Origin of the sequence: Pseudarthrobacter sp. (assembly GCF_036675385.1) — a bacterium.
Classification (GTDB): Bacteria; Actinomycetota; Actinomycetes; order Actinomycetales; family Micrococcaceae; genus Arthrobacter.
The window spans coordinates 1-56,916 of the sequence record NZ_JAKFFD010000038.1; the positions used below are offsets into that span (position 1 = coordinate 1).

Annotated in this window: 54 protein-coding genes, 1 pseudogene and 1 riboswitch (1 of these 56 only partly in view); of the genes and pseudogenes, 18 read left to right on the forward strand and 37 right to left on the reverse strand. The window is 65.6% G+C overall.

From position 1 onward, the window contains the following. The 7 genes and pseudogenes from V6M49_RS03500 to V6M49_RS03530 form a co-directional block, all read right to left on the reverse strand. Positions 1-445: pseudogene (locus V6M49_RS03500) on the reverse strand (hypothetical protein); the annotation flags it as partial. Further along, on the reverse strand, positions 442-1,038 hold the full coding sequence (ruvX, locus tag V6M49_RS03505; protein WP_332760050.1) for a Holliday junction resolvase RuvX: 597 nt from the start codon (positions 1,036-1,038) through the stop codon (positions 442-444). The pseudogene V6M49_RS03500 and the gene ruvX, both read right to left, overlap by 4 nt. A 7-nt stretch (positions 1,039-1,045) precedes the next feature. Next, on the reverse strand, positions 1,046-3,724 hold the full coding sequence (gene alaS / locus V6M49_RS03510) for an alanine--tRNA ligase (protein WP_141140737.1): 2,679 nt from the start codon (positions 3,722-3,724) through the stop codon (positions 1,046-1,048). Positions 3,725-3,843: 119 nt separating this feature from the next. Next, positions 3,844-4,074, reverse strand: a complete 231-nt coding sequence (locus V6M49_RS03515) for a DUF6167 family protein (RefSeq protein WP_246848535.1) — start codon at positions 4,072-4,074, stop codon at positions 3,844-3,846. Positions 4,075-4,091: 17 nt separating this feature from the next. Next, on the reverse strand, positions 4,092-4,466 hold the full coding sequence (locus V6M49_RS03520; protein WP_141140738.1) for a DUF948 domain-containing protein: 375 nt from the start codon (positions 4,464-4,466) through the stop codon (positions 4,092-4,094). 145 nt (positions 4,467-4,611) lie between these two features. Continuing rightward, positions 4,612-5,238 carry a 30S ribosomal protein S4 gene (gene rpsD, locus V6M49_RS03525; RefSeq protein WP_058932352.1) on the reverse strand — a complete coding sequence of 209 codons (627 nt, stop codon included), beginning with the start codon at positions 5,236-5,238 and terminating at the stop codon, positions 4,612-4,614. Positions 5,239-5,513: 275 nt separating this feature from the next. Continuing rightward, a complete protein-coding gene (locus V6M49_RS03530) occupies positions 5,514-6,914 on the reverse strand; it encodes a replication-associated recombination protein A (protein ID WP_104060743.1) in 1,401 nt (466 codons plus the stop codon). Between the two features lie 74 nt (positions 6,915-6,988). Here V6M49_RS03530 and V6M49_RS03535 point away from each other — a divergent pair, with 74 nt between their 5' ends. Together V6M49_RS03535 and V6M49_RS03540 are read left to right on the forward strand one after the other, a co-directional pair. Then, positions 6,989-7,663, forward strand: coding sequence for an acVLRF1 family peptidyl-tRNA hydrolase (locus tag V6M49_RS03535; RefSeq protein WP_332760055.1), 675 nt, complete (start codon positions 6,989-6,991; stop codon positions 7,661-7,663). 655 nt (positions 7,664-8,318) lie between these two features. After that, a complete protein-coding gene (locus V6M49_RS03540; RefSeq protein WP_332760057.1) occupies positions 8,319-9,263 on the forward strand; it encodes a beta-propeller fold lactonase family protein in 945 nt (314 codons plus the stop codon). A 336-nt stretch (positions 9,264-9,599) separates the two neighbouring features. On the opposite strand, the gene V6M49_RS03545 is transcribed toward V6M49_RS03540, so the two are convergent. Together V6M49_RS03545 and aspS are read right to left on the reverse strand one after the other, a co-directional pair. Further along, positions 9,600-10,439: a GNAT family N-acetyltransferase gene (locus tag V6M49_RS03545; protein ID WP_332760059.1), complete on the reverse strand. Its 840-nt coding sequence runs from the start codon at positions 10,437-10,439 to the stop codon at positions 9,600-9,602. A 71-nt stretch (positions 10,440-10,510) separates the two neighbouring features. Further along, entirely contained in the window at positions 10,511-12,298 is a 1,788-nt protein-coding gene (gene aspS, locus V6M49_RS03550; protein ID WP_332760060.1) for an aspartate--tRNA ligase, read from the reverse strand. Positions 12,299-12,409: 111 nt separating this feature from the next. Here aspS and V6M49_RS03555 point away from each other — a divergent pair, with 111 nt between their 5' ends. Beyond that, positions 12,410-13,666, forward strand: a complete 1,257-nt coding sequence (locus V6M49_RS03555) for an APC family permease (RefSeq protein ID WP_332760061.1) — start codon at positions 12,410-12,412, stop codon at positions 13,664-13,666. Between the two features lie 21 nt (positions 13,667-13,687). On the opposite strand, the gene hisS is transcribed toward V6M49_RS03555, so the two are convergent. Beyond that, a complete protein-coding gene (hisS, locus tag V6M49_RS03560) occupies positions 13,688-15,073 on the reverse strand; it encodes a histidine--tRNA ligase (RefSeq protein ID WP_141140743.1) in 1,386 nt (461 codons plus the stop codon). Between the two features lie 233 nt (positions 15,074-15,306). Here hisS and V6M49_RS03565 point away from each other — a divergent pair, with 233 nt between their 5' ends. Next, positions 15,307-16,107 carry a peptidylprolyl isomerase gene (locus tag V6M49_RS03565; protein WP_104060749.1) on the forward strand — a complete coding sequence of 267 codons (801 nt, stop codon included), beginning with the start codon at positions 15,307-15,309 and terminating at the stop codon, positions 16,105-16,107. 67 nt (positions 16,108-16,174) lie between these two features. Next, positions 16,175-17,821 (forward strand): DUF349 domain-containing protein, encoded by a 1,647-nt coding sequence (locus V6M49_RS03570; RefSeq protein ID WP_210412304.1) that lies wholly within the window; start codon positions 16,175-16,177, stop codon positions 17,819-17,821. A 691-nt stretch (positions 17,822-18,512) separates the two neighbouring features. On the opposite strand, the gene V6M49_RS03580 is transcribed toward V6M49_RS03570, so the two are convergent. The 9 genes from V6M49_RS03580 to pdxT all read right to left on the reverse strand — a co-directional run bounded on the left by V6M49_RS03580 (position 18,513) and on the right by pdxT (position 28,402). Continuing rightward, positions 18,513-20,906, reverse strand: coding sequence for a RelA/SpoT family protein (locus V6M49_RS03580; RefSeq protein ID WP_332760063.1), 2,394 nt, complete (start codon positions 20,904-20,906; stop codon positions 18,513-18,515). Positions 20,907-21,043: 137 nt separating this feature from the next. After that, on the reverse strand, positions 21,044-22,066 hold the full coding sequence (gene secF / locus V6M49_RS03585; protein WP_141140746.1) for a protein translocase subunit SecF: 1,023 nt from the start codon (positions 22,064-22,066) through the stop codon (positions 21,044-21,046). Beyond that, positions 22,066-23,823 (reverse strand): protein translocase subunit SecD, encoded by a 1,758-nt coding sequence (gene secD / locus V6M49_RS03590; protein ID WP_332760064.1) that lies wholly within the window; start codon positions 23,821-23,823, stop codon positions 22,066-22,068. Before secD ends, secF begins: the two co-directional genes overlap by 1 nt. Before the next feature lie 111 nt (positions 23,824-23,934). Next, positions 23,935-24,321, reverse strand: a complete 387-nt coding sequence (gene yajC / locus V6M49_RS03595) for a preprotein translocase subunit YajC (RefSeq protein ID WP_104060753.1) — start codon at positions 24,319-24,321, stop codon at positions 23,935-23,937. Between the two features lie 181 nt (positions 24,322-24,502). Beyond that, positions 24,503-25,591, reverse strand: a complete 1,089-nt coding sequence (gene ruvB, locus V6M49_RS03600) for a Holliday junction branch migration DNA helicase RuvB (protein WP_332760065.1) — start codon at positions 25,589-25,591, stop codon at positions 24,503-24,505. After that, positions 25,584-26,228: a Holliday junction branch migration protein RuvA gene (gene ruvA, locus V6M49_RS03605; protein WP_141140748.1), complete on the reverse strand. Its 645-nt coding sequence runs from the start codon at positions 26,226-26,228 to the stop codon at positions 25,584-25,586. Before ruvA ends, ruvB begins: the two co-directional genes overlap by 8 nt. A gap of 90 nt (positions 26,229-26,318) precedes the next feature. Next, on the reverse strand, positions 26,319-26,897 hold the full coding sequence (ruvC, locus tag V6M49_RS03610) for a crossover junction endodeoxyribonuclease RuvC (protein ID WP_141140749.1): 579 nt from the start codon (positions 26,895-26,897) through the stop codon (positions 26,319-26,321). A gap of 35 nt (positions 26,898-26,932) precedes the next feature. Continuing rightward, the gene (locus tag V6M49_RS03615; RefSeq protein WP_058932337.1) at positions 26,933-27,688 is read right to left on the reverse strand and encodes a YebC/PmpR family DNA-binding transcriptional regulator; all 756 of its coding nucleotides are present in this window, start codon (positions 27,686-27,688) and stop codon (positions 26,933-26,935) included. Positions 27,689-27,691: 3 nt separating this feature from the next. Next, entirely contained in the window at positions 27,692-28,402 is a 711-nt protein-coding gene (pdxT, locus tag V6M49_RS03620; protein WP_056340341.1) for a pyridoxal 5'-phosphate synthase glutaminase subunit PdxT, read from the reverse strand. Between the two features lie 90 nt (positions 28,403-28,492). Here pdxT and V6M49_RS03625 point away from each other — a divergent pair, with 90 nt between their 5' ends. Together V6M49_RS03625 and V6M49_RS03630 are read left to right on the forward strand one after the other, a co-directional pair. Continuing rightward, entirely contained in the window at positions 28,493-29,785 is a 1,293-nt protein-coding gene (locus tag V6M49_RS03625) for a Mur ligase family protein (protein ID WP_058932336.1), read from the forward strand. Then, entirely contained in the window at positions 29,782-30,549 is a 768-nt protein-coding gene (locus tag V6M49_RS03630) for a type 1 glutamine amidotransferase (RefSeq protein ID WP_332760066.1), read from the forward strand. The genes V6M49_RS03625 and V6M49_RS03630 overlap by 4 nt, the downstream gene beginning before the upstream one ends. A 51-nt stretch (positions 30,550-30,600) precedes the next feature. On the opposite strand, the gene V6M49_RS03635 is transcribed toward V6M49_RS03630, so the two are convergent. Then, a complete protein-coding gene (locus V6M49_RS03635; protein ID WP_141140751.1) occupies positions 30,601-31,872 on the reverse strand; it encodes a CapA family protein in 1,272 nt (423 codons plus the stop codon). 84 nt (positions 31,873-31,956) lie between these two features. Here V6M49_RS03635 and V6M49_RS03640 point away from each other — a divergent pair, with 84 nt between their 5' ends. Further along, positions 31,957-33,969 carry a M3 family metallopeptidase gene (locus V6M49_RS03640; protein ID WP_332760068.1) on the forward strand — a complete coding sequence of 671 codons (2,013 nt, stop codon included), beginning with the start codon at positions 31,957-31,959 and terminating at the stop codon, positions 33,967-33,969. A 248-nt stretch (positions 33,970-34,217) separates the two neighbouring features. Here V6M49_RS03640 and pdxS read toward each other — a convergent pair whose 3' ends face one another. The 6 genes from pdxS to V6M49_RS03670 form a co-directional block, all read right to left on the reverse strand. Further along, positions 34,218-35,144: a pyridoxal 5'-phosphate synthase lyase subunit PdxS gene (gene pdxS / locus V6M49_RS03645; RefSeq protein ID WP_141140753.1), complete on the reverse strand. Its 927-nt coding sequence runs from the start codon at positions 35,142-35,144 to the stop codon at positions 34,218-34,220. Between the two features lie 141 nt (positions 35,145-35,285). Continuing rightward, a complete protein-coding gene (gene pgsA / locus V6M49_RS03650; RefSeq protein WP_141140754.1) occupies positions 35,286-35,909 on the reverse strand; it encodes a phosphatidylinositol phosphate synthase in 624 nt (207 codons plus the stop codon). Further along, positions 35,899-36,486: an HIT family protein gene (locus V6M49_RS03655; protein ID WP_141140755.1), complete on the reverse strand. Its 588-nt coding sequence runs from the start codon at positions 36,484-36,486 to the stop codon at positions 35,899-35,901. The genes pgsA and V6M49_RS03655 overlap by 11 nt, the downstream gene beginning before the upstream one ends. Before the next feature lie 20 nt (positions 36,487-36,506). Beyond that, positions 36,507-38,516, reverse strand: coding sequence for a threonine--tRNA ligase (thrS, locus tag V6M49_RS03660; RefSeq protein ID WP_104060762.1), 2,010 nt, complete (start codon positions 38,514-38,516; stop codon positions 36,507-36,509). Positions 38,517-38,632: 116 nt separating this feature from the next. Continuing rightward, positions 38,633-42,121 (reverse strand): DNA polymerase III subunit alpha, encoded by a 3,489-nt coding sequence (locus tag V6M49_RS03665; RefSeq protein ID WP_332760070.1) that lies wholly within the window; start codon positions 42,119-42,121, stop codon positions 38,633-38,635. Continuing rightward, positions 42,118-42,453, reverse strand: coding sequence for a DUF6504 family protein (locus V6M49_RS03670; RefSeq protein WP_104060764.1), 336 nt, complete (start codon positions 42,451-42,453; stop codon positions 42,118-42,120). The genes V6M49_RS03665 and V6M49_RS03670 overlap by 4 nt, the downstream gene beginning before the upstream one ends. Positions 42,454-42,607: 154 nt before the next feature. On the opposite strand from V6M49_RS03670, the gene V6M49_RS03675 reads away from it, so the two are divergent. Beyond that, entirely contained in the window at positions 42,608-42,997 is a 390-nt protein-coding gene (locus tag V6M49_RS03675) for a hypothetical protein (protein ID WP_056340376.1), read from the forward strand. Between the two features lie 73 nt (positions 42,998-43,070). Here the strand turns inward: V6M49_RS03675 and V6M49_RS03680 are convergent, their stop codons facing one another. Continuing rightward, the gene (locus tag V6M49_RS03680) at positions 43,071-43,391 is read right to left on the reverse strand and encodes a chorismate mutase (RefSeq protein ID WP_141140757.1); all 321 of its coding nucleotides are present in this window, start codon (positions 43,389-43,391) and stop codon (positions 43,071-43,073) included. Positions 43,392-43,410: 19 nt separating this feature from the next. Between V6M49_RS03680 and V6M49_RS03685 the strand changes: the two genes are divergently transcribed. After that, positions 43,411-43,833, forward strand: coding sequence for a VOC family protein (locus V6M49_RS03685; RefSeq protein WP_058932327.1), 423 nt, complete (start codon positions 43,411-43,413; stop codon positions 43,831-43,833). A 25-nt stretch (positions 43,834-43,858) separates the two neighbouring features. Here the strand turns inward: V6M49_RS03685 and V6M49_RS03690 are convergent, their stop codons facing one another. Further along, positions 43,859-44,590, reverse strand: coding sequence for an SOS response-associated peptidase (locus V6M49_RS03690; RefSeq protein ID WP_246848809.1), 732 nt, complete (start codon positions 44,588-44,590; stop codon positions 43,859-43,861). 147 nt (positions 44,591-44,737) lie between these two features. Between V6M49_RS03690 and V6M49_RS03695 the strand changes: the two genes are divergently transcribed. The 3 genes from V6M49_RS03695 to V6M49_RS03705 all read left to right on the forward strand — a co-directional run bounded on the left by V6M49_RS03695 (position 44,738) and on the right by V6M49_RS03705 (position 46,802). Further along, on the forward strand, positions 44,738-44,995 hold the full coding sequence (locus V6M49_RS03695; RefSeq protein ID WP_056340387.1) for a mycoredoxin: 258 nt from the start codon (positions 44,738-44,740) through the stop codon (positions 44,993-44,995). Between the two features lie 83 nt (positions 44,996-45,078). Next, positions 45,079-46,164, forward strand: coding sequence for an S-(hydroxymethyl)mycothiol dehydrogenase (locus V6M49_RS03700; RefSeq protein ID WP_332760074.1), 1,086 nt, complete (start codon positions 45,079-45,081; stop codon positions 46,162-46,164). Then, positions 46,161-46,802, forward strand: coding sequence for an MBL fold metallo-hydrolase (locus V6M49_RS03705; RefSeq protein ID WP_332760075.1), 642 nt, complete (start codon positions 46,161-46,163; stop codon positions 46,800-46,802). Before V6M49_RS03700 ends, V6M49_RS03705 begins: the two co-directional genes overlap by 4 nt. 50 nt (positions 46,803-46,852) lie before the next feature. Here V6M49_RS03705 and V6M49_RS03710 read toward each other — a convergent pair whose 3' ends face one another. Then, the gene (locus V6M49_RS03710; protein ID WP_371706679.1) at positions 46,853-47,644 is read right to left on the reverse strand and encodes a lipoate--protein ligase family protein; all 792 of its coding nucleotides are present in this window, start codon (positions 47,642-47,644) and stop codon (positions 46,853-46,855) included. Between V6M49_RS03710 and V6M49_RS03715 the strand changes: the two genes are divergently transcribed. The 3 genes from V6M49_RS03715 (at position 47,637) to V6M49_RS03725 (ending at position 50,542) form a co-directional block, all read left to right on the forward strand. Continuing rightward, on the forward strand, positions 47,637-48,026 hold the full coding sequence (locus V6M49_RS03715; RefSeq protein ID WP_058932322.1) for a DUF2177 family protein: 390 nt from the start codon (positions 47,637-47,639) through the stop codon (positions 48,024-48,026). The genes V6M49_RS03710 and V6M49_RS03715 overlap by 8 nt on opposite strands. Before the next feature lie 93 nt (positions 48,027-48,119). Then, entirely contained in the window at positions 48,120-48,824 is a 705-nt protein-coding gene (locus V6M49_RS03720) for an endonuclease/exonuclease/phosphatase family protein (RefSeq protein ID WP_104060881.1), read from the forward strand. 23 nt (positions 48,825-48,847) lie between these two features. Next, positions 48,848-50,542 carry a SulP family inorganic anion transporter gene (locus V6M49_RS03725; RefSeq protein ID WP_332760077.1) on the forward strand — a complete coding sequence of 565 codons (1,695 nt, stop codon included), beginning with the start codon at positions 48,848-48,850 and terminating at the stop codon, positions 50,540-50,542. Between the two features lie 49 nt (positions 50,543-50,591). Here the strand turns inward: V6M49_RS03725 and V6M49_RS03730 are convergent, their stop codons facing one another. The 7 genes from V6M49_RS03730 to V6M49_RS03760 form a co-directional block, all read right to left on the reverse strand. Further along, a complete protein-coding gene (locus tag V6M49_RS03730; RefSeq protein WP_332760096.1) occupies positions 50,592-51,395 on the reverse strand; it encodes a thioesterase family protein in 804 nt (267 codons plus the stop codon). A 30-nt stretch (positions 51,396-51,425) separates the two neighbouring features. After that, entirely contained in the window at positions 51,426-51,938 is a 513-nt protein-coding gene (locus V6M49_RS03735) for a DedA family protein (protein ID WP_332760079.1), read from the reverse strand. 3 nt (positions 51,939-51,941) lie between these two features. Beyond that, positions 51,942-52,610, reverse strand: coding sequence for a biliverdin-producing heme oxygenase (locus tag V6M49_RS03740; RefSeq protein ID WP_332760081.1), 669 nt, complete (start codon positions 52,608-52,610; stop codon positions 51,942-51,944). A 63-nt stretch (positions 52,611-52,673) separates the two neighbouring features. Continuing rightward, the gene (locus V6M49_RS03745) at positions 52,674-53,198 is read right to left on the reverse strand and encodes an NUDIX hydrolase (protein ID WP_332760082.1); all 525 of its coding nucleotides are present in this window, start codon (positions 53,196-53,198) and stop codon (positions 52,674-52,676) included. Between the two features lie 62 nt (positions 53,199-53,260). Continuing rightward, on the reverse strand, positions 53,261-53,461 hold the full coding sequence (locus V6M49_RS03750) for a DUF1918 domain-containing protein (RefSeq protein WP_332760084.1): 201 nt from the start codon (positions 53,459-53,461) through the stop codon (positions 53,261-53,263). A 53-nt stretch (positions 53,462-53,514) separates the two neighbouring features. Then, positions 53,515-54,075: a DNA alkylation repair protein gene (locus V6M49_RS03755; protein ID WP_332760085.1), complete on the reverse strand. Its 561-nt coding sequence runs from the start codon at positions 54,073-54,075 to the stop codon at positions 53,515-53,517. 70 nt (positions 54,076-54,145) lie between these two features. Continuing rightward, positions 54,146-54,508 (reverse strand): TraR/DksA family transcriptional regulator, encoded by a 363-nt coding sequence (locus V6M49_RS03760; RefSeq protein ID WP_141140768.1) that lies wholly within the window; start codon positions 54,506-54,508, stop codon positions 54,146-54,148. A gap of 139 nt (positions 54,509-54,647) precedes the next feature. Here V6M49_RS03760 and V6M49_RS03765 point away from each other — a divergent pair, with 139 nt between their 5' ends. Beyond that, complete coding sequence (locus tag V6M49_RS03765) at positions 54,648-55,028, forward strand: cupin domain-containing protein (protein ID WP_141140769.1); 381 nt, start codon at positions 54,648-54,650, stop codon at positions 55,026-55,028. Between the two features lie 22 nt (positions 55,029-55,050). Here V6M49_RS03765 and V6M49_RS03770 read toward each other — a convergent pair whose 3' ends face one another. Further along, positions 55,051-56,343, reverse strand: coding sequence for a lytic transglycosylase domain-containing protein (locus V6M49_RS03770; protein WP_332760087.1), 1,293 nt, complete (start codon positions 56,341-56,343; stop codon positions 55,051-55,053). Positions 56,344-56,558: 215 nt separating this feature from the next. Beyond that, positions 56,559-56,727, forward strand: a riboswitch (cyclic di-AMP (ydaO/yuaA leader). 3 nt (positions 56,728-56,730) lie between these two features. On the opposite strand from V6M49_RS03770, the gene V6M49_RS03775 reads away from it, so the two are divergent. Beyond that, positions 56,731-56,916, forward strand: the 5' portion of a protein-coding gene (locus tag V6M49_RS03775) for a C40 family peptidase (protein ID WP_332760088.1). It continues 666 nt past the right edge of the window; the window shows 186 of its 852 coding nt (coding positions 1-186); the start codon lies at positions 56,731-56,733; its stop codon lies beyond the right edge, outside the window.

Below are 56,916 nucleotides of genomic sequence, written 5' to 3' on the forward strand. Positions count from 1 at the left end.
GGACGGATCCGTGGTGCGCGGCTTCTTCGTGAACTGCTTCTTCGTGCACTGGTTTTTCGTGCACGGCTTCATCGTGCAGGGCTTCTGCGTGCAAGGCTTCATCGTGCCCTGGTTCCTGGTGCACGGGCGCCGCGGGGGCAGGCTCTTCATGCACGGTCGGGGCTGCCGCGGGCCGGTCCGGCGTATCGGCAGCCTGGATCGGCGGCGTCTGGACGGCATTATCAGCGGTGTCTTGAGCGTCGCCGGCGTCGCGTCCGGAACCGTGCCCGGGGCCGGGCGCGGCAGACGGGACGTCCTCGCCGGTCTCGAAAGCCTGCGGCGGGATAACGTCCTGGCCCTCGGTCCCCTGGACCTTCTGTTGGGCCCTGAGCTCTTTACGGGTCAGCGGTCGGCCGGCGCCGCCGAAAACTTCACCGGAGGAGTCGTCACTGTTGACCGGGCTCACTGTAGCCTTCCATCCTCTGAAGATTGTGTGTCTTGCCCCGGGACAGCCTGCTCAGCACTGCTTGCTGCGGCGTCTCCGGGTAGCCCCGGCTGGAAAAGCGCGCGCACGCGGCTCCCCACATCCGTTCCCCTGGCTTTTTGCATGTCGATGGCGTGCTGGAGGATGCCTGCCGCCGCGACCTGATCCACCACTTTACGGTGGTTCCGGCTGCTCATGCCAGCTTCGTGCAGGTTACGGTGCGCCGTAACACTGCTCAGGCGCTCGTCGACGAGGTTGACCGGAACATCCATTCCCCGGGCAACGAACTCCGCGACCAGGAGTCCGGCGTAGTCGGTGGCCATCCTGGCAGAGGCGTGTTCCTCGCCCTTCATGGTGCGTGGCAGCCCCACGAAGACCTGGACGGCGCCCAGTTCCCCAGCGAGGGACGCGATGACACGCACGTCGGAATTCTTCTTGGCGTTGCGGTCCAGGGTCTTGTGCGGAGTTGCCAGGATTTCGTCCCGGTCGCAGAGGGCCACGCCCACGCGGACGGTGCCGACGTCTACCCCCAGTTTGATGCCCTGGGGGTAGACGGCGCCAGCGGATTCTGTCACGGGTTCCCTAGCGCCGGGAGATGGCGTCCACAACGGCGGCCAGCGCCGGTGCGACCTTGGCGGCGTCCGTGCCGCCACCTTGGGCGACGTCGTCCTTGCCGCCGCCGCCGCCGCCGAGGATTCCGGCCGCGAGCCGGACCAGGGCCCCGGCCTTCACGCCGGCTTCCCGGGCTGCCTCGTTGGTGGCCACCAGGATCATGGGCCGGTCATTGCTGACACCGGCCACTGCCACGGTGGATGCTGCCGAACCGAGGCGGTTGCGCAGGTCGAGGGCAAGGTTACGGATGTCGTCAGCGCCGCCGATCTGGCCGGCGTCGTGTGCGATGACCTGGACGCCGGCTGCGTCCCGGGCTGTGCCCACGAGGTTTCCGGCGGCCGCGGCGATCTGTTCCTTGCGCAGGCGGTCGAGTTCCTTCTCCGTGGCCTTGAGCTTGTTCAGCGTGCTGGCGATTCTGTCGGCGAGCTGACCGGAAGGCACTTTGAGCATCTCGGTCAGTTCAGTCACCAGGGCGCGCTCGGCGGCCAGATGGCGGAAGGCATCCATGCCCACGAACGCCTCCACACGGCGGTTTCCTGAACCGACCGACTGCTCGCCGAGCAGCGACAGGCTGCCGATCAGGGACGTGTTGGGCACGTGCGTGCCGCCGCAGAGTTCCCGGGACCATGCGCCGTCGATCTCCACAACACGGACTTCGCTGCCGTAGTTTTCGCCGAAGAGCGCCATGGCGCCCAGCGCCTTGGCCTCCGCCAGGCCCATGATCTTTGTGTCCACGCGGAAGTTGTTGCGAATGGCGAGGTTGGAGACTTCCTCGATTTCCGAACGCGTGGCGGTGCTGAGGCCTTCGCCCCAGGCGAAGTCGAAGCGCAGGTAGCCGGCCTTGTTGTAGGAACCGCGCTGGGTGGCTTCGGGGCCGAGGATCTGGTGCAGGGCGGCATGGACGATGTGCGTGCCGGTGTGGGCCTGCTCGGCGGCGTGGCGCCGCTCGCGGTCCACGGCTGCGCGGACCAGTGAGTCGGAGCCGATCTCGCCTTCGCGGACGATTGCCTTGTGGACGCTCAGTCCCTTGATGGGGCGTTGGACGTCCAGGACCTCGACCACGAAACCGTCACCGGTGATGAGGCCGGTGTCAGCCGACTGGCCGCCCGCCTCAGCGTAGAACGGTGTCTCCGCCAGGACGAGTTCAATCTCGTCGCCGGTGGCAGCATGCCCCACGTTCTGTCCGCGGCTGAGGATGCCCCGGACCCGGGACTCGCCATCCAGGTCGGTGTATCCGGTAAAGACAGTCTCGCCCTGGGCCAGCAGCTCCTGGAAGGCGCTGAGATCGGCGTGGCCACCCTTCTTGCCCTTGGCGTCCGCCTGGGCACGCTGGCGCTGTTCGAGCATCAGGCGGCGGAATTCCGGCTCGTCGACCTTGAGTCCGGCTTCTTCCGCCATCTCCAGAGTGAGGTCGATCGGGAAGCCGTAGGTGTCGTGCAGGGCGAAGGCATCTGCACCGGACAGCGGCGTGCCGGCGGCCTTGGACTCCGTGACGGCGTCTTCGAGGCGGGCGGTACCTGAAGCGATGGTGCGCAGGAAGGCCCGCTCTTCGGCGTAGGCGATCCGACTGATGCGGTCAAAGTCCGTCGCCACGATGGGGTAGACGCCCTTCATGGCATCGCGTGAGGCGGGGAGCAGGTCCGGCAGGCAGGCCTTTTCGACGCCGAGCAGGCGCATGGAACGCACCGCGCGGCGGATCAGGCGGCGCAGGACGTAGCCGCGGCCCTCGTTGGACGGGGTCACGCCGTCGGCGATCAGCATGAGGGCCGAACGGATGTGGTCACCGACAACGCGCATGCGGACGTCGTCCGTGTGGTGCGGATCCTCAGGTGTTTCGGCCGAAGTGTACTCCCGGCCCGACAGCTCGGCGGCCTTGTCGATCACAGGCCGGACCTGGTCGGTCTCGTACATGTTCTCGACGCCCTGCAGGATCATCGCGAGCCGCTCCATGCCGAGGCCGGTATCGATGTTCTTTTTGGGCAGCTCGCCGACGACGTCGAAGTCGTCCTTGGAGCGGACGTTGTCGATCTGGTACTGCATAAACACCAGGTTCCAGATTTCAACGTAGCGGTTTTCGTCGGCGATGGGACCGCCCTCGACGCCGTAGGCAGGGCCCCGGTCGTAGTAGATCTCCGAGCAGGGGCCTGCGGGGCCCGGCTGGCCGGTGTGCCAGTAGTTGTCGGCCTTGCCCATGCGCTGGATGCGCTCGGACGGGACGCCGGTGTTCGTGAGCCACAGCTCCTTGGCTTCGTCGTCCTCTTCGTAGACCGTCACCCACAGCAGTTCCGGCGGAAGTCCGTATCCGCCATCGTCCACGCTCTTGGTGAGCAGCTCCCAGGCGTACTTGATGGCGTCTTCCTTGAAGTAGTCACCGAAGGAGAAGTTGCCGCACATCTGGAAGAAGGTGCCGTGGCGGGCGGTCTTGCCCACTTCCTCGATGTCACCGGTGCGGATGCACTTCTGGACGCTGGTGGCCCGGGCGAAGGGGGCTTCCTCGCGGGCAGTCAGGTAAGGGATGAACGGGACCATGCCGGCCACGGTGAACAGGAGGGAGGGGTCGCTGGAGACCAGCGAGGCGGAGGGAACCGCGGTGTGTCCTTTGCTGACAAAAAAGTCCACCCAGCGCTTTGTGATCTCCTGCGACTTCATGAGCTGATTACATACCCTTCTCGGTTCACGCGTTGTGCCACGCATGACTTATTGATTCAGACGGCAGTGCCGGCAAGCGGCGACTGCTGGTTTAATTCTCGCGCGTTTTGCCCGCGCGTTCAGCGGCGGGTTACGTCCTGGGAATCGATCCCAAGGGCGGCCCGAAGGTCGGTCTCGCGCTCCTGCATTCCGGCACGCACGGCATCGGCGAAGTCGTATACGCCGTCAGCCAGCCGGCCCACCGCGCGGTTCAGGCCCTCGGGCCCCAGGTTGGACTGGGCTTCGCTGATCTTGCGGAACGCAATGACTCCGATGGCCACGCCGATTCCCATCCAGACAAATCGTTTCATTTCAGTTCTCCGGTGGCTTAGCGGCTGCGGCGGCCGGGTGCGGGCTTCTTGCGGTTGGCCAGTGCTGAACGCACGCCGTAGCTGAAGGCCGCCACCTTGATCAGCGGTGAACCGACTGTCGCTGCAACGAGTGACGACAGTGCGGAAAGGTTTGCCGACGCATCCGAAACGTTGGAGGCGATGCCATCCACTTTCTTCAACTGCTGGTTGGTGGTGGTCACAGTCGCGGTGACTTCGTCCATCAGGGGCGTGGCGCCATCGCTGAGGGAGCGGATGGAGGTCCGAACTTCCTCCAGCACACTGCCGAGCTTCAGGATGGGCACGGCGAGCAGCAGCACCAGGAGCGCAAACACCCCGGCTGCGATCAGGCCGGCAATATCGCCACCAGACATAGACGTTCATCTCCTTGAAACTGACGTGGATCTTTTACGTCCGCGCACGCTGCCTTGATGCGTTCCGCAGATGTCCCCCAAGTACCTTACATACAAAGAAGCCCGTGGCGCTTGCCACGGGCTTCTTTGGATACGCTGCTGGGATTTAGCGTGCGTAGAATTCGACGACGAGCTGCTCTTCGCAGGTTACGGGAACCTCGGAGCGCTTCGGGCGACGGACCAGGCGGGCCTGCAGGGCGTCAAGCTTGACGTCCAGGTAGGCCGGAACCTGGGGCAGGACGTCGCGGTGTGCGCCGGCTGCTGCAACCTGGAGCGGAACCATGGTTTCGCTGCGGGTGTGGACGTGGACAAGCTGGCCTTCGCTGACGCGGAAGGACGGGCGGTCAACGCGGATGCCGTCAACCATGATGTGGCGGTGCACAACGAGCTGGCGGGCCTGGGCGATGGTGCGGGCGAAGCCGGCACGCAGCACGAGGGCGTCGAGACGCATTTCGAGCAGTTCGATCAGGTTTTCACCGGTCAGGCCCTTGGTGCGGCGGGCTTCTTCGAAGGCGCGGGTCATCTGGGCTTCGCGGATGCCGTACTGGGCGCGCAGACGCTGCTTTTCGCGCAGACGTACGGCGTAGTCGGAGTCCTGCTTCTTGCGGGCACGGCCATGCTCACCGGGGCCGTACGGGCGGCGCTCCATGTACTTGGCGGCCTTGGGGGTCAGAGCAATGCCGAGTGCACGCGAGAGGCGTGCTGTACGGCGAGCACGAGTGTTGTTAGCCACTTGTGTCCTTCCAATATCTGCGGTGTGTCAGTGTTACTGGCCTCCATAATGGAGAGCATCGGCCAACCGCTGCCTTTTGCTACTGGGCACAGGGCTACCCCAACGAAACAGCAGAAATACTGAAGGATGGGGAGATTGCGTCCGCGCCTTGCCAGACAACGAACAATCTTAGCAGGATTCGGCCGCATTCCCACACTCCGCCGGCCGCTCCGGCCGCCGCTCCCCCGGTCACTCCCGTGGCGTCACTGCCCGGGCCACTCCACCGCCGACGCCGGTCAGTTGCCGCGGATGATCTTGCGGAGGCGTTCGAGGCGCACGGCGATGTCCCGTTCCGCGCCGTTGGCGGTGGGCTCGTAGTAGTCCCGACCCACCAGATCATCCGGCGGGTACTGCTGGCTGGCCACGGAATGGGGTGCATCGTGGGCGTACTTGTAGCCGAGCCCGTGGCCCAGCTGCTTGGAGCCGGGGTAGTGCGCATCACGCAGGTGCGCCGGGATCCCGTTGCCCAGGCCGGCACGGACATCCGCGACGGCCTTGTTGATTCCCATGTACGCGGCATTGGATTTCGGGGCGGTGGCCAGATGCACCACGGCCTCGGCCAGGACGATCCGCCCCTCGGGCATGCCGATCAGCTGGACTGCCTGGGCGGCGGCGACCGCCGTCTGCAGCGCGGTGGGGTCCGCCATTCCCACGTCCTCCGCCGCGGAAATCACGATTCGCCGGGCGATGAACCTCGGGTCCTCCCCTGCCTCCAGCATTCTGGCCAGGTAGTGCAGTGCGGCGTCGACGTCGGAGCCGCGGACCGATTTGATGAAGGCGCTGGCGACGTCGTAGTGCTGGTCCCCGGCGCGGTCGTAGCGCACGGCAGCCACATCCAGGGCCCGTTCGGTGTGCTTGAGCTCCACGGTGACCAGCGAGTCAGCAGCGGCATCGTCCGCATCGCCGAACGCCACGCCTGCAGCGGCTTCGAGGGCCGTCAAGGCTCGCCGGGCGTCGCCGCCCGCGAGCCGGACGAGGTGCGCCAGGGCCTCGGCGCTGAGCTCCACTTTCCCGTTCAGGCCGCGTTCGTCCGCCACGGCACGCTGCAGCAGCCCTTCGATGTCCGCCTCCGTCAGCGGTTTCAGGGTGAGCAGGAGGGAGCGGGACAGCAGGGGCGAGACCACCGAAAAGGACGGGTTTTCGGTGGTTGCTGCTACGAGCACCACCCAGCGGTTCTCGACGCCGGGCAGCAGGGCATCCTGCTGGGCCTTGTTGAAGCGGTGGATCTCGTCGAGGAAAAGCACAGTGGTGGTCTTGTACAGGTCCCGTGCTGTCAGGGCTTCGTCCATAACCCGCCGGACGTCCTTGACGCCTGCTGTGATGGCGGACAGCTCCACGAACTTCCGCCCCTTGCCCTTGGCGATCACGTGCGCCAGCGTGGTTTTTCCGGTCCCGGGCGGTCCCCAGAGGATCAGCGAGCTGGGCCCTGCGGGACCCAGGGCGTCGGTGCCGGCGGCCAGCTGCCGCAACGGCGATCCCTGCCCCAGCAGGTGCTGCTGGCCCACCACGTCATCCAGGGTGCGTGGCCGCATCCGCACGGCCAAGGGACTGCGGGGCGCGGCGGTACGGCCGGACGACGACGGTTCGTCAGTGTCGTCGTCGTCATTGCCATGCCCTTGGGCGAAGAGATCATCCACATAGATAGGCTACTCATTAGTTCACTGCCCCACTTCCGCCCTCCATTTCCGTCCGCCACCTAAGGGATCCCGCCATGAGCGCACGCAGTACCCCCGGCGCCGGCCGGCCGGGGTCCGTCAGGACCGCGTTTGTGTCCGGCGGACGCCTGGCCGGCTGGGCGGAACGCTTCGGTGCCTCGCACGGCGGCTTCCGGATCAGCGTTGACGACGACGGCGTGCGGCTGCTGGCGGACGACGGCACCACTGCGCTGCTCCAGGCTCCATGGCCACCTGACGGACGTCCTGGACGCGGCGCTGATCCCCTGGAGCGTCTGGCCTCCGTCGCCGCCCAGCCACGGACGGCCGGCCTGGTGCTTGTGCGGCGCGGCGGCTATGCGGTGGGCGTTGCCCGGGAAGGCATCCTGCTCGCATCCAAGGCAGGGTCCCGCTACGTGCAGTCCCGCACCGCGGCCGGCGGCCAGTCGCAGCAGCGGTTCGCACGGCGCCGGGCCAACCAGGCTGATGAGCTGGTGGAGAAAGTGGCGGCCCACGCCGCGGCGGCCTTCGGCGGCCAGCCTCTCGAATATGTTGCTCCGGGCGGGGACCGGACCCTTGCGGGGCTGGTCCTGGACCACCCTGCCATGAAACTGTATGCCGCAGTCCCCCGGCTGGACTTCCTGGATGTGCCTGATCCCAACGGCTCGGTGCTGCGGAAGGCCGCCGCGGATGCCTGCGCCGTCAGGATACAGGTGGCGGACGCACCGCCCTAGTTATCCACCGGCCACGACTCGGCCAAGACCCGCGGCCTGCTCGACGAACTCAGCTGCGAGGCCGAGGTCGCCACCAAGGGCAACTCAATCTCGGGGTGGTACTCCGTGACCCACTCGGCCATCCGACGCTTCCGTCCCGTGATGAAATCCATCGTGGCATCCCGGTGCGTCACGTACTCCTCGGTCGTGGCCGGTGCCCCGGAACGCTCGAAGTTGTCGAAAGGGGGCTTCTTAGTTCTCCTGCTTAGTGACGCCGGATGCACTCAAGCGTGAGGTCCATGCGCAGCTCATGGTCCAACCGGAGCCTCGGACTGTCCCTGTCCGCGTCGGCTCTGGTCCTCTCTCGGACCCAAGGAAAAAGGTAGTGCCAGCCCAAAAGACAGGTACCGACTACCGGGTACCGGAGGTTTGCCTGGTCTATAAACTCCGGATTGAGCCGTTATATCGGCACGAACGCGACACAACAGACTTCGCTTTCCACATGCAGGAGGACCTGATGCGGTTCATAACAGGATTGTCCCGGCGACACCGGGGGCGGCGTTCCGCCCCGAGCAAGAAAGGACCAGGCGCCGGCAATCCCCGGTTCCGCCGGGGTACATCCGCTTCCCTCCTGTTCCGGCGGCGTGCGGCCATCAGCATGATCCTGGCGGCGCTCATGCTGGTCGGCAATATCCCCGCAACCGCTGCAGGCACGGTGACCTCCACGATCCCGGTCGGGTCGCTTCCGGCAGGTGTTGCGTTCACCCCGGACGGGTCGACAGCCTACGTCATCAACACCGGCTCGGACACGGTGTCGGTTATCGATGTGGCGTCGGGCACCGTGACCTCCACGATCCCGGTCGGGCCGGGTCCGAACGGTGTTGCGTTCACCCCGGACGGGTCGACAGCTTACGTCACCAACACCGCTTCCGACACGGTGTCGGTCATCACTGTGGCGTCGGGCACCGTGACCTCCACGATCACGGTTGGGTCGGAACCGGTCGGTATCGCGTTCACCCCGGACGGGTCGACAGCCTACGTCACCGACAACGGTTTCAGAACGGTGTCGGTCATCGATGTGGCGTCGGGCACGGTGACCTCCACGATCACGGTCGGGTCGCATCCGTACGGTGTTGCGTTCACCCCGGACGGGTCGACAGCATACGTCACCAACGACGGTTCCGACTCGGTGTCGGTCATTTCTGTGGTGTCGGGCACGGTGACCTCCACGATCCCGGCCGGGTCGAATCCGACCGGTGTTGCGTTCACCCCAGACGGGTCGACAGCCTACGTCACCAACTACGGTTCCCACACTGTGTCGGTCATCAATGTGGTGTCGGCACCCCCGGTGTTCACCGCGGACACACCACCGACCAAAGCGACCACGCGTGCCGCCTACAGCTACACGTTCACCGCCACGGGTGACCCAGCCCCGACCTTCTACGTGTCCTCCGGTGCACTGCCCGCAGGGCTGAGCCTGGACTCCAGCACAGGGGTCCTTTCCGGGACCCCGACCAAGGCCGGCAAGGCAACGTTTAAGGTGACCGCCACCAACGGCGTCAGCCCCGACGCGGTCACCCAGCCCATCACGATCACCGTGACCAAGGGCAAGGGCCGCTGAGCATGAAGATGTCTGGTTTGACGGATCGTTCATGCATGTCTGAGGGACGCTGATGGCAGCTCAACTCCACTCGGTTCGCTGTCCGGTGAAGGATCGGTCAATGGGCATCTATGGTGACATTCAGCGCTGGACCACACCGCACTCAAACAGGAGGACCTGAGTGTTTACGCCATCGGGACCGCGGGCGAAAAGTTGCTGATCTCCGGCGTCACTCGGCCGCCTTACGGACGCAAACCCTTGGGCTAAGCGTTGATGTACCGGAGCCATGATGTACCTGAGCCCTTGATGAACCCCTGCCGTGGATGCGCCCGTGCATTGCAGCGGCCGCACACACCGTCAACAGCCGGTCAGGTGCCGCTTGGGCCGTTCCTGCCGGTAGAGGTAGCGGCCGGCCTCCTGGAATCCTGCCTGGGCGTAGAGCTGCCGGGCCCCGGAGTTCGCTGCGGTGACCAGTAGCCAGTAGCCAGCCAGGTTGCGGGCGGCGCCTTCCTGCAGGAGCGCCTGCATGATCCGCAGAGCATGGCCGCGCCGCCGGGCGTCCGGGCGGGTGGCCATGCTGTACAGCCCGCCCCAGCAGCCTCCTGCCTGCCCGGCGGGAGGGAGAGCGAGCCGGCCGACGGCGGCTGGCACGCCGTCGTCGGACCGCACCAGGGCATAGAGCGACGGGCAGCCTGCCAGGATGCTGCGTGCGGTCTCCCGCTCGGCCAGGCCGCCGCGGCCATCCACGCTCCACCACAGCTCAAGCCACTCATCGCTGGGGACCGTGGAGATCTCGACGCCGGGTTGGGCCGCCGCAGGATGGGTTAGCGCAGGTTGGTCCGCCACCTGCCCGCCGTTACTCCGGTACATCACCAGCGTTTCGGATTGGCGCGTGAAGCCTTCCCCATCGAGGATGGCATTCAGTCCGGTGGAGCGGGGATCATCGAAGACCTGGAAAATCAGCGGCAGGCGCCGGCCGCGGTACCAGAGCCGGGCTGCACGCAAGGCCTCGTGCTGCCGGTGCATATCGCCCTCCGGCTCGCGCGGCCAGACGGAATTGGCGCGCTGGGTCACGCCGGAAGCTGCGCGAAGCACCCAGCCGTCGGATTCCTCGCGGTCCGGCGCCGGCCAGGCGGCATCCATCAGCGCCTCAAGCCCAGGCAGGGCAAGGGCTGGAGCAGGACGTTGAGCTGTCATGGCGTATACCACCCTTCCAATGCGAAAGGCCCCCCGGTTTCCCGGGGAGCCTCTCGACTGCGGTGTCTAGATTATTCAGCCTTCTTGGGCTCTTCCGTTTTCGGCTGGGGCTTGAAGTCCACGCCGGCTTCCTTGCGCTGCTGCGCCGTGATGGGTGCGGGGGCCTGTGTCAGGGGGTCGTAGCCGTTGCCCGTCTTCGGGAAGGCAATGACGTCGCGGATGGACTCAACGCCCGCGAGCAGTGCCACTACACGGTCCCAGCCGAACGCGATGCCGCCGTGCGGAGGAGCGCCGAACTTGAAGCCTTCCAGCAGGAAGCCGAACTTGGTCTGGGCGTCTGCCTTGTCCAGCCCCATCAGTTCGAAGACGCGTTCCTGGACGTCACGCTCGTGGATACGGATGGAGCCGCCGCCGATTTCATTGCCGTTGCAGACGATGTCATAGGCGTAGGACAGGGCCGATTCCGGATCCTTGTCGAACGTGTCCATGAACTCAGGCTTGGGCGAGGTGAAGGCGTGGTGGACAGCCGTCCACTTTCCGGCGCCAACAGCCACATCGCCGGAGGCCACCGCTGCGGCGGCCGGTTCGAACATGGGGGCGTCAACCACCCAGCAGAAGGCCCAGGCGCTGGGGTCGATCAGGCCGGTGCGGTGGCCGATCTCCACGCGGGCAGCACCCAGGAGGGCGCGGGCCGCTGACTTCTCACCGGCGGCGAAGAAGATGCAGTCGCCCGGCTTGGCGCCCACGGCGTCGGCGAGGCCTGCACGCTCGGTTTCGTTCAGGTTCTTGGCAACAGGGCCAGCCAGTTCGCCGTCTTCCTTGAAGAGCACGTAGGCCAGGCCCTTGTGGCCGCGCTGCTTGGCGAATTCCTGCCAGCCGTCCAGGGTGCGTCGCGGCTGGGAAGCGCCGCCGGGCATCACCACGGCGCCGACATACGGGGCCTTGAAGACGCCGAAGCCGGTGTCCTTGAAGAATTCGGTGAGCTCAGTCAGCTCCACGCCGAAGCGGAGATCGGGCTTGTCCGAGCCATAGCGCGCCATGGCGTCGGCGTACGTGATGCGCTGGATGGGCGTCGGGATCTCGACGTCGATCAGCTTCCACAGCGCCTTGACGATGTTTTCGCCCAGGGCAATGATGTCGTCCTGGTCCACGAAGCTGGCTTCGATGTCCAGCTGGGTGAATTCGGGCTGGCGGTCGGCGCGGAAGTCCTCGTCGCGGTAGCAGCGCGCGATCTGGTAGTACTTCTCGAAACCGCCCACCTGCAGGAGCTGCTTGAAAAGCTGCGGGGACTGCGGCAGCGCGTACCAGGAACCCGGTGCCAGGCGGGCGGGGACCACGAAGTCGCGGGCGCCTTCCGGCGTCGAACGCGTCAGCGTGGGGGTCTCGATCTCGACAAAACCGTCCTGGTGGAGCAGTTCACGGGCAATCCGGTTTGCTTCGGAGCGCAGCCGGAGGTTACGGGCGGGGCCGGGGCGGCGCAGGTCGAGGTAGCGGTGCTTCAGGCGGGCTTCCTCACCGACCTCCACGTGCTCGTCGATCTGGAACGGCAGCGGATCGGAGGTGTTGAGGATAACCACCTTGTCCGCCATGACTTCAATGGCGCCGGTGGCCAGGGCGGGGTTCTCGTTGCCCTCGGGGCGCTTGGAGACGGTGCCGGTGATCTGCAGGACGTACTCGTTGCGCAGACCGTGGAAGACCTCTTCCTCACGGACCACAACCTGGGCCACGCCGGACGCATCGCGCAGATCCACGAATGCAACACCACCGTGATCACGACGGCGGCCCACCCAGCCGGCCAGGGTTACGGTTTGTCCAATGTGCTCGGAGCGAAGGGATCCGAGGTCATGTGTGCGCAGCACAGCACGCCTTTCTGAAGACGACAGCAGGAAAACAAAAGATAAAAAACTGCATAGGATCGTTCCGGGAACAATCCCGTCTGAGTTTACCCGCTGGAAAGGCCCGACTCCCCCATGCCCGAACACCAGCAGCTTCAACGGAGGCTGGGCGTGTTTGACGCCACGTCCATCGGCCTCGGCTCCATGCTCGGGGCCGGCGTTTTTGTCGTCTTCGCCCCCGCGGCGGGCCTGGCCGGAAATTTCCTGGTCCTCTCTGTCCTGATCGCGGGTGCCGTGGCCTACTGCAACGCGGTGGCCTCCGCGGAACTGGCTGCACGGTATCCGGCCAGCGGCGGAACGTACGTGTACGGCCGGAAGCGCCTGGGAGAATGGCCCGCTTTCCTGGCCGGCTGGGGATTTGTCAGCGGCAAGACGGCCTCCTGCGCCGCCATGGCCCTGACGTTCGGCCACTACGTGTCACCGGGCTACGCGGTGCCGGTTGCCATCGCTGCGGTGGTGTCGCTGACCGCTGTGAACCTGTTTGGCATTACCCGCACCGCATTCCTGACCAGGCTCCTGCTGTGCGTGGTCCTGGCCACCCTGGTGTTTGTTGCCGCTGCCGCCATCGTGGGGCCGCATCCTGCGGGCTTTTCGGCAGGCGGAACGTCCGACGGCGGAGCTACCGCCGGCTTTAGTGGCGTGCTGCCGGCCGCCGGCCTGATGTTCTTCGCCTTCGCGGGGTACGCCCGCATCGCCACCCTCGGAGAGGAAGTCAAGGACCCGGCCAGGACCATTCCGCGTGCGATCCTGGCTGCGCTCGCCGGCGCCTTCGCCATCTACCTGGCGTTGGCGCTGCTGCTCCAAAACCACTTGGCCGAAGGCAGGCTGGCCGTCACCACGACCCCGCTGCTGGACGCTGTAGTGAATTCGCAGTTCGCCGCCGGTGCGCCAGTGGTCCAGGCCGGCGCGGCAGCGGCGTGCCTGGGTGCGTTGCTGGCGCTCATTACCGGAGTGGGGCGCACCACCCTTGCCATGGCGCGGGAACGTGACCTGCCGGCGCCCCTGGCACGGGTGGGCGGCAAGCACACGGTGCCGTTCGTGGCAGAACTGGCGGTGGCCGCCGTCGTGATTTTCCTGATCCTGACCACTGACGTGATGACGGTGGTGGGGTTCTCCAGCTTCGGTGTGCTCATCTACTACGCGGTGACGAACGCCGCCGCGTACACCCTGGAGGAGCACCCGGCCCACGGCCCCCGGTGGCTCAATGTGGTTGGCTTCATCAGCTGCCTGCTGCTGGCCTTCACGCTGCCGCCCGTCTCAGTGCTGGGGATGGCCGCCGTGCTGGCCGTCGGCGCGGCCGTGCGGTTCGTAGTGCTTCGGCTGCGCCGCTAGCCGCCGCCAACACCGGGCCGGTCAGGCCGGCTGGGCTGCTGCCGCTGGCACCTGGACTGTTGTGACCTGGACGTTAAGGTCTTCCGACGGCGGGGTCCAGGTTGCGGGATCAGCGTCGGCCTGCGCGCCGGACCGGATGTCCTTGACCTGGTGCTTGCCGTCGTCGTCGGTGAACCAGACGAACGGGATCCCGCGGCGGTCCGCGAATTTGATCTGCTTCCCGAACTTCTCGGCCTTGGCAGCGACTTCGGTGGCGATGCCCCGGCTGCGGAGCTGGGCGGCAACGTCCTGCGCGGCACCCCAGCTGTCATCAGTGGTGAGCGCCACCAGCACGGCGGTGGGCACCGAACGGGAGGCCTTGGCCAGGTCCTGGCTCAGGATGCGCGACACCAGCCGCGTCACACCGATGGAGAGGCCGACGCCGGGGAACTTGCGGTTGCCCTTGCTCGCCAACGCGTCGTAGCGGCCGCCGGAGCAGATGGAACCGAGCTGTTCGTGGCCCACCAGGACCGTCTCCACCACCGTGCCGGTGTAGTAATCCAGGCCGCGGGCGATACTGAGGTCGGCAACAACCTTGCCCGGCGCGCGCTGCACGGCGGCCTCGATCACCTGTTCGAGTTCATTCAAACCCTCCTCAAGGAGGTCGTTGGTCACGCCGAGCGCACGGACCTGGGCCACAAACGAGGTGTCCTCGGTACGGATTCCTGCCAGCTTCAGCGCGGCCTGCGCCTGGTCATCAGTAGCACCCAGTTCGGTCTTGAGCAGCTCTGCGACCTTGGCTGCGCCGATCTTTTCCAGCTTGTCGATGCTGCGGAGCACGCCGGCGGTGTCATCCAGGCCGATGCCGCGGTAGAAGCCTTCGGCAAGCTTGCGGTTGTTGATCCGGAGGCGGAAGTCCGGAATCGGCAGTGCGCTCAAGGCTTCGGCAATGACCAGGGCAATCTCCACGTCATAGCGGAACGGCAGCTCGCCGTCGCCCACCACATCGATGTCTGCCTGGGTGAATTCGCGGGCCCGGCCTTCCTGGGGGCGCTCCCCGCGCCAGACTTTCTGGATCTGGTAGCGCCGGAACGGGAACGCGAGGTACCCGGCGTTCTCGACGACGTACCGCGCAAAAGGCACCGTGAGGTCGAAGTGCAGCGCGAGGGCGTTGGGGTCGGCTTTGCCGGCCTTGCCCGCGTCGGAGGTGTCGGCGTCGTCGTCCTGAAGGCGGCTGAGGCCGTAGACCTCCTTATCAATCTCACCCTTGCGCAGCAGCTGGCCCACGGTTTCCACGGCACGGGTCTCGATGGACGCGAAGCCGTGCAGCTCAAAAACCTTGCGCAGGGTGTCCAGCACGTGCAGCTCCACCAGCCGCTCCTCGGGAAGCCACTCGGGGAATCCGGACAGGGAGGCTGTGCGTGCCATGGTGGATGTTCTCCTCTTGATGAAGGGTTGCCTGGGACTTTGCCCGGCATTCCGCCCGAAACGGGCGGGGAACGGCGGCAGTCCGGCAACTCATGCATAAACTATGTGCGGCAGTCAGTTTATGCGTCATCCGCCGGCATCTCTAATACGGCGGCCGGCACCGCAACGCTGCCGGCAGACAACCGCCTCCGGATTCAGTTCCTACCGGACGCGGCCCGATACAAGGAGGACCATTGGCGGCCAGTTCACGCAGCGCCCGCGAAGCCAAACGGCGCATCCAGCAGATGGAGGCAAAGCGCGAGCTGCGGCGGGACCAGGAGAAACGCCGCAAGCGCGACAACCTCATCGCTGCCTGCGCCGGAACCGCCGCCGTCCTGCTCGCCGTCGTGCTTCAGTTCACTGTCTTTGCCGGCAATCCCACTGAACAGGAATTCGCCGCCGCGGAGGCCGGCCTGACCAGCCCAAGCGACTCCCCCACGCCTTCCGCGCCCGCCACGAACGGCGCGAACATCCCGGCCCCGGACACTGCCGCCGGAAAGGTGTTCACTGGTGAACTGGCACTGAACGGGAACGTGCTCGGCGTCGAAATCGACGGTACCAAGGCACCCCAGGCTGCCGCGGTCTTCAAAGCACTGACGGACGAGGGCTTCTACAACGGCAGCGCGTGCCACCGGCTGACCACGGGCGAAACCTTCGGACTCCTGCAGTGCGGTGGCGCCACCGCTGCTGCCGACCCCGAGTACACCTGGGGTCCCCTCGAAAACACCCCGGTAGACAACATGTACCCTGCGGGCACGATTGCCATCGCCCGGTCCGGCGACAACGCCTACGGTAATGGCAAGCAGTTCTTTGTGGTCTACAAAGACACGGTGATTCCCGCCGACTCTGCCGGGGGCTATACGGTGGTGGGCAAGGTGACCTCTGGAATGGAAGCAGTCAATGCCATTGCCGCCGCGGGAATCAAGCCCGGCTCCAGCGCATCAGACGGCGCACCTGTGCAACCAGTCACGATAGACTCGGTTTCTCTGAAGTAGGAAGCCGGGCCTTTACGGCCGCGGTGCAGTACGTGAGTATTTCCCTCCAAGCGAAAGACTTTTAGCGGTGACAGACAGTCAGAAATCCGACGAAACAGCAGCAGACCTGACCGAGGTAACGGCCCCCGTGGCTGACCAGGCAGACGCTGTCCAGGCAACCGCCGAACAGGCCACGGTTGACGAAACCGCGGCTGAAGCGGTCGTGGATCCCGAGGGCGTGGCCGTCCAGGCCGAAGATGCCGAGGCCGCAGCGGCCCCGGTGGAACGTACCGAGGTCCCGGCCGCCCCGGTTGAAGAGAGCGCGGCTGAAGAAGAGAGCGCGGCCGACGAAGCCCCGGCTCCGGCACCCGCGCCTGCTCCGGCACCTCGACCCGCCCCGTCACCGGCAGCCTTCGCTGCCCGGCCCAAGCCGGCAGCAGCCGCACCTGTGGCAGCACCGGCACCCGTCGCCTCGGCAACTTCGCTGGCGGAAGCGGCAAAGTGGGGCCGTGTCGAGGGTGACGGCCACGTATTCCTGACGATCGACGGCGACGAGCACCCGGTGGGCCAGTACCCCGGCGTCAGCAATGACGAAGCCCTTGCCTACTTCGCGCGGAAGCATGACGACATTGTTGCGCAGGTCCTGCTCCTGGAGCAGCGCATCAGCTCCAAGGCGCCCAGCACCGATATGCAGAAGACCGTCACGCACCTGCGCGAGCAGCTGGCGGAGCGGAACATGGTGGGAGACCTCCGTTCCACCGAAGCACGGCTCGACGCTGTTTCCGTTCAGATCGCAGAACTCGAAAAGGCAGAGAAGGCAGAACACGACGCCGTTCGCTCCGCCGAGCTCGCGGCCCGCGAGGCCATCGTGGCCGAAGCCGAAGAGATCTCGGGGCAGGATCCCGCACAGATCCAATGGAAGACCTCCAGCGCCCGGATGAACGATCTTTTTGAAAGCTGGAAGACAGCCCAGAAGGGCGGCATCCGGCTTGGCCGCAGCAACGAGGACGCCTTGTGGAAGCGGTTCCGTGCCGCCCGCACCGTCTTCGACCGTCACCGCCGCGCCTACTTCTCCCAGCTGGACAGCACCAACTCGGCCGCAAAATCGGCCAAGGAGAAGCTCATCGCCGAAGCCGAGGCCCTGTCCTCATCCACCGACTGGGGCTTCGCCGCGGGCGAATACCGCCGGCTCATGGACGAATGGAAGGCCTCACCGCGCGCCAGCCGCAAGGACGACGACGCCCTCTGGGCCCGTTTCCGTGCCGCCCAGGACGTGTTCTTCACGCACCGGCAGGCAGCCAACGAGGAGATCGACCAGGAATACGCCGCCAACCTCACGGTGAAGGAAGCGCTCCTCGTCGAAGCGAACAGCATTCTGCCGGTCAAGGACCTGGCCGCGGCCAAGAAGGCGCTCCAGTCTGTCCGGGACCGCTGGGAAGAAGCCGGTAAGGTGCCCCGCGCCGACATGGGCCGCATCGAAGCCGGCCTCCGCAAGGTGGAGGACGCTGTCCGCAACGCCGAAGAGGAAAACTGGCAGCGCTCCAACCCGGAGACGAAGGCCCGCACCAACAGCGCCCTGTCGCAGCTGGAAGCAGCCATTTCCGGCCTGCAGGACGATCTCGCCAAGGCCGAGAAAGCCGGCGACCAGCGCAAGATCAAGGGGGCCCGCGAAGCCCTCGAGGCGAGGCAGGCCTGGTTGGACCAGATCCAGCGCTCGGCCAGCGAGCTTTCCTAGCAGTTATTTTGTAGGACGCCTTTCATCAGGCGTCTGTCGCAGGGCGCACAGGCCCGGTCCCGGTTATCCACATAACCGGGACCGGGCCTGTGCGCGTTAAGGGAAGACGCGACAGGATGGGGGGATGGCCACCTCCCCACCACCCCAATACCCGGACCTGTATTCGCCGGGCAGGCCTTTCGCGTGGCCCGAACTCCAGTCGCTGGCAGCGGACGGTGTCCTGGCGCAGTTCCACCAGCACGGCTTCACGTTGCCGGATGCTCCCGCGTCACCCCAGGTGCGGGCCAGAACGGTGGCCAACGCGGTTCCGGCGGCCGTCAGGCAACGCGTGGTGGCCGGGCGGATGACGGCGGCCTGGATCTACGGCTGTGCGGCTGAACCGGACCGGCTGGCCTTGCTTGTGGATGCGAAGCGGCGGATTTCGAGCCTCCGCAACACAAGGGGCTGCACGCTCCATGAAGTCCGGCTTGGTCCGTTCGACGTTGTCAGCATGGGCGGGCTGATGGTGTCGAGTCCACTCCGCACCGCCGTCGACATCGCCCTGCATGTCGACGCCCACCGGGCCCTGCCAGCACTGGCGGGGTTGCTGGCCCGTCCGGAGCGGGACGTGCGGCTGCGCCTGCTGATTCTGGCCATTGAGGCCAGCCCGCGGGTCCCCCACAAACGGGCCGCACTGGAAAAGCTGGCCTTGCTAGCTCCGGCGCTTGTTACCGGTGGTCCGGTAGACGTCGAACACGCCGTCGATGCGCCGCACGGCACTGAGAACGTGGCTGAGGTACTTGGGGTCGCCCATCTCGAAGGCGAACCTGGAGATGGCCACCCTGTCGGTGGAGGTGTTCACGCTGGCCGCCAGAATGTTGACGTGGTTCTCGGACAGGACACGCGTGACGTCCGAGAGCAGGGACTTCCGGTCCAGCGCCTCAACCTGGATCTCCACCAGGAAAACACTTGACTGGGTGGGTGCCCAGTCAACCTCGACAATCCTGTCGGGCTGGTCCCGGAGATCCGAAATATTGGTGCAGTCCGTGCGGTGCACCGAAACCCCGGAGCCGCGGGTGACAAAGCCGAGAATCGGATCCGGCGGAACGGGCGTGCAACAGCGCGCGAGCTTCACCCAGACATCGCCAACGCCGCGCACCACCACGCCGGAATCGGAGAACTTGGTTTTGGCCACCTGCGTGGGGATGCTGACTTCAGTGATGTCGTCGTCAGTGCTCTCGTTGCCGCCCAGGCTTTCAACGAGTTTCTCCATGACCGACTGCGCTGACGTATGACCGTCGCCCACGCCGGCGTAGAGGCCCGAGATGTCAACGTACTTGAACTCTGCGGCTACCGCCGCGAGGGCCTCGTGCGTCATCAGGCGCTGCAGGGGCAGGTTCTGCTTGCGCATGGCGCGGGTCAGGAGTTCCTTGCCACGGTCGATCGCCTCTTCGCGGCGTTCCTTGCTGAACCACTGGCGGATCTTGTTCCGCGCACGCGCGCTCTTGACGAAATGCTGCCAGTCCTGGCTGGGGCCGGCGCCTTCCGCCTTCGAAGTGAAGATCTCCACCCAGTCACCGTGGTTTAGCTCGCTGTTGAGCGGGACCAGCTTGCCGTTGACCCGTGCGCCGATGGTGCGGTGTCCCACCTCGGTGTGGACGGCATAGGCAAAATCCACCGGAGTCGATCCGGCGGGCAGTGCCATGACCTCACCCTTGGGGGTAAAGACAAAGACTTCGCGGGCATTGATCTCAAACCGCAGCGAGTCCAGGAATTCCCCGGGATCGGACGTTTCCTGCTGCCAGTCCACCAGGGACCTCAGCCAGCCCATGTCACCGTCGCGGGGGCTGCCCGGCCCGACAGCCGTACGGCTGGGCTGATCCTTGTACTTCCAGTGGGCGGCCACACCGTACTCAGCACGGCGGTGCATTTCGTGGGTCCTGATCTGGATCTCCACGGGCTTGCCGCCGGGTCCGATCACCGTGGTGTGCAGCGACTGGTACATATTGAACTTGGGCATGGCGATGTAGTCTTTGAACCGCCCCGGCAGCGGGTTCCAGCGCGAATGCATGGTGCCCAGGGCGGCATAACAGTCCCGGACCGAATCGACGAGTACACGGACGCCCATGAGGTCGTTGATGTCGTCGAAATCCTTGTCCCGGACGATCATCTTCTGGTAGATCGAGTAATAGTGCTTCGGCCTGCCGGTGATAGTGGCCTTGATCCGGGCAGTACGGAGATCCTCAGTGATCTGGTCCCGGATGACGCCGAGGCTTTTCTCCCGTTCCGGGGTGCGGTCGCCCACCATCCGGACGATTTCCTCATAGACCTTTGGATAGAGGGCCGCGAAGGACAGGTCCTCCAACTCCCATTTGATGGTGTTCATGCCCAGGCGGTGGGCCAGGGGCGCGAATATTTCCAGGGTTTCGCGGGCTTTTCGGGCCGATGACTCCGCGGAGACAAACCGCCAGGTCCGGGCGTTGTGGAGCCTGTCCGCGAGCTTGATCATCAGGACCCGGATGTCCTTGGCCATGGCCACAACCATCTTGCGGACGGTCTCTGACTGCGCGGCTTCACCAAAGCTGACTTTGTCCAGCTTGGTGACGCCGTCCACCAGCATGGCAACCTCGGGACCGAAGTCCCTTTTGAGGTCCGCCAGGGTGTAAGGGGTGTCCTCGACCGTGTCGTGCAGCAGCGCCGCGGCGAGGGTGGTTCCGCTGAGGCCCAGCTCAGCGAGGATGGTGGCTACGGCCACGGGGTGGGTGATGTACGGATCACCGCTCTTGCGCTTCTGCCCACGGTGGCTCTGCTCAGCCACCTCGAAGGCGCGCTGAATAAGATCAAAATCTTCTTTGGGGTTGTTCGCACGGACGGTACGCAGCAGCGGCTCAAGAATGGGCGAATAGGTTGCCGTGCCGCGGCCGGTCAGCCGGGCAAGACGGGAGCGGGTACGTTCGCGGCGTCCGGGAAATGTAGGGCGGGCGCCCGATTTGTCCACGGGAACAACCGGCGCCGGGTGTGCGGAAGCGGTCAGTCCGGTCTGAACTCCGTGTCCCGGACTGTTATCCCCGCCTGCCGTTGGCACCGATGCCGAACGTTCTTCCAATGAAGCACCCCTCACGACTGTTTAATTACCCCAGTCTATTCCCCCGCCAGTTCACTTATGTAACCGACGCCTAAATGCGAAACGGGCCGGGCGACGTCGGTATTCCGACGCCGCCCGGCCCGCTGTGGTGCGAAAGGTCAGGCCCCTGCGGGCTCAGCCGATTCTTCGGTCCGGGAGTTGTTCGCGGACCTGCGGTGTTCAACGCGTTTCGCCTGCTTCACCAGTTCAGGTTCGTTCTGGCGCAGCCAGGCATACATCGGGGCGGCGATAAATATGGTCGCCGCCGTGCCGATCAGGATTCCGACGAACAGTGCCAGGGACAGGTCGCGCAGCGTGCCTGCCCCCAGCAGGCCGGCACCGATGAACAGGATGGCGCCGACCGGCAGGATGGCCACCATCATGGTGTTGATGGAACGCACCAGGGTCTGGTTGACGGCGAGGTTGACTTCCTCACCGAAAGTGCGGCGGGTGGACGCATCCATATCAGCAGTGTTTTCACGGATCTTGTCGAAGACCACCACCGTGTCATACAGCGAGTAGCTGAGCACCGTCAGGAACCCGATGATGGCAGACGGCGTTACCTCGAAATCGCTGAGGGCGTACACGCCTGCGGTGATGAACATCGTCACCAGCATTCCAGCCATCGCGGACAGCGACATCTTCCACGTCCGGAAGTACAGCGCCATCAGCACTGCGGCCAGCGCCACAAAGACGATCAGGCCGATCAGGGCCTGCTTCGTGACATCCGCACCCCAGGTGGGTCCGATAAAGGTTGAGGTCACTTCGTTGTTGGTGACGCCGTAGGCCGAGGTGAGGCCTTCCTTGATCCTGAGGGTCTCGTCGTCCGTGAGCTTGTCCGTCTGGATGCGCATGGTGGTACCGGCGACATTGGCCACACGGGGAACGCTGCCGGCCACAACGTCTTCAACAACCTTTTCGCCAAGGGCCGAGTCGGTGCTCTGCACGTTGGAGACGGTGAACTCCGATCCGCCGCGGAATTCGATGCCAAGGTTGAAGCCGCCCTTGGCAACCGGGATGAGGATTGACAGTACGACCGCCACCGCCGCGATGATGAACCACAGTTTCTTGGCACTGACGAAGTTGTAGGAGCGCTTCCCGGTGTAGAGCTCGTTGCCGAAATTGGCGAAGCTGCTGGACATTACTTGTTCTCCTTGGCTGCGCTCTTGGAGGAGCTGGTGAGCTGCTCCTGCTTTTCCGCGAGGCGGCGTTCTGCGATGGTCATGCGTCGTTCAGCCTCGGCGACCGCCCCGGTGTTCTTGGCCCGGACCACGGAGGGCTTGGCCTCAGGCGTGCGCAGGCGTCCGGCGCCACGGTAGAGCGGCAAAACACCGAGCCGCTTGGGGTCAAGGCCGGAGAGCCGGTGGCCCTCCCCGAAGAACTTGGTGCGCGCCAGGACCTGCAGGGTGGGGTGCGTGAACATAAAGACCACGATGAGGTCGGCAATGGCCGTCAGACCGAGCGTGAATGCGAACCCGCGGACGTTGCCGACGGCAACAAAGTAAAGCACCAGCGCGGCCAGCAGGTTCACGGCCTTGGATGCCAGGACAGTGCGCTTGGCCCGCTTCCAGCCGTTCTCCACGGCGGAGACCAATCCACGGCCTTCGCGGAGTTCATCGCGGATACGTTCAAAGTAGACGATGAACGAGTCTGCGGTCTGGCCGATGGCGACGATGAGGCCGGCCACGCCGGCAAGGGAAAGCCGGTAGTTTTCAGTCCAGCCCAGGAGGGCAATGGCCAGATAAGTGAGCGCACCGGCCACCACCAGCGATGCAATGGTCACCAGGCCCAAGGCCCGGTACTGGAAGAGTGAGTAGACCACCACCAGGAGCAAGCCGATGATGCCTGCAAGGAGGCCCATGCGCAGCTGTTCGCCACCCAAGGTGGCGGAGATCTGCTGGTCGCTTTGGATCTCGAAGCTGATGGGGAGCGCGCCGAAGCGTAGCTGGTCGGAAAGGACCTTGGCGGTCTGTTCGGTGAAGCCGCCGGTGATCTGCGGACGTCCATCGGTGATGACGGCCAAGGACCGCGGCGCGGAAATGACCTGGTCGTCCAGAACGATGGCAAACTGCGCCTTCGGGTCGTTGCCGGTCTCGCCGCCTGCTGCCACGTAGAACTGGTTCAGGCGTTCGGTGACTGTCTTGAACTTGGCGGTGCCTTCGTCGTCGAACTGGATGTTGACGGCCCAGTCGTTGGTCACAGCGCCCTGCGCACCCTGCTGGAGCTGGAAGGAGGACGTGACAATGTTGCCGCCCTTGACCTCCACCGGACCCAGGATGTACTTGATGGCCGGCGTGGTCTCCGTTGCCGGTTCGCAGGTAACCAGGGGTTTGGCGGGATCGGAGGCTTCCGGGCTCTCCGGCGCAGGATTGTTGCAGTCCATGGTTTCGAACTGCCGGTAGATGTCCGCGGTGATCCAGTTGATATCGCTGCCGTTGGCGGGTTCTGCCGTGGGCTTCGGAAGCTGGTCTTCGGGGGTGAGGGATTCCGTGGGGACGGGCGCGCCGTCTCCGTTCAGCAATACCGGACGGAAGTTCATGTCCGCGGAGGCCTGGATCAGGTCCCGGGTTTCCTTCGTGGGTGTCCCCGGAAGGCTGACCACGACGTTGCGGCCGGACTGCGTGCTGATTTCCGCTTCGGCAACACCTGAACCATCCACACGCTGGCGGATGATGGCTACGGCCTGGTTGAGCTGCTCTTCATTGATGTCCGAACCGCCCTCAACCTTGGGCGCCAGGATCATCTGGGTGCCACCCTCGAGGTCCAGCGCCAGCTTGGGTGCCCAGCTTGCCTGTCCGGCAAGGGTGCCGCCGGCCAGGACGGCGGTCAGCACGGCGAGGACTACGCCGAGCCACACCAGTACCCTCAGACCTGAGTTGTTAGGGCCAGTTCGTGCCATTGTCGATCTTTCTCTTATTTACGGAGGAACCACCGGCGGGAGCTATCAGTCCCACCGGCGGTTGTCCCCAGCCGTAGAGGTGTTGTAACGCGGGCTGCCGTGCGGCGAGGACTAGCTGTCCTTCTTGCCCTCGTCGTTGAGGCGCTTCAGGGTCTCGTCCGGGGTTTCGGCGGATGCCGTCGGGGTGCCCGCTTCTTCAGTGGTCAGGGCGGAGGCGTCATCCGGGACGACCGGAGTCTCGGCTTCGACAGGCTCCACGATCTTGGTCACTGACTGGCGGTGGACGGTGGCCAGGTTCCCGGGCGAGAGTTCCAGGACAACCTTGTTCTCGGCGTCGTCCATGGAGACAATCCGGCCAAAGAGTCCGAAGCTTGTCATGACCTCAACACCAGGCTCGAACTGGGACTGCAGCGTTGCCTGCTGCTCCTTGGTCTTCTTGTTGCGGCGGAACATCATGAAGATAAAGATTCCGAGCATTGCGAACAAGACGATGTTCATTGGATCCACAGGGAAGATTCCGTTCTGTACTGGCGTATCGGGTGTTTGGCAGCGTCCGCGTCGTTCCCCGTTGCAGAAAATGTGCCGGGCAGGCAACGGCTCCTCGGAGCCGCCGCGGGAACACAGACCCGAACGTGCCGGGTGTCATACCAGTCTAAAGGGAAAAGCTGGGACGACAGTGCTATTGCCCGTTCGGTGCCCATTCAGGCGTGGACTCGGCGTTTTCCGGGTCCGGTTCGAACAGATCAAGCGGCTCCTGCCCGAAAACTCCGGCCGGTATGGCGAAGCCCAAGTGGGTCCAGGCCGGAGCCATGGCGATGCGTCCCCTGGGCGTCCGGCCCAGCAGGCCTTCGCGCACCAGGAACGGTTCCGCCACCGTTTCCACGGTCTCGGTCTCCTCCCCCACCGCAATGGCCAGGGTGGAAAGTCCCACGGGTCCCCCGCCGAACTTCGTGATGAGTGCCTCCAGGACTGCCCGGTCCAGCCGGTCCAGGCCTCGCTTGTCCACTTCATACATGTCCAGGGCGGCGGAAGCGGCGCGGGCATCAATCTGCTCAATCCCATGCACGAGTGCCCAGTCCCGGACCCGGCGGAGCAGGCGGTTGGCTATACGCGGCGTACCACGGGACCGGCCGGCAATTTCGCTGAAGCCCGCAGAGTTGACCTTGAGGTCCAGCAGGCCGGCGGAGCGCCTGAGCACCAGTTCGAGCTCGGCGACGCTGTAGAACTCCAAATGCCCGGTGAACCCGAACCTGTCCCGGAGCGGTCCTGGCAGCAGACCGGCGCGCGTGGTGGCACCCACCAGGGTGAAGGGCGGCAGTTCCAGCGGAATGGCGGTGGCCCCGGCGCCCTTGCCCACCACAATGTCCACACGGAAGTCTTCCATGGCCATGTACAGCATTTCCTCTGCCGGCCTGGACATCCGGTGGATCTCGTCCAGGAAGAGGACCTCCCCTTCGGAAAGGGAGGAAAGGATGGCGGCGAGGTCGCCGGCATGCTGGATGGCCGGACCGCTGCTGATCCGCAGTGGCGCGTTCATTTCAGCGGCCACGATCATGGCCAGGGTTGTTTTGCCCAGGCCTGGAGGGCCGGAAAACAGCACGTGGTCCGCGCTGCGCCCCCGCATCCGGGAGGCCTGCAGGACCAGCGAGAGTTGCCTGCGGACCCGGTGCTGGCCTACGAAGTCATCGAGGTTCTTCGGCCGGAGGGCGGCTTCGATCGCCCGTTCCTCGGGTTCCTCCCCTGCTGCCACCACAGAAGGCTCAGCCACGGCTGCCTACGCGGTTACCGGCCCGCGCGCCGTCCTGGCCCAGCCAGCGCAGCGTGGTCCGCAGGATCTCGGCCACATTGCCACGGAATTCCACCTCGGGATCGTCTGCAAGGGCCTTCTCGATACTGGCACCGGCATCCTTTTCCGACCACCCGAGGCTGGTCATCGCCGCCACCACCTGGGGCTTCCAGGCCGCTTCGGCTGGAGTGGACACGCCAGCGGCACCTGCCGTTCCGTGGGGCACCAGCTTGCCGGCCAGTTCCAGCACAATCCGGCCGGCCACCTTGGGGCCAATGCCGGGCACCGTGGTGAACGTCTTGCTGTCACTCGTGTGCGCGGCAACCCTGATCGCTTCAGGCTCGTGCACGGCGAGCACCGCCAGCGCGAGCCGCGGACCTACGCCGCTGACGCTGAGCAGGACATCGAAGACCTCGCGTTCGTCGTCGGTGGCAAAACCGAACAGGGTGAGGGAATCCTCGCGCACGATCAGCGACGTGAAGAGTTTGCCTTCCTCGCCGGTGCGGAGGCGGCTGAGGGTCTGCGGCGTGGCGTTGACGCTCATGCCCGCCCCGTTGAGGTCGATCACGGCAGCGGAAAGGCCAACGTGCGCTACGGTTCCGCGAAGGAAACTGATCAAAGCCGGGCTCCTGGTGTACTGCCGGGCTCTTGGGGGTAGGACCGGCTATCCGAACATATCTACGAATACCCTAGCAAGCGCCCCGGACATTCAGCGTGCGCGGCGCGCTTTCGCCTCGGCATCGGCCCACGCGCGCTGGGCCGGCGTCAGCGACAGGCTGCCGGGGCCGGTGGTGGCCACCGCGGCTCCGCTGCCCGCGCGCCAGGCGTGGGTGATGGCAAGTGCCAGGGCATCCGCAGCGTCCGCCGGCCGCGGCGGCGCGTCCAGCCTGAGGATTTTTGTAACGAGTTTGGTCACGGCTTCCTTGTTGGAGGTCCCGCTGCCGGTCACCGCTGCCTTCACTTCCGACGGCGTGTGCAGAGCCACCGGGATGCCGCGCCGGGCGGCAGCGGCAATCACGACGCCGGAGGCCTGCGCCACGCCCATCACCGTGCTGACGTTGAGCTGGGAAAAAACGCGTTCGACGGCGAGCACCTGGGGTTCGTAGCGGTCCAGCCACTCGTCGATGGCCAAGGCAATAACCAGCAGGCGCTGGTCCAGCGTCTCGTCGGGAGATGTACCCACCACGCCCACTGCCACCATTGTGGCCCGACGGTTCCGCTCGACGTCGACCACGCCGATGCCGCACCGGGTGAGGCCAGGGTCAACGCCCAATACGCGCAGCGTCACCCTGGGACATCCGCCTTAGGCCACAAAGCGGAAGGTCACTCAGCTTCCAGGGCGGCCTGGACTTCGTCGCTGAGGTCGGCGTTGCTGTACACGTTCTGGACGTCGTCGAGCTCTTCCAAGGCGTCCACGAGCTTCATGAACTTCTTGGCGGCATCGAGGTCCAGCGGCACCTGCATGGACGGCACAAACTCGGCTTCGTCGGTCTCGTACTCGATTCCGGCTTCCTTGAGGGCATCACGGATGGCCTGGAGGTCGGTCGGCTCGGAGTGGATCTCGAAGCTTTCCCCGTTGTCCTTGACTTCCTCGGCTCCGGCGTCGAGGACGGCCATCAGGACGTCGTCCTCGCTCAGGCCGTTCTTCGGCAGCGACACGACGCCCTTCCGGCTGAAGAGGTAGCTGACCGAACCGGGGTCGGCGATGGTGCCGCCGTTGCGGGAGATGGCCAGGCGGACCTCGGAGGCGGCACGGTTCTTGTTGTCCGTGAGGCACTCGATCAGCAGCGCCGAACCCTGCGGGCCGCGGCATTCGTACATAATCTCGGTGTAGTCAACCACTTCGCCGGTGAGGCCGGCGCCACGCTTGATGGCACGGTCGATGTTGTCGGCCGGAACGGAGGTCTTCTTGGCCTTGGTGACGGCGAGTTCCAGGCCCGGGTTGCCGGCGAGGTCCGGTCCGCCCATACGCGCGGCGACTTCGATGTTCTTGATCAGTTTGGCGAACGATTTTGCACGGCGGCTATCGAGGATGGCCTTCTTGTGCTTGGTAGTCGCCCATTTGGAGTGTCCTGACATGCTTTACGCGTCTCCTCTGATCATGCGGATAAAAAGTTCATGTACGCGTTTCTCCCCAGTCACTTCCGGGTGGAAGGAGGTGGCCAGCAGGTGGCCGGAACGCACTGCAACAATTCTAGCTGTCCCCGGCAGAGTCGCCGCGTGGGACGCGTGCTCAGGGTCTGCGGGCTCCACCTGTGCCAGTATCTCCACGCCGTCGCCGACGCGTTCCACCCAGGGGCCGCGGATGAACACTGCGTGTACCGGAGCGACACCGGATTCCGTGGCGCTGAAGTCCAGGCCCTTGAAATCCAGGTCCGTTTCGAAGGACTCGCGCTGCCGGCCAAAGGCGTTGCGCCGCACAGTGATGTCCAGGCCACCGAAGGTCTGTTGCGGGTGGCCGGCCAGGTCTGTGGCGGGATCGGCGATCTCGTCGGCGAGGAGGATCATGCCGGCGCAGGAACCGTAGACCGGCAGTCCGTCGCGGATCCGGTCCTTCAACGGTCCGGCCAGCTCAAAGGCGCGGGCCAGCTTGTCGATGGCCGTGGATTCTCCGCCGGGAATGATGAGGCCGTCCAGGCCGTCCAGTTCGGAGGGGCGGCGGATTCCGACGCCGGCGGCACCCGCGGCTTCCACGGCCCGGAGGTGTTCGCGGAAGTCGCCCTGAAGTGCCAGGACACCGATCCGGAGGCCCGAGCCCACGCGTGCAGAAGCAGCCGAAAGGGGGTTTGTCATCCAATCAGCATAATGTGCGCTGGTCCCGGGGCGGCGCCGGAAGCGCTTCCGGGAAGGGTTCCATGCCGTTGCTGGGATATATTACAGAGCATGCTTTACATCAGTGTTCCGCTCGGCAAGCTGGTCCGCCGGGTGTCCCGGCTCAGGGGCGGAGGGTCCGCGCTGCCCGGGCTGGTGGTCGAAAAAATCGATCCCGGCTTTATGCAGCGGACGCTCTCCACGCTCCCCCATGGCGTCGCCGTGGTGAGCGGAACCAACGGCAAAACCACCACCACCAAGATGGTGGTGGAACTCCTGGAAAGCCAGGGCCTGAAGGTCTTCACCAACCGCACCGGCAGCAATTTCACCCGCGGCGTGGCGGCGGCCCTGCTGGGCGAAGTGGACTGGCGCGGCAGGCTCAGGGCCGACGTCGCCGTGCTGGAGCTCGACGAAGCCCACGCCACGCATTTTGTGAACCGTGTTCCGCCGCGGTACAGCCTCCTGCTCAACGTCCTGCGTGACCAATTGGACCGGTTCGGCGAGATCGACAAAACGGCCCAGCTGCTGCAGCACATCGCGGACAAAACCACCGGAACAGTAGTCCTCAACCGGGAGGATCCGCGGGTGGCCCGCATCGCGGAAACCCTCACCGGCCAGGACGTCCAGTACTTCGGCCTGGACGATTCGCTCCTTAGCACCTTCCCCAACGACGACGACATGCGGGCAGCGCCCGGCAGCCCCGCCCCCGCAGCGCTCCCCCACAAGCCAGCGGCCGACGTCGTACTCCGCAAAGTGGGGCCGGACACCGCCGATTTTGAGTACGACGGCGCCACGGTCACCACCGCGATGAAGCTCCGCGGCGTCTACAACATCTTTAACGCGGCTGCGGCGCTGACCCTGGCCCGCAGCATCTGTGGCGGCGGTGCCGCCACAGCCGACCACGCCACCCTGCTCACCGCGCTGTCCCAGGTGGAGCCGGCGTTCGGCCGCGGCGAAAGCCTCACGGTGGACGGCCAGCCCCTGGACCTCGTCCTGGTGAAGAACCCCAGCGGTTTCCGGCTGGGACTGAAGTCCTTCCCCGCAGGCGGTTACGCCACCATGATCGCCATTAACGACAACTACGCCGACGGCCGGGACATGTCCTGGCTCTGGGACGTGGAATTCGATTCGCTCCGCGACGGCGGCGTGGACCAGCTGACAGGTTCCCGCGCCTACGACATGGCCCTGCGGCTGCAGTATGACGACGTCCGGATCGGCGGGGTCCAGCCGGAGATCGCGCCCGCACTCGCCGCGTTCATCCGGGACGCCAAGGGCAAACCGAAGCGGATCTTCTGCACCTACACAGCCATGCTGGCCATCCGCCGCGAGCTGTCCAAAATCACCACAGTGGAGGTGGTCTCATGACCGCTGAATCAACCGGCATCGGGCCGGACGGCGTCGAACAGAATTCCAAGGGGACCATCCGGGTCCTGCAGCTCTACCCGCGGGACATGAACATCTACGGCGACTGGGGCAACGCCCTGGTGCTCAAGCAGCGGATCAGCTGGCACGGCTACACCCCGGAGCTGCTGGAGTACAACGTCGGCGATGAATTTCCGGCCGATGTTGACCTCATCGTGGGCGGCGGTGGCCAGGACAGCGGACAGCTGGTCATCAAGGACGACCTCCAGTCGCAGGCCGGCGTCCTCACGAAGCTGGCCGAGGACGGCGCACCCATGCTGGTGATCTGCGGGCTGTACCAGCTGTTCGGGCGCTTCTTCAAGACCCGCTTAGGCTCGGTCATACCGGGCATCGGTGTCCTGGACGTGGAGACACACGGCACGGACGAACGCCTGATCGGCAACGTCCGGGTGGCCACCGAAGAGTTCGGCGAGGTGCTGGGATACGAGAACCACAGCGGGCAGACCACGCTGGGTCCCGGCGTCCGGCCGCTGGGGACCACCGCGAAGGGAACCGGCAACAACAGCAGCGACGGTCACGAGGGCGCACGCTACAAGAATGTCGTGGCCAGCTACCTGCACGGTTCGCTGCTGCCCAAGAACCCTGCCATCGCCGACTTCCTTATCAGGACCGCTGCCGAGCGCAAATACGGCACCTTCACGGCCGGCGCCCCGGACGACCGCTACGCGGTGCTTGCCAGGGAGCACGCAACGCGCCGTCCGCGCTGATTGTTGCCGCGCTGAGTAGCGCTGGGCGGACGATTTCCCCGTCGAACTGTCTCAGGGATCCTTGGTGATCAGCAGTTCGTGCGCGCCGGCAGCAGCCGCGCCCATCGAGTCCACCACGGTGGCGGTCCTCACCCTGGTAGCGGCGTCGGCCTCGGCAGTTGCACAGACGCCCTGCGGTGCATCGGTTGCCACCGAGCACCAGCGGTACGGATCGCGGACAATCACCGAGGGGGCCCAGGCCAGGTCCGACGCCGTCCACTTCCCGGCTGCGTCCTGGCTGAACTGTGCCCGCACGAGCAGGCCCTCGTTGTTCACTACGTACCAGGGCGACAGTTCGGTGACTCCGTTGCCCAGGCCGTAGACGATCCAGGTTCCCTTGTAGTTTTCGATGGGCAGCACCGAGTGGGTGTGGTGGCCGTAGATCATGGTGAACTGGCCGCTGTCCACCAGGGCGTGGGCCACCTCCTGCTGCTGGGCGTTGGCTTCACTGGCATACTCGTCGCCGGCGTGCATGGCACCGAGCACGATGTCCGCGCCGAGCGCCCTTGCCTTCACGGCCTTGGCGATCATGGTGGGCGCATCCAGCATGTCCACCTGCCAGTCGTATTCAGGGTATTGGCCGTTGAGCCCGTAGGTTCCCTGGATGATGGCAATCTTGGCGGCGCTGGTCTGCAGGATCAGGATTCCCTGCGACTCGGTCTGGGTGCGGTAGGAACCGGTGTGCTTCAGCCCCGCCGCATCCAGGGCGTCCAGGGTACGCAATACTCCGTCCGTGCTTCGGTCGATCGTGTGGTTGCTCGCGGTGGTGCAGGCCTGGTACCCCACCGCCTTAGCGGCTGTGATGATCTGCGGCGGGACGTTGAATGACGGGTACGCGGAGAACGGACCATCGGGCCCGGCCACGGGCGTTTCCTGGTGGCAGATAGCGAGGTCGCTGGCATGGATGTACTTTCGTTGGCCTTCGAGGAGCGGGGTGAAGTCCAGCCCTGGTTTGCCTGCTGCGGCAGCATCGTCGCGGGCCTGTTGCCAGAGTTGGGTGTGGACCAGCATGTCGCCGGTCACGACGACGGACGTGCACCGCAGCGTGGGGCAGGCCGGCCCCGCGCCGGGGGTGGGAGTGGGCGTCGGGGTGGGGGTCGCCGTCGGGCTTGGCTGCCTTGTCCCGGCGCCGGTAGTCGCGGCTGCACCGGAGGACGGAACAGTCTGTTCGGCGACCAGGCCGCATCCTGCCAGCAGGGCAGCGGCCAGGACGCCGGCGGACACCGCAGCAGCGGAACGAACAGCAACAGCGCGCACCGAAGCAGCGCCCAACCTTTTCCCCATAGGCGTCATTGTAGGTCTGGCCGCCGCGCAAATTCGGCAAAGCCGCGCGTTGAGAAGCATGCGCCAGTATGAAAGGTTAGCGTGATGACGAATCCCCTCCTCAGCGCCAGCACCCTCCCCTATAAGCTGCCGCCTTTTGCCCGGATCAAACCATCCGATTACGCCGGTGCCATCGATGCTGGCCTGACGGAACATCTGGTGGAAATCCAGGCGATCGTGGACAACCCGGCGCCGGCGGACTTCGAGAACACGGCCCTGGCCATGGAGAAGTCCGGCCAACTGCTCCAGCGGGCGGCCGACTCCTTCTTCACCCTTGCCTCAGCCGACGCAACAGACGAAATCCGTGACCTGGAAACCGAACTCTCACCCCGCATTTCGGCGCATCAGGACGAGATCTACCTCAACCGGGCGCTGTTCGACAGGTTCGCGGCGATTGACACCTCCGGGCATGACGGTGAGTCCGTCCGGCTCGTGGAGGAGTACGTGAAGGAATTCCGCCAGTCCGGGATCCAGCTTGAAAAGCCGGGCCAGGAACGGCTGAAGGAAATCAACGCAGAGCTGTCCAAACTGGGCACGGAGTTTGGCCAGCGGGTCAAGGAGGCCATGAAATCTTCTGCCTTGCTGCTGGACACAGCAGCCGAACTGGCCGGCTTGCCCGCAGACGATGTCGCCAGCGCCGCTGAGGCGGCCCGCGCCGTTGGCCACGACGGAAAATTCCTGCTGACGCTGATCCAGCCCAGCAACCAGCCTGCCCTGGCTGCCCTCGAAAACCGGAACGTCCGCCGTCGGCTGTTTGAAGCTTCCACCGGCCGGGGCAGTGACGGCGGCAGCCTGGACGTCCTGGAGCTGGCCAGGTCGACGGCACGCCTGCGCGCTGAAAAGGCAGCCCTTCTGGGTTTCGCCAACTATGCCGAACTCGTGGTGGACCGCCAGACAGCCCGCGACTTCGACGCGGTCCAGTCCATGCTGACCAGGCTGGCCCCGGCGGCTGTGCGCAATGCCGACGCCGAGGCTGCTGCCCTAACCGAGGCGGCAGGGCATCCGCTGGAGGCCTGGGACTGGGCGTTTTACTCAGCCAAGGTGCGGCGGGAAAAGTACGCCGTGGACGAGCAGGCACTCCGCCCCTATTTCGAGCTGGAACGCGTGCTCCGGGACGGCGTCTTCTTCGCCGCCACATCCCTCTTCGGCATCACGTTCCACGAACGCAAGGACCTCGCAGGCTACCACCCGGACGTCCGCGCCTGGGAAGTCCGGGACCAGGACGGCAGCGGACTGGGATTGTTCCTGGGCGACTACTACACCCGCGAATCCAAGCGGGGCGGCGCCTGGATGAACTCGCTGGTGGACCAGTCGGGCCTGCTGGGCACCCGGCCCGTGGTGATCAACAACCTCAACATCTCCAAGCCGCCGGCGGGCGAGCCCACACTCCTGACGCTGGACGAGCTACGCACCACGTTCCACGAGTTCGGACACGCACTCCACGGATTGTTGTCGAACGTGACGTATCCGCGGTTCGCCGGGACTGCTGTCCCCCGTGACTTTGTGGAATACCCGTCGCAGGTCAACGAGATGTGGATCCTGTGGCCGGAGGTGCTTGCCAATTATGCCCGGCACCACGCCACCGGCGAACCGCTTCCGCAGCAGGTGGTGGACAGGCTGAACGACTCACGGCTCTGGGGCGAAGGCTTCGGGACCACGGAATACCTCGGTGCCGCGCTGCTGGACCTGGCCTGGCATGTGCTGGACGAAACCGAAATCCCCGACGACGTCCTGGGGTTTGAGGCGAAGTCCCTCGCGGCCGCGGGCGTGGCTCATGCCCTGATCCCGCCGCGTTACCGCACCGGCTATTTCCAGCACATCTTCGCTGGGGCTGGCTATGCGGCCGGCTACTACTCGTACATCTGGAGTGAGGTGCTGGATGCCGAAACCGTGGACTGGTTCACCGAGAACGGCGGCCTAACACGCGACAACGGTGAACGCTTCCGCCAGGAGCTGCTCTCCCGCGGCAACAGCAGGGATCCGCTGGAATCCTTCCGCACGCTCCGAGGACGCGACGCAAGGCTGGAACCCCTGCTGAAACGCCGCGGCCTCGACTGACCCTCTCGCTGAAAAGAACGACGACGGGTGGCCGCCTTCGAAAAGGTGGCCACCCGCCGTCGTGCTGAAGGTGCGCAAGGCGAGGGGCGGTGTTATCCGGCAGCGCGCGTAAAAGGGGCCCCGCGCCGCGAGCAGCTACTCAGCTGCCAACAACGCGCGGGGAATAGCGCGCCAAGGATGACGCCGTCCGGCGCCCCCACAGCGCCGACAGGCGCCCTTGCGCCTTCCGTCAGCGCCAATAAAGAGAGTTACCAGCCGCGCTCGGAGAGGCGGTGCGGCTGCGGGATCTCGTCGACGTTGATGCCCACCATGGCCTCGCCGAGGCCGCGGGAGGCCTTGGCGATGACGTCCGGGTCATCGAAGAACGTGGTGGCCTTGACCACGGCAGCGGCACGCTGGGCCGGGTTGCCGGACTTGAAGATGCCGGAACCAACGAACACGCCGTCTGCGCCAAGCTGCATCATCATCGCAGCGTCGGCCGGGGTGGCGATGCCGCCCGCGGTGAACAGCACCACGGGGAGCTTGCCGGCCGCGGCAACTTCCTTGACCAGTTCGTACGGGGCCTGCAGTTCCTTGGCCGCGACGTAAAGCTCGTCCTCGGGCAGGGCGGCAAGCTTGGCGATCTCGGCGCGGATCTGGCGCATGTGGCCGGTGGCGTTGGAGACGTCGCCGGTGCCGGCCTCACCCTTGGAACGGATCATGGCCGCGCCTTCGTTGATGCGGCGCAGCGCCTCACCAAGGTTCGTGGCGCCACAGACGAAGGGAACCTTGAAGTTCCACTTGTCGATGTGGTGGACGTAGTCGGCCGGGGTCAGGACCTCGGACTCGTCAATGTAGTCCACGCCCAACGACTGCAGGACCTGGGCCTCCACGAAGTGGCCGATCCGGGCCTTGGCCATGACCGGGACGGACACGGCTGCGATGATCTTGTCGATCATGTCCGGGTCCGACATCCGGGACACACCGCCCTGGGCACGGATATCAGCCGGAACGCGTTCCAGCGCCATCACTGCAACGGCACCGGCGTCTTCGGCGATGCGGGCCTGTTCAACGTTGACGACGTCCATGATGACGCCGCCCTTGAGCATCTCAGCCATGCCGCGCTTGACGCGGTTGCTGCCCGTGACGCTGTTCGCGGACGAACCGGCTTCGCTGCTTACATCAGGTGTAGACACAAAAACCCCTATGGGTAGATAGATGATCTTCGCCGGGCGTGAGGGCGGCAAGAAACCGAAAGTACACGCACCGGGTTGCCGGATCCATTGACCGGGCAGTCACAATACTAGTCCCACGGCAGGCGGCGGGCTTAATCAGGCTTAATCCGAAGCTGCGGACTCCGCAAAGGCCTGGCGGTGGACGGTGGCTATGCGCTGGATGATCGTGATGAGGCTGGCCAGGGCCAGGAGTCCAAGCGTCACCAGAAGAACCACCGGGGGCAATCCCAGGCCGGTAAATCCGGTGACCACCAGCACCGAAACCAGTCTCTCGGCGCGCTCGGCGATGCCCACATTCGCCGTGAAGCCAAGGGATTCGGCCTTGGACCGCGCATACGAGACCACCATGCCGAGAACCAGGCAGAGCATGGCGGCGACGGCGATGGCGTAATCGTCGCCCCCGGTGAAGAACCAGATGGCCACACCCGCGAACAGTGCGCCGTCGGCGATCCTGTCCAGGGTGGAGTCCAGGAAGTTTCCCCAGCGGCCGCCGGTGTCCCGCAGCCGGGCCATAATGCCGTCAAGCACGTCCGAGAAAATGAACGCGGTAATGAACAGGGTCCCCCACCAGAGCTGGCCCAGGGGGTAGAAGACCAACGCACCCACCACCACGCCGGCGGTTCCGATGACCGTCACAGCATCAGGGGAAACACCGATTTTCAGGAGCCAGCGCGCAAGCGGAGTGAAAAGCGCGGTGAAAAACCCGCGCGCATGCCTATTCAGCATCCGTCTCCCCGGGCCAGGCCTCTGCAACCTGCTGGCGGACTTCATCCAGGGTCTGCGTGATGGCCTTGGTCTGGGCAATGATGGGGAAGAAGTTGCCGTCCCCGCCCCAGCGCGGCACGATGTGCTGGTGCAGGTGCGCGGCGATTCCTGCCCCGCCCACTACGCCCTGGTTCATGCCGAGGTTGAACCCGCCCGGGTTCGCCACCTTGCGCAGGACCCGCATGGCCGTCTGGGTGATCTCCGCAAATTCCGCGGTTTCTTCCACCGTGAGGTCCGTGTAGTCCGGGACATGCCGGTACGGGCAGACCAGGAGGTGCCCCGGATTGTAGGGAAACAGGTTGAGAACCACGTAACAGGTCTTGCCCCGGTAGACGATCAGGGCTTCCTCGTCAGTCCGGCCCGGACCCACGCAGAAGGGACAGTCGTTCTCGTTCTTGAACTGGTGCTGGCCGCCCTTGATGTAGGCCATCCGGTGCGGAGTCCATAGGCGCTGGAAAGCATCCGGCACGCCCGCGAGCTCAAAGTCATCTGTCGCGCCGGCATCCCCTGGATAGCCTGCGCCTGTGTTCTCCTGCACCGTGTTCTTATCCGTTTCCGCTAGCTGGTCCGGTTACGGACGGCTTCCGTGATTCGCTTGACGGCCTCGGCCACCGGCACGCCGTTGTCCTGGCTCCCGTCACGGAAACGGAAGGACACCGCGCCCGCCTCGGCGTCGTCGCCGCCGGCGATCAGGACAAACGGGATCTTGTCCTTGCTGGCGGTGCGGATCTTCTTGGGGAACCTGTCCGAGGACGTATCCACCTCTGCGCGGATGCCCGCCGCCTTGAGCTGGTCAACGACGTCGAACATGTACTCGTTGAACGTTTCGGCCACCGGGATGCCCACCACCTGCACGGGGGAAAGCCACGCGGGGAACGCGCCGGCGTAGTGCTCGGTGAGGACACCCATGAACCGCTCGATGGAACCGAAGAGCGCACGGTGGATCATCACAGGACGCTGGCGTGTGCCGTCAGCTGCCTGGAATTCCAGCTCGAAGCGTTCCGGGAGGTTGAAGTCCAGCTGGATGGTGGACATCTGCCAGGTTCGCCCGAGTGCATCCTTGGTCTGGACGGAGATCTTCGGACCGTAGAAGGCCGCGCCGCCCGGATCCGCGACGAGTTCCAGGCCGGATTCCTCAGCCACTTCGGCGAGTGTCCGGGTGGCTTCTTCCCAGGCTGCGTCTTCGCCGACGTACTTCTCCGGGTCCTTGGTGGACAGCTCCAGGTAGAAGTCGTTCAGGCCGTAGTCCTTCAGCAGGTCGAGCACGAACTTCAGGGTCTTGGTGAGTTCGTCCTTCATCTGCTCGCGGGTGCAGTAGATGTGGGCGTCGTCCTGGGTCATGCCACGGACCCGGGTCAGGCCGTGGACCACGCCGGACTTTTCGTACCGGTAGACCGAACCGAATTCGAAGAGACGCAGGGGCAGTTCGCGGTAGGACCGTCCACGCGAGCGGAAGATCAGGTTGTGCATGGGGCAGTTCATCGGCTTCAGGTAGTAGTCCTGGCCGGGCTTGCGCACGGTGCCGTCGTCGTTAAGTTCCGCGTCCACATGCATGGCCGGGAACATGCCTTCCTTGTACCAGTCCAGGTGGCCCGAGACTTCGTACAGGTGGCCCTTGGTGATGTGGGGCGTGTAGACGAACTCGTAGCCGGCGTCGACGTGGCGCTGGCGGGAGTAGTCCTCCATCTCCTTGCGGATAATGCCGCCCTTGGGGTGGAACACCGGCAGGCCGGAGCCCAGCTCGTCAGGGAAGGAGAACAGGTCAAGTTCGACGCCGAGCTTGCGGTGGTCGCGCCGCTCGGCCTCGGCGATGCGCTCCTGGTAGGCCTTGAGCGCGTCCTTGGTGGGCCAGGCGGTGCCGTAGATGCGCTGGAGCTGCTGGTTCTTCTGGTTGCCCAGCCAGTACGCGGAGGAGGACCGGGTCAGGGCGAAGGCGTTGGAGATGAGCTTGGTGTTGGGCAGGTGCGGGCCGCGGCAGAGGTCGCACCAGACCGTGGTGCCTTCTTTGCGCTCGACATTGTTGTAGATGGTGATGTCGCCGGCGCCGACCTCGACGTTGACGCCCTCGCCGGCTTCGGCGGCGTTGTTCTTCTTGCCCAGGAGTTCGAGCTTGTAGGGCTCGTTCTTCATGGCCTCGCGGGCCTCGTCCTCGCTGACCACGCGGCGGACGAACTTCTGGTTCTGGTTGACGATCTTGAGCATCATCTTCTCGAGGGTCTTGAGGTCCTCGGGGGTGAACGGTTCAGCGACGTCGAAGTCGAAGTAGAAGCCGTCGGTGATGTACGGGCCGATGCCCAGCTTGGCGTCCGGGCGCAGCTGCTGCACGGCCTGGGCCATGACGTGGGCGGTGGAGTGGCGGAGGACGTCCAGGCCGTCCGGGGAATCGATGGTGACGCCCTCGATCTCGGCGCCCTCGGGCAGCTCCTGGTCCAAGTCCTTCAGCTCGCCGTTGACGCGGGCAACAACAACGTCGCGGCGCTCAAAGAAGAGTTCCGCACCGGTTGTCCCGGTAGTCACCTTGGTCTCTTCGCCATCGACGATGAGGGTGATCTGCTGGGCATCTGACACGGGTGTCTCCTATTCAAAGTTTTAGGCTTCATAGCTTGCGGCGTACGGGGACCACAGCCAGCCATCGTCAATGCTATCGGTTTCCCGGGAGGCCGACCAACGGGACCCGCGGCCGCTCAGCCGCCCATTCCGGTAATCGCCAGGCTTCGGCTGATCCCGTCCAAAGGATGCGGCACATCGGTGCTCTCCACCCGATCCGCCGCGAACGGCAGGGATTCCACCCGGCTCAGGTCCCAGGCCATGCTGGCGCTCAGGCTGATTCCCCGGGGACCTGTCCGCCGGGTGGTGCCCCGGATCAGCAGCAGCCTGGTGCCGAACAGCAGCAGCCCCGCCTGTTCCTGGGCTTCATGGAAGAACACGGAGTCGACGCAGCCGGTGCCGTCGTCGATGCTGATGAACACCACCCGCCGGCCGCCGCGCATGGGCGGTGTCTGGGTGGCGATGCGCACCCCGGCCACCAGCACCTCGGTGCCGTTGCGCAGGCTCAACAGTTTGTCTGCAGTGGTGACCCCCAGCCGGTCCAGCATGGGCCGGTGGCTGTCCATCAGGTGCCCGCTGACATCAATGGCCATCAGGTCCAGTTCTGCCCGGACGTTTTCCACCAGGGTGGGCGCGGGAAGCCCGGGCTTGACGTTCCGCAGCTCCACATCCCCCAGCGGCAGGGACAGCTGCCCGTCCATGATGTCGAGGCCCTTCCGGGTACCGCCCGCGGCCTGGAGCTGCTGCAGGTGCTGGACGAGGTCCGCGCGGTTGGCGACGCCTCCCGATTCACGGTGCAGGGAGTCAAAGGCACCCAGCTGGGCGAGCCTTTTGATGCTTGGCTTGCTCAGCCTGGACCGGGCACGGAGGTCAGCCAGGGAGTCGTAGGGCTGGCCGGCGACAATCCGCTTGAGCTCGGTCCCGGACAGGCCGTAGATGCCGTTAAGGCTCAGCCGGATCCCCAGCTTGCCGGCGTCCGGCCCGTCCGTCACCCGTTCCACCCGGTACTCGGCATGGCTGCGGTTGATGTCCAGCGGCAGGATGGGGATGCCCAGCCTGCGGGCCTCGGCAACCAGCAGCCGTTTGGGGTACATGCCGGGATCGTGTTCCCACAGCCCGGCCAGGAAAGCCTCGGGGTGGTGCGTCTTGAGCCAGGCGGACTGGTAGGTGGGAACGGCAAATGCCGCACCATGCGCCTTGCAGAAGCCGAAGCTGCCAAAGGCTTTCAGGGTCCCCCAGACCTTGTCCACCACTTCCGGGGTGTACCCCTTGATCCGGGCTTCCCTGCGGAAGAACTCTTCCACTTTCAGCTCGTGGACCTCGTTGCCGAGCGCCCGGCGGAACTCATCCGCGCGCGCCAGGCCGCAGCCGGTCATCACGTGGAAGGTTTTCAGGATCTGTTCATGGAAGACAGTGACGCCATGGGTTTCCTGCAGCACGGGTTTCAGGTCGGGGTGCGGGTAGACCTCCGGTGCGAAGCCGTGCCGGTGCTCCAGGAAGGGCCGTACCATGTCCGATTTCATGGGGCCGGGCCGGAACAGCGAAATGTCGATGATGAGGTCATTGAACTCACGCGGCGCCAGCTTGCCGATCAGTTCACGCTGGCCGGGTGACTCGATCTGGAAGCAGCCCAGGGTGTGGGTGCTGCGGATCAGTTCGTAGGTTGGTTCATCATCCAGCGGCACGGCGTTGAGGTCGATGTGGCCGTTCTCGGCGATGTAGTCCGGCCCGGTCCCGTCAGGACCTGCAGGGTGGGCCCCTGCCGCCACCACTTCCGCTTTGGAAGGATGGATCCGGATGACTTCCCGGACGGCAAACGCCATGGCGCTCTGCATCCTGACCCCCAGGACATCAAGCTTGAGCATGCCCATGGGATCCATGTCGTGTTTATCGAACTGGCTCATGGGCAGCCCCAGCCCGCTGGGCTGCACCGGGGTCCGGTCAAGCAGCGTGGCATCGCCCAGGATCACCCCGCAAGGATGCATGGAGATATGGCGGGGCAGCCGGTCCAGCCGTTCCGTGAGGTCCACCAGCAGGTCAAGCTGCTGGTTTTCGGCGAAGTCCCGTTGTTCCACCCGGCCGGCGAACTCCCGCAGCTCAGGTTTCTCAACCAGTGCCTCACGGAATTTCCGGGCCGAAAAACGCCACAGCTGCTTGGCGATCTCACCGACGTCGTCATCGTCCATCCCCAGGGCCATCCCGGCGTCGCGGACTGCACCGCGTGCGCGGTACCCGTTCTGCATGCTCATCAGCGTGACGCGCTCGGAACCGAAGCGGTCAAAGATCCGTCGGTACACGTTGTGCCGTTCGGCGCTTTCGACGTCGATGTCGATGTCCGGCAGCGTGGCCCGGTCCCGGGACAGGAAGCGTTCGAAGATCAGGTCGTGTTGCAGGGGGTCCACCTGGCTGACATCAATCAGGTAGTTGACCAGGCTGGAGGCCCCGGAACCACGGGCGGCTGCCCTGACCCCCATGTCCATGATCATCCGGGAGACCTCCGCGACCGTGAGGAAATAGGAGGAAAACCCGAGGTTCCTGATGATTCCCAGCTCGTGCTCCAGCCGCGAGCGCATGTCCTTGTGGGCTGAGCCTGATATTCCGGGGAACCGCCTGCTGATCCCGGCCTCACAGCGCTGCACCAGTTCATCGTGCGGGTCCTGGCTGATGCCTATGACCGATGCCTCGGGGACCACCGGCTGCTTCCAGCCCATGTCAGTCACCGGGTCAATCCGGCAGAAGTCGGCGAGCGCCTCGGTCTGTGCCATCAGCTGTTTGAGGTCCGCTGCGCCATACCCTGCGGCGCGGATGATTTCCTTGCCGAGCTGAAGCATCTGGGCTGAGGATTTGAGCCAGGCCTGCCCGTTGGGCTGGAGCAGCGGTTCGGCCGCGAGTTCGGGGAGTGACTTCAGCGTCCGGGCGGAGTCGAGCACGTCAGCTGTGGCGGCGCCGTCCTCTGCGCAGTAGCGGACGGCGTTGGTGAGCACGGCCGGTACGTGGTGTTCTTCCGCGAGTTTGAGCATTCGTACTGCGTGGGCGGTGCTCAGGGGCGCTCCGGGGGCAGTGAGCTGGGAAACGACTTCCGCCACCAGGGTTCTTGGGGGCATGGCGTCCAGCCAGCTTTTGAAAAGGGTGCGCGGACGGAGGTAGCGGCGGCCGCTCATGGCCCGTCCGACGTCGGAATCCGGGCCGATCAGGACCGTCAGGACCGGTTTCAGGGTTTTGGGGTCGAGCGTGCGGGAGGCGAGTTCGGCGCGGGTGACCGCCACGGGCACCGCTCCCCCGGCTTTGCCGGAGGTGCGGGCATGGGCATCGGACACCAGCCGGCACAGTGCGCGGTAGCCCGCCCCGTTGTTGTGGCCGCGGGCGAGCACCACTACCCTGCCGGCGAGCTGGGTGCGGTGGTCGCCGTCGTCGTCGAAAACCGCAAGGTCCACCCCCACGATGGGGTCGATGCCGGCTTCCATGCAGGCTTTGAGGTGTTTGATGGTGCCGTAGAGGCCGTCCCGGTCCGTGCAGGCGAGCGCGGTTGCGCCGTCCGCGGCGGCAACCTGGGCCAGTTCGTCGGGCCAGGCAACGCCATAGTGTGCGCTGAAGGCCGTGGAAACGTGAAGGTGGGAGAAGCTCATGCTGTTTGTGGCCGGAGGGCGTCGTGGATCCGCAGGAGCCTCCAGCGGCCGCTGCCGGTATGCCGGCTCAGGTCCAGGGTGAGCGGCTCTCCTGCATCCCGGGGGCCGGCACCCCGCGGGTCCGCCTGCACTTGGACGCGCCAGATTTCGTGGTCCACCAGCCCCGGCCCGCTGCCGAGCGGCGCACGGCGTTCCTCGGCCCACCACTGCCGGCGTTCATACCACCGGACGGGCTCGGCGCACACCGTGTAGTGCCGTCCGGCCCACTGGAGGTTCAGCGGCTGGCCGGCGGGGGTGCAGACAACGTCCACGGACTCGCTGAACATACCCATGGGCGCCTCCCGGAACTGAACGGAGCTGATGCAAAATGCTGATGCAAAAGCAAGGTATTCGAATACATGTTCGAATACCTTGAGTCTACGACGACGCTCCGACAAAACCTAGACAGGGGTGGACGGACGGGCAGCAGGGAGGCAGGATTGTGGCATGAGCACCAATGACGCACTCCTCAAGCACGTAAGCATCAAGGCCCAGGACGAAAAGCTCGTGGCAACCTTTGATATCGACGGCAACATACCGGGGGCAGGTGCGTACGTAGTGGGACTGGTGGCGGCGAGCCCTGATTACTCATCGCAAAGACGCTTGGGCATTGAGTTCATGAACGGGGAGGCCATTGCCTTCTACTCGTTCAGCCATGACCAGAGCGCCGAGGAAAACTATGATCTTGGCGGCGTGACGCACTCGGGCAGCACCATCACCGGCAACTTCCCCGTCGCGGCCGTCCATGGCCTGGGCAAGGGCCACATCATGTCGGCCTTCAGCGAGGCTGACGGCAGGGAGTTCCAGTCGGGCGTCGCCGTCGACGAAGCGCTCTAAGTCGACGAAGCGCTCTAGGGAACACCGGGGCAGGTGCTGCCGGAAGCGTGTCCGGACAGCACCTGCGGCAGCGTCAGCTGCTTTCTCTGTGGACCTTCATTTCGAGTTTGATGAACCCCGAGATCATGGCCCGGTAAGTTGATTCCACAATGTCCGGATCAATGTCCTTCTTTTCCGCGGCGGCCCGGACATGCTCGATCACCCGTTCCACCCGGCCGGGGGCGCGGACTTCAGCGTCGTCCCCCTTCAGGGTTCCGGCGATCCGGATCAGGCGTTCACGCCGCGCAATGAGGGTGACAATCTGCTCGTCAACTTCGTCTACCGCAATCCGAACAGCAGCGAGCTGTTCTTTGTCGGCCAAAGCGTCCCTATCGTTTCCTTGAATTGTTGCCATCTTCTGACAGTATCGAAGCATGCAGCCCAGAGTCGACTTCATCTCACTAGGCGTTCGCAGTGTTGACGCCTCCCGCCGGTTCTACGCGGAGGGCCTCGGTTGGCCTGTCCACCGCGAGTTTCCCGGTGATGTGGTGTTCATCCAGGTCAACCATGGCCTCATCCTTTCCCTGTGGGACGCCGCGCAGATGCACGCCGAGGCGGGGGTAGGTGTCCCCGGCCCGGTCCCCTGCATCACGCTCAGCCACAACCTGCCCAGCACCGAGGCGGTGGACCGGGTCATGGCGGAAGCGGCATCGGCCGGGGCCACTATCGTCGCCGCGCCGGTCACCCAGCCCTGGGGCGGGTACAGCGGCTATTTCGCCGATCCGGACGGCTTCCGCTGGGAAGTTGCCTACAACCCCACGTGGACAGTGGACGACGCCGGCAAGGTCACCGTTTAGGGGCATGTCCCGCCCGAGTGCCGGTTTAGAACAAGGCTTCCACCGGCCGGATCAGTTCCGGGGAGTTGTTGCGTACGTTGCCTACCTCGGTGCCAACGGAATCCACGTGCCAGTCGGCCGCGACGTCCTTCACATGGGCGCGGACCAGGTCCACCAGAAAGGCGGCGTCGTCGATCTGCGGGTCGATCCACGACGCCATGGTGGCCCGGTCCATGGGCAGCGGCACGCGGTCGTGCAGGGCGGTGAGCTTGCCGAAAATTGTGGACTCGGCACCGGGCGGCGGGGTGTCCGCCGTAAGGATGGATGTGGAGAGCATCCACCGGCCGGGATCGCCCTCGGCCTTGGACGGATCCTTCCACCACTCATACAGGCCCGCGAACACCAGCCCGCTGCCTTTGCCTGGATGGACGTAGTAGGGCTGCTTGGCTTTGCCGGTGCCCTGCTTCCATTCGTAGTACCCGTCCGCCGGGACAGCGCAGCGACGTGACTTCACGGCCTTGCGGAAGGCCGGCTTCTCCAGCACCGTCTCGCTCCGTGCGTTGATCATCTTGGGGCCGATGCCCGGATCCTTCGCCCAGGACGGCACCAGGCCCCAGCGGGCAACATGCAGCTGCCGCACAGGGCCGTCGTCGATCAGCCGTTCCAGGACGATCGGCACGGGGTCGGTCGGTGCCACGTTCCATGACGGTGGAAGGTGCACTTCCTCCTCCAGCTGGGCATCAAAGTCGGCCAGCAAGTCACCCACGGCCCGTGCCATCACATAGCGTCCACACATGGCTCCAGCATGCCATCAGCGTTATGTACTGTCATCCGGCACCGCATCCGCCGGGCCGGCTCAGGGAATAGCCCGCCTCGGGTTACCGTTGACGGGAACGAACCCCCTCAACGATTTCAGGAGAGCTCCGTGGACTTTACCCCCGAGAACGGCACCATCACCATGTTTTCCACCACCTGGTGCGGCTACTGCAACCGGCTGAAGAAGCAGCTGGACGCGCAGGGCATCGGCTACACGGAAATCAACATCGAAGAAGTGGAGGGCACAGCCGACCTCGTGGAGAAGCTCAACGGCGGCAACCGCACCGTCCCCACCGTGCTCTTCCCGGACGGCACCGCCGCCACCAACCCTTCCGCTGCCGAGGTAAAGAGCCGCCTCGCAGCCTGACCACGCCAGCTCGTGTGGTAGACAGAACGGGACCAACATCCGTGTTGGTCCCGTTCTGTCTATCTGCATTGAGGGAGCCTTTCGTGGTCCATAAAGTCAAAGGTGTCGTAGCCCGCTCCAAAGGGGCCCCGGTCACTCTGGAGACCATCCTGGTCCCGGAACCGGGCCCGGGCGAGGCTCTGGTGGACATCCTCACCAGCGGCGTCTGCCACACCGACCTGCACTACAAACTGGGCAGCATCAGCGATGACTTCCCCTTCCTCCTGGGCCATGAGGCCACCGGAGTGGTCAGCGCCGTGGGCCCGGACGTCACGAACGTCGCCCCGGGCGACCGCGTGGTGCTGAACTGGCGGGCCGTCTGCGGCAACTGCCGTGCGTGCAACCGCGGCCAGGCACAGTACTGCTTCAACACCCACAACGCCACCCAGAAGATGACGCTCGAGGACGGCACCGAACTCTCCGCCGCCCTGGGCATCGGCGCATTCATCGAAAAGACCCTCGTTGCCGCCGGCCAGTGCACCAAGGTGGATCCCGACGCCGATGCTGCCGCCATCGGCCTGCTCGGCTGCGGCGTCATGGCCGGACTGGGCGCCGCCATCAACACCGGGGGCGTCAAGCGCGGTGATACGGTCGCCGTCATCGGCTGCGGCGGTGTGGGCGTGGCCGCCATCGCCGGCGCCGCGCTCGCCGGCGCAACCACCATCATCGCCGTCGACATCGACGCGAAAAAGCTGGACCGTGCCAAGGGCCTCGGCGCCACCCACACCGTGGACTCCTCCGCAACGGACCCTGTCGAGAAAATCCGGGAACTCACCGGCGGCTTCGGCGCTGACGTGGTGATTGACGCCGTCGGGCGCCCCGAAACGTACAAGCAGGCGTTCTACGCCCGCGACCTCGCCGGCACCGTGGTGCTGGTGGGCGTCCCGACGCCGGAGATGACCCTGGAGCTGCCCCTGCTGGACGTCTTCGGCCGCGGCGGCTCGCTGAAGTCCTCCTGGTACGGCGACTGCCTGCCCTCCCGGGACTTCCCCATGCTGATCAGCCTCTACAGGCAGGGCAAGCTGGACCTGGATGCCTTCGTGACCGAGCGGATCACCATCGACCAGGTGGAGGAAGCGTTCGAGAAGATGCACTCCGGTTCCGTGCTGCGTTCGGTGGTGGAACTGTGAGCGTCCGGATCGATCGTCTCGTCACGTCCGGAACGTTCTCGCTCGACGGCGGTACCTGGGATGTGGACAACAACGTCTGGATCGTGGGCAACGAGGAGGAATGCGTGGTGATCGACCCCGCGCACGATGCCAAGGCCGTAGCCGCGGCCGTCGGTGGCCGGAAGCTCAAGGCGATCCTGCTGACCCACGGCCACGACGACCACATCCGTTCAGTAGCTGACTTCTGGGACCTCGTCCAGGCACCGATCCACCTCCACCGGGAAGACTGGATGCTTTGGCGGAACGTCTACCCGGATGTGGAACCCGACGTCGCCATCAAGCACGGCGACGTCATTGAAGTGGCGGGGGCCAGCCTGACGGCCCTGCACACCCCCGGTCACTCGCCCGGCTCGGTGTCCTTCCACCTGGCTGACGGACCCGACGGCGAGGGCTCGCTCTTCAGCGGCGACACCCTGTTCCAGGGCGGCCCCGGCGCCACGGGCAGGTCCTACAGCGACTTCCCCACCATCATCGAGTCGATCCGGACGTGGCTGCTGCCGCTCCCGGCCGAAACGGTGGTCCGGACCGGCCACGGCGCCAGCACCACCATCGGAGCCGAAGCCCCGCACCTGGACGAATGGATCGCCCGGGGCCACTAAAGGGGCCCCGGCCGGCCTGAAACCGGGCCAGCCGGCCCGGCAAGCGCGGGCTACGCCTCCCGGGTATCCAAACCTGCATAGCTGCTGAAGTCGGCATGCTGGAGGGAGGCGTGGCCGGCGTACGCGGCAATAACGGCGTCCTCAACATCCTGGACCGTGAGGCCAGGCACCAGATCGTTGGCCGCGCCGGCAGTGGCCGGGTCCCAATCCAGGCCCAGGGCTGCATAGCTGTCCGTCAGGACGCTGCGGATGGGGGCGGAATTTTCCACCACGATCACGGAACTGAACAGCCACCCGCCGCTCACCACGCGCTGCGCTGTGCCCACGAGCTTGATCCGGTGCGCCGGGTCTGCCGGGTGGGTGCCGTGAACGCTGAACTCCCCGGGGCAGTACTCCCCCGGAATTTCGCCAACCGCTGCCTGCACACCGACGTCCCGCAGGGACTGCGCCAGCAGCTCACCAAAGAAGCTGAACCGGCCCTTGGAACCGGCAATGGCGTCCGCATGGGGCATCACATGGTCCACCACCAGCGTGCCCTCGTGGTAGGCGGCGGCGCGTCCGCCCGCCTTCCGCACCAGGGGTTCAAATCCGTGCTCGCGGCAGGCCCGGGCGGCCGCGTCGAAGCCGGGCAGGCGGGTATCCCGCTGGCCGAAGGCAACAGTCGGCGCGGGCCGGTACAGCCGTAGCGTGGGGCCGATCCTGCCGGTCTTCGCCTGGGTCAGCAGTTCGAGGCCGAATTCCAGGTCACGTGCGGCGCCGAGGGAATGATCCTGCCGCACCACGGTGAGCGTCCGGAGTCCCGCTTCGGCGTCCTGCATATTGCTAAGCTCCCTTATGGTCATATTGCAATTCCTTGTCGTCGCGGCTGCGTTCGCGGTCATCGACGCCGTCTGGCTCAAGCTCATGAACCCGTTCTACCGCAGCCACATCGGTGACCTGCTCGCAGACAAGCCACACTTAGGTTACGCCGTGGCTTTCTATGTCATGTACATAGCGGGGATTGTCTTCTTTGCGCTGCGGCCGGCGCTCGACGGCGGCAGCTGGCTGACCGCCGTCGGCTATGGGGCCGCTCTGGGCGCCTTTGCCTACGCGACGTATGACCTGACGAATGCCGCCACGCTCAAGACGTGGCCGCTGCAGCTCATTGTTGTGGACATCCTGTGGGGTGCCGCCCTGACGGGATTGTCCACCCTCGCCGGCTGGCTGGTGTTCCGCGCCACCTGACATCCAGCGGTGTATTGCTGCACCGTCCCCCATCGGGTGGCTAAACTCAGGAACTGGGTCCACCCGCTACTCCTCAGAAGAGGTATTCCACTGATACGCGTCATTAGCTACAACCTCCGCAAGCACCAGGCCAGTGGGGAACTGGTTGATCTTGCCCAGAACTTCGGCGTCGATGCCCTGTGCCTCCAGGAGTGTGACACCTCGGACTTGCCGGACACGCTGGGTCCGCTGCAGCTCGCCGACTCCACCAAGGGCAACCGCCTTGGGCTGGCCATTTACTACCGGCCTGACCGGTTCACGGCCCACGGCACCAAGACCTTCGCGCTCAAAAAGTCCCTGCACGACATGGTCCTGGCGCCCGCCCATGAGCGCCTCATCGGCACGCGCGTGCGGGACAACGAGACCGATCACGAACTGGTTATCGCCTCGTTCCACGCCGCTCCGCTGACCGCCACCAACTCGCTGCGGCGCAACCAGATCCACGCGGCCCACGCGGAACTCCTGGGTATGGGCACCGGCCTTATGACTCTGATGGTGGGTGACTTCAACTACCCCTTCTTCACCAAGAACCTCAACGAACACATGAAGAACACCGGCTACGAACTCTCCCTCAGCGACCGCAGGACCTACACCCGCTACAAAGTATTCAAGGGCCACTTCGACTTTGCCACGTCCCTGGGACTGAACATCGAGAATGTGGAAACCCTGCCCCGCGGCGCCTCCGACCACCTGCCGATCCTGGTGACCGCCGAATACGGCCAGGATTCGACGCCGTTCCAGGAGCCCCCCGCGTCCTGATTTTCACCAATTTGGAGGCCCGAGTGCCGCACGACTGGATCAAGAAAGCGCTACCGGGCGTCGGTGTAGCTCGTAGTTACAAACGGTCGTGGCTGAAGGCGGACCTGGTGGCCGGTGCCGTCTTGAGTGCAGCCCTGGTGCCGGCAGGGATGGCGTACGCCGAGGCCAGCGGGCTTCCTGCAGTGAACGGGCTGTACGCCTCCGTGGTGCCCATGATCTTCTATGCCGTGTTCGGGCCATCCCGGGTTGTCATTGTGGGGCCGGACTCGGCGCTGGCCCCCATGATCGCGGCCGCCATCCTTCCGCTGGCCGGGCAGGATCCGGAGAAGGCGGTGACCATGGCCGGCGTGCTGGCCACCCTGATCGGCCTTTTCCTGATCGCGGGCAGGGTCCTCAAGTTGGGGTTTGTGACGGGATTGCTGTCCCGGCCCATTCGCGTCGGATACCTGAACGGCATCGCGTTGGCGGTGACCGTCAGTCAGCTTCCGCGGCTGCTGGGGATAGATGTCTCGGCCGATGGCCTCTTTGAGCGCCTCACGTCCCTGGCGGACGCCGTCCTCAGCGGCGGTATCAATCCCGTCGCGCTAGCTGTGGGCGCAGGCAGCCTTGCTGTCATTATTGCCGGGCGCTTTCTTCCGTGGCAGGTGCCCAGCGTGTTGTTTGCCGTGGCAGGTTCCATCGCCGTTGTGGCCGCCCTGGGCCTTGCCGGACAGCTGCCCATGGTGGGCGCACTGCCGCAAGGGCTCCCGGCGCCCGCGCTGGGCGGCATCGGCATGGACGAGGTCCTGTCGCTCGTGGGCCCTGCAGCAGGCATCGCGCTGATTGCTTTTGCGGACACCTCCACCTTGTCCAAGAGCCTCGCAGCGCGCCGCGGAGCGAGGGTCAACGGCAATGAGGAAATGGGGGCCTTGGGCATCGCCAACGTGGCAACCGGGGTGCTGGGCGGCTTTCCGGTGAGCGGAAGTTCCTCCCGCACCCCGATTGTGCTCGACGCCGGGGCGAAGACGCAGCTCAGCGGTGTGGTGGCAGCCTTGCTCGTGGTCCTTTTTATGGTCGCCGCACCGGGGGTGACGGCTTTCCTTCCCACCGCCACGCTCGCCGCCGTGGTGATCGTGGCGGCGTCTTCGCTGGTTGACGTGCGAACGCTCGTGCGCCTCGTCAGGATGAGCCGGCTGGAGGCCCTCCTCCTGGTGGTTACATTCCTCGGCGTCGCCTTTGTAGGGGTCCTACCGGGAATTGCCGTGGCCATTGGACTGTCCCTTCTGGCCTTTGTCCAGCGCGCCTGGGATCCCTACCGCACTGAGCTGGCCAGCGTGGCGGACGTTCCGGGCTTCCATGACCTGGACCGGCATCCCGAAGGCCGGCGGGTGGAGGGCCTGGTGATTGCCCGTTTCGATGCACCGTTGTTCTTTGCCAACGGGGAAGTGTTCGCCGAGCACATCCACGGCCTGGTGGACGCTGCGCCCTGGCCGGTGAAGTGGGTCATTGTGGCAGCCGAGCCGATCACAGGCCTTGATACGACAGCGCTGGATGAGCTCATTCAGCTCGACGATGAACTGGCGCAGGACGGTATCAGCTTGGTCTTCGCAGAAATGAAGGGACCGATCAAGGACCGCCTGATCCGGTTCGGGGCGAGCGCACGGTTCACAGAAGACCATTTCTTCCCCACCCTGCGCAATGCGGTACACAGCTACAAAAGCATTACCGGCGCCGAATAGTCACACAGGTCGGGTAGCCACAGCGATCCGGTAGTCACGGGCACGGCCGTCAGGTCCGGCGAAGCGTCAGGATCTGTTCGGCACGGCCGAACGGGCCCTGAAGATCGTGCAGGACTGTGGACGTGAGGCCAATCCCGTCGGTTCCGAAGGAGACGGCGTTGTCCAGGCCAAGCCATTCGCCCTCGGGCCTGCGGTACATGTGGATCTGCAGGTCCAGGTTGGGGAACGCATAGCTGTCCTTGCCCGGCGGGACCCTGGCCGCGATCCCGTTGGCTGTGTCAACGAGGCCCATCAGGCGGGCCAGGTCGCCGCTGTCGGCTTTATCCGTCAGGGGGTGCTGCGTGCGGAGCCAGACGATGCCAGCGCCGGGCCGGTGGCCCTCGGCCACGCGCATCTCCAGGGACCGGATATAGCCGCCTGGCCAGATGGCGGCGCCGTCGAACGGTTTGCATTCATCCGGTGCCGGAATGGCAGTGTCCTCGACGGCGGCAACCGCGGACGTGTCGCTGGTGATCATCCGCCACGCCGTGGCGCGGATGGCCACCCGCCCGTTGGCTACCAGTTCTGCCTGCAGGAGCTCGATGGTCCGGCCGGGGCGGAGGGTGGTGGTTTCGATGTGGAACCCGCCACCCGGGATCAGGCCCAGGATCTCGTAGCTCAGCCGGGCCATCCGCATGTCGGTGCGGGGCTCGTGGCGCTCCAGGCTGTCCGCCATCAGGCCGGAGGCGGGCGCCATATGCTGTTCGTGCTCATTCCAGGCCCCCTGGGCGTGGATGGTGGAGCGGAAGTGGCCGCCGCCGAGCGCCTGGTAGTAGTAGTCGCCGTCGGCCAGTTCCCGGAGTGCAGCAGTCAACATTGACCCTTTCGCTTGTTCATGTGCGGCTCAGCCCACCCTATCCGCATTGCCCGCCTCCGCCTGCTCGGCAGCGCTCCCCCTCGGCCGGCGCCGCCGTCGTACCAGCAGCCACGCGATAAGTCCCGCGGCTGCGGCGGCGAGCACGGCAAGCCCCCACGGGGACCCGGCAGCCAGCGCCAGCCACGCCTCCACCGCGGCGAGCCCGACGGTGGCATAGATCAGGGCCCAGAGGATGGAACCGGCGACGGCGGCGGGAAGGTAGCGCCGCAGCGGCATCTTCGCAGCACCGGCGGCGAGGTTGACGGCCGTCTGCAGGCCGATGGTCAGGAACGAAAGGGTCACCGCGAACGGTCCCCACCGGCGGACGAGCGCCTTCGCCTGGCCGGCGCGCTGGCCGTTCCAGGACGACGCGAACCGCGTGTGTTCCAGGCCGGCTGCCGCTCCCCGGCCGATCCAGTACGTTGCATTGACGCGCAGCATAACAATGGCGAACAGGCTGGCCGCCGCCACGCCGAAGGGCAGATCCAGGAACTGGTCCATGGGTCAGGCCGCGGGCTGCGGTCGGGCCCCGACGGCGAGCTGAAGGTCCGCGAAGATGTTGCCGTTAAGCCGGAAGGCGTGGGCGGCGTGCGCGAGCACCGCCTCGGTCCCGTCCTTGTCCAGCGCCAGGGCGTCCAGCCGGAGCCGGTAGCCGTCCTTGTACTGCTTTATTTTCCCGATACCGGGAAAGAGGTAAAAATTAAGGCCGTCGTCCGGGATGCCGTAGTGCCGCTGGACCAGGCGGTGGATGATCTGCCCGCCGGACAGGTCCCCGAGCAGCCGGACGTAGTGGTTGGCGAGCATAAATTCGGCACTGTGGTGTTCGCGGATCAGGGTGGCGTAGGCCGTGGTGGCCGGGACGGTGACAATCCGGCCGTCCGCCAGCCGGTCCTGCCAGCCGGGGCCGTAATGGAACGCCATGTCCGCCTCGAGGGCAGCCATGCGTTCCAGGGCGGGGTCCAGGCACCCTGCCAGTAGCGGATCAGACCCGTACTCGGACCGCGCCACTGATTCCATGGCACCGTACACCGTGTACAGCTGGGCAGTGAGGGCAGCGACGGCGGCCTCGTCCAGCCTGCCCTCGAGCAGGTCTCCCATAAACGGGGACGACTCAGCTTCTTCGTGGGCCGTACTGGTGGACTGTTTGAGCCACACGGAGAGCGGGGCGGTCATGTTCTTCCTCACGCGCAGCAGGGGGGTCGGAACACCATTATGGCGCACCGCACTTAGGCAACCCTAATCTCGCCCTTCCAGCATGCGCGTCCGCAGGTCCGGCCACGATTTTGCGAAACCGGGATGGAGCTCTTTCGCGTCCACCTCGTCCAACGGAACCCACTTGAGTTCGAGGCTTTCCGGATCGCTGATTACGGGCTCAAAAGGCACGGTCACCTGCACTACAACGGTGGTGTAGGACCAGTAGCCCAAGTCCAGCACAGACGTGAAGAGGACGCTCACATCCGCGGCCGGTACCGCGGCTTCCTCGTGCGCCTCGCGGAGGGCCCCGGTGACTGCGTCCTCGCCATGGTGCAATGCTCCGCCGGGCAGTCCCCAGGTACCACCGTTATGGCTCCACAGCGCGCGGTGCTGCAGGAGAACGCCCTTGCCGGGGTCATAAGCCAGCACGCCGGCGGCACCGAACCTGCCCCAGAACTTGCCGCCGCCGCCCTCCACCCAGGCGTCACCGGGGTCCCGCGGACCGGTCCGGACCGGCGGAATCGTGAGGTTCGCGTCAGGGGACGTGGCAGCCAAGGAGTGATCCATTCCACCAGTCTGACAGGTGCCCGGTGGCCCGGTGGCCCGGACGCGCGGCCGCCCGCGGCGCGTCAGCCGGTCTGTCCCGCGTGACCGCGTTCGATGGCGAAATCACCGCCCGGGTACATAACGGTTTCGTGTCCGTCGTCGAACCTGACCAGGTAGGGCGGATGACCTTCCTGACCACGGACTTCCACGATCACGCCGTGCCGGTCCGAAGATCCGACGGTCCTCCCCCGGACGATAATCCTGTCGCCCTGCGCTGCCTCCATGGCAATCACCTCCAAGCCCCAGAGTACGACTGACGGGGACTGGGGAACAGGGGTCAGTCGCGTTCCGCGTCGCGGTTCCCGGAAATGCGCTGCAGGTCGGGTCCCTGAGACGCGATGAGCCGGGCAGCGTGGCGAAGCGAATCGTCGGGGTCCTGGTGCCAGCGGGCGATGACGACGTCGGCGCGCTGGCGGCCGCTTTCGCCCAGTCCCTGCAGCAACGGAACCACAACGTCGGCAATCAGGGGGGCCACCAGCTCACCGGTCTGCGCGGTTCTGATGAAGCCCTCCAGCCGGGTCAGGTCAGAGTGGCGAAGAAGGGCAACCCGGGACTGCAGCAGCACCACGGCGGCGAGCCGCCTCTCATAGACCGGCCGCCTGCCGGGACCGGGCCGGCCCCAGAGTAGGGATGCCAAAGCGGTCACCTCATCGTGGCCAAGATCCTTGAACTTCCTGCCGGCATCGCGGACGGTGCCGCGTACGGCTCCCACTGACGATCCCCAGGAACCCAGGACCCCGCCCACCCGGGCCTCCACGTCCTCCGCCCGGTACCAGGCGCCCTCATTCTGCAGGGTGGCATCGATGAAGCCAGCAGCGTCCTGCACGCGCCCGTTCACAGCCCCCTCCCTCTCACGGCAACCGGAAGTCACGGCATTGGAGTCCACGACATCTGGGTTCACGGCGCCGCTACCGTCCCTGCCGACCGGCGGCAGCGTGGAGGATGCAAAACGGCGTCGACGGGCGGGCTTCGAGCCGTCCCTCCGCGATGGGGTCCCCGCACACGGCGCACGTGCCGTAGGTGCCCGCCGCAATCCGCGCCAGGGCCGCGTCCACCTGGTCAAGTCCCGCACTGCTCTGCTTCAGGAGCGCCGAGGCCTGCGACAGCTCGAACGCAATGGTGGAACCCTCGGGGTCGTGCTCGTCATCCACGTTGGAATCCTGGCGGGCGGCGTTGGCCGACGAAATGTCCGCACGGAGGGCGGGGAGGAGCGCGAGTTTCCGGGTGCGCTCTTCTTCCAGCAGAACCCGGAACCGTTCAAAATCGGGCATGGGAAAAGCCTAGTGGTTTGGGTCTCGACAAGCGCCGTCGGCGGGAGCATGCTGGCAATCGTAAGCGCCTCAGATGCGGTCTGGCAGCCAGGGACAGACAGCTGATGGACACAGAATCAACAGAGAAAGTCTGCGTGCCATGCCTACCAACGTCGTCACCACACTGGCAGTCAAATCCCACAACACGCCGGATGAGAAGCGCCGCCCGGACAAAACCGAAGTGGACGTAGTCAACCTCGGCGACTACACCGTTGGCCGGTTCACGTTCAGTCCCGGCTGGCGCTGGTCGGACTGCATCAAGCCGGTGGTCCAGACCGAGTCCTGCCAGAACAACCACGTCGGATACTGCGTTTCCGGGGCACTCAACGTCGAGACCACCAACGGCACCCGGATCAGCATCAGCGCCGGCGACTCCTACACCATTCCGCCCGGACATGACGCCTGGGTGGACGGCGACGAAGCCTTCGTCGGCATTGAATTCCTCAGCGCCGCGGTATTCGCCAAGGCACCGGGAACGTGACGCGGCTGCCGTCCCCCGCAAGTCAGTACCAGTTGTTGGCCACGGAATGGTTCCACGCGCCGCACGGTGACCCGTAGCGGTCAGCGATATAGGACAGGCCCCAATTGACCTGGGTCCGGTAGCTCGTGAGCCAGTCGCTGCCGGCGCTGGCATACTTGCTGGCCGGCAGCGACTGGGCGATCCCGTATGCGCCCGAGTACGGGTTGGTGGCAGTGGTCAGCCAGTTCGACTCCTTGGTCCACAGCGACGCCAGGCACGGAAACTGGTCCTGGCCCCAGCCGTAGGCGCCGAGCTGCCCGGCCGCGTAGTTCTTGGCGCCCGCGGGGTCGTTGACAGCGCCTCCCGGAACGGAAGGCACGACGACGACGGGCGGCGGGACCGGCGTCGGGCTCGGGACCGGAGGCGGGGCGGGCACGCCCGGTACAGCAGGCGGGGCCGGAGCCGGTTTCTGTGCAGCGGCAAGGGCCGCCGCCTTGGCTGCCGCCTCCGCCTGTTGGCGTGCCTGTTCCTGCGCCGCGGCCCGCTTGGCGGCCTGCGCCGTTTCATACGCGGCCAAGGCCACCTGGCCCTGCCGGAACTCCCCCTCCACGGCAGCCGTGGTCCCTTTGAGGGAGGCCAGCTGCGCGGTCAGTTCCAGGCCGTGCTCCTGCTGCTCCGCGATCTGCCGGGACATGGCCTGCTGGGCGGATTGGGCGGCGTCGAGCTTGGTTCTGGCCTCGCCGGACAGGCGCTCGCGCTCGGCCCTGGCCGCCTGCTCCTGATCGGCCAGGGCACGGGAAATGCGTTCGGCGCTTGCAGATTTGTTGACCAGGGCCGCAGTCTTATCGCTGACGATCTGGACGATATTCAGGCCGTGGATGCTGTTGTTCTGCACGGCGTCGAGGGCAACGAAGAAACCCATGTTGGTTCCACCGGTCTTGTACGATTGGGCCGCCAGAGCACCGATTTCCTTCTTGTACTGTCCCAGTTCGGCCGCGGCGCGTGCCGTCTGGGCCGTGAGTGCGTCCACAGTGGAAGTGGCGGCCTGAAGTGCCGCTTCGGCCTTGGCGTACTCCGCGGCGGACGTTACGGCCGCATTGCCCAGCGCCTCTGCTTCAGCCTGGAGTCCGCCCAGCAGCCCGTTGATCCTGGTGACTTCTGCCGCTTTGCCGGCCTCGCTTTTCTTGGCGTTCTGCACGTCTTGCCACGAGGGATACCCGCCGGGCGGCGCGTCGTCGTCGGCATGCGAGGGAAGCAGCGCAGCCGACCCCACCAGGGCGACCGCCAGCAGGCCGGCGAGGGCGGGCAGCCGCATTTTTTGAACAATCCGGGACATAGTTGGTGAGCTTACCGGGCATATACGGATTACGGGGCCTGACCTGCAACATCGTTACCGAGGAGGGAGGGAATCCGAGATGAAGCGCGGGTGGATTTCACGCCTACATTCCGTTACCGGAATGTGACATTGCCGATAACTGGAAGTTATGGTCAAACGGTGGCCCGGCTCAAGCCGGGACATTCCCGCCAGTATGCCGAGCCCTGCCGCTGACCGGGATCCAGTCGCTTTCCAGCTGGCAGGGACGGGGGAACCACGTTTCCACGGCTTTTCGAAGCCTTGGGGTTAAGTCGGTATCGCTCCGTCCCGTGCGGCGGCGCTACCGGCCGGGTATCTCCGACCCGAACCCGACAGCTCACCCCGCAGGCATGGGAGAGGCGATCAACCGTGTCCAAGAATTCCGCTGCCGCACGCCTTCGTGCGGTTCCTGCCCGCTCTACCGTCCTCATTGGCCTGGCCACTGCGGCCAAAACACACCCCCTGACGTTTGGCCGGCCGGCCCTGGTGGCTGTTGCTGCATCCGGCCTGCTGTTCAGCATTGGCGTCCCGGCTCAGGCCGGCGTCCACGGCCCG

Excerpts from the sequence above, each read along its gene's own strand:
- V6M49_RS03765 (WP_141140769.1), top strand. The coding sequence starts at position 54,648 with ATGCCTACCAACGTCGTCACCACACTGGCAGTCAAATCCCACAACACG.
- V6M49_RS03760 (WP_141140768.1), bottom strand. The coding sequence starts at position 54,508 with ATGCCCGATTTTGAACGGTTCCGGGTTCTGCTGGAAGAAGAGCGCACC.
- V6M49_RS03635 (WP_141140751.1), bottom strand. The coding sequence starts at position 31,872 with ATGGGGAAAAGGTTGGGCGCTGCTTCGGTGCGCGCTGTTGCTGTTCGT.
- V6M49_RS03710 (WP_371706679.1), bottom strand. The coding sequence starts at position 47,644 with ATGACCATAAGGGAGCTTAGCAATATGCAGGACGCCGAAGCGGGACTC.
- V6M49_RS03540 (WP_332760057.1), top strand. The coding sequence starts at position 8,319 with ATGCTGGTCGGCAATATCCCCGCAACCGCTGCAGGCACGGTGACCTCC.
- V6M49_RS03555 (WP_332760061.1), top strand. The coding sequence starts at position 12,410 with ATGCCCGAACACCAGCAGCTTCAACGGAGGCTGGGCGTGTTTGACGCC.
- V6M49_RS03630 (WP_332760066.1), top strand. The coding sequence starts at position 29,782 with ATGACCGCTGAATCAACCGGCATCGGGCCGGACGGCGTCGAACAGAAT.
- hisS (WP_141140743.1), bottom strand. The coding sequence starts at position 15,073 with ATGGCACGCACAGCCTCCCTGTCCGGATTCCCCGAGTGGCTTCCCGAG.
- V6M49_RS03625 (WP_058932336.1), top strand. The coding sequence starts at position 28,493 with ATGCTTTACATCAGTGTTCCGCTCGGCAAGCTGGTCCGCCGGGTGTCC.
- secD (WP_332760064.1), bottom strand. The coding sequence starts at position 23,823 with ATGGCACGAACTGGCCCTAACAACTCAGGTCTGAGGGTACTGGTGTGG.
- V6M49_RS03675 (WP_056340376.1), top strand. The coding sequence starts at position 42,608 with ATGAGCACCAATGACGCACTCCTCAAGCACGTAAGCATCAAGGCCCAG.
- V6M49_RS03535 (WP_332760055.1), top strand. The coding sequence starts at position 6,989 with ATGAGCGCACGCAGTACCCCCGGCGCCGGCCGGCCGGGGTCCGTCAGG.
- yajC (WP_104060753.1), bottom strand. The coding sequence starts at position 24,321 with ATGAACATCGTCTTGTTCGCAATGCTCGGAATCTTTATCTTCATGATG.
- V6M49_RS03685 (WP_058932327.1), top strand. The coding sequence starts at position 43,411 with ATGCAGCCCAGAGTCGACTTCATCTCACTAGGCGTTCGCAGTGTTGAC.
- pdxT (WP_056340341.1), bottom strand. The coding sequence starts at position 28,402 with ATGACAAACCCCCTTTCGGCTGCTTCTGCACGCGTGGGCTCGGGCCTC.
- V6M49_RS03680 (WP_141140757.1), bottom strand. The coding sequence starts at position 43,391 with ATGGCAACAATTCAAGGAAACGATAGGGACGCTTTGGCCGACAAAGAA.
- V6M49_RS03515 (WP_246848535.1), bottom strand. The coding sequence starts at position 4,074 with ATGAAACGATTTGTCTGGATGGGAATCGGCGTGGCCATCGGAGTCATT.
- secF (WP_141140746.1), bottom strand. The coding sequence starts at position 22,066 with ATGTCCAGCAGCTTCGCCAATTTCGGCAACGAGCTCTACACCGGGAAG.
- V6M49_RS03745 (WP_332760082.1), bottom strand. The coding sequence starts at position 53,198 with ATGGATCACTCCTTGGCTGCCACGTCCCCTGACGCGAACCTCACGATT.
- V6M49_RS03740 (WP_332760081.1), bottom strand. The coding sequence starts at position 52,610 with ATGACCGCCCCGCTCTCCGTGTGGCTCAAACAGTCCACCAGTACGGCC.
- pgsA (WP_141140754.1), bottom strand. The coding sequence starts at position 35,909 with ATGCTGAATAGGCATGCGCGCGGGTTTTTCACCGCGCTTTTCACTCCG.
- V6M49_RS03615 (WP_058932337.1), bottom strand. The coding sequence starts at position 27,688 with ATGTCAGGACACTCCAAATGGGCGACTACCAAGCACAAGAAGGCCATC.
- V6M49_RS03640 (WP_332760068.1), top strand. The coding sequence starts at position 31,957 with ATGACGAATCCCCTCCTCAGCGCCAGCACCCTCCCCTATAAGCTGCCG.
- V6M49_RS03690 (WP_246848809.1), bottom strand. The coding sequence starts at position 44,590 with ATGGCACGGGCCGTGGGTGACTTGCTGGCCGACTTTGATGCCCAGCTG.
- V6M49_RS03665 (WP_332760070.1), bottom strand. The coding sequence starts at position 42,121 with ATGAGCTTCTCCCACCTTCACGTTTCCACGGCCTTCAGCGCACACTAT.
- V6M49_RS03750 (WP_332760084.1), bottom strand. The coding sequence starts at position 53,461 with ATGGAGGCAGCGCAGGGCGACAGGATTATCGTCCGGGGGAGGACCGTC.
- V6M49_RS03520 (WP_141140738.1), bottom strand. The coding sequence starts at position 4,466 with ATGTCTGGTGGCGATATTGCCGGCCTGATCGCAGCCGGGGTGTTTGCG.
- alaS (WP_141140737.1), bottom strand. The coding sequence starts at position 3,724 with ATGAAGTCGCAGGAGATCACAAAGCGCTGGGTGGACTTTTTTGTCAGC.
- V6M49_RS03715 (WP_058932322.1), top strand. The coding sequence starts at position 47,637 with ATGGTCATATTGCAATTCCTTGTCGTCGCGGCTGCGTTCGCGGTCATC.
- V6M49_RS03735 (WP_332760079.1), bottom strand. The coding sequence starts at position 51,938 with ATGGACCAGTTCCTGGATCTGCCCTTCGGCGTGGCGGCGGCCAGCCTG.
- V6M49_RS03670 (WP_104060764.1), bottom strand. The coding sequence starts at position 42,453 with ATGGGTATGTTCAGCGAGTCCGTGGACGTTGTCTGCACCCCCGCCGGC.
- V6M49_RS03545 (WP_332760059.1), bottom strand. The coding sequence starts at position 10,439 with ATGACAGCTCAACGTCCTGCTCCAGCCCTTGCCCTGCCTGGGCTTGAG.
- V6M49_RS03770 (WP_332760087.1), bottom strand. The coding sequence starts at position 56,343 with ATGTCCCGGATTGTTCAAAAAATGCGGCTGCCCGCCCTCGCCGGCCTG.